The sequence below is a fragment of the Rhizobium sp. BK650 genome, from assembly GCF_014195325.1.
Lineage (GTDB): Bacteria > Pseudomonadota > Alphaproteobacteria > Rhizobiales > Rhizobiaceae > Rhizobium.
In genome coordinates this window covers 1-54,364 of the sequence record NZ_JACIBK010000003.1, presented here as the reverse complement: position 1 = coordinate 54,364, position 54,364 = coordinate 1, and the positions used below count along the sequence as shown (strand labels likewise).

At 60.9% G+C, this 54,364-nt stretch carries 59 protein-coding genes and 2 pseudogenes (1 of these 61 cut by a window edge); 38 read left to right on the top strand and 23 right to left on the bottom strand.

Annotated features, from left to right (window positions below):
- Positions 1-173: the 3' end of a hypothetical protein gene (locus FHX15_RS08410; protein WP_184395473.1), read on the top strand. It extends 241 nt beyond the left edge of the window; only the last 173 of its 414 coding nucleotides appear in the window; the start codon falls outside the window, past its left edge; its stop codon occupies positions 171-173.
- 60 nt (positions 174-233) lie between these two features.
- Here FHX15_RS08410 and FHX15_RS08405 read toward each other — a convergent pair whose 3' ends face one another.
- Positions 234-905 carry a VOC family protein gene (locus FHX15_RS08405; protein WP_184395471.1) on the bottom strand — a complete coding sequence of 224 codons (672 nt, stop codon included), beginning with the start codon at positions 903-905 and terminating at the stop codon, positions 234-236.
- Positions 906-1,001: 96 nt separating this feature from the next.
- Complete coding sequence (locus tag FHX15_RS08400; RefSeq protein ID WP_184395469.1) at positions 1,002-1,919, bottom strand: LysR family transcriptional regulator; 918 nt, start codon at positions 1,917-1,919, stop codon at positions 1,002-1,004.
- 117 nt (positions 1,920-2,036) lie between these two features.
- On the opposite strand from FHX15_RS08400, the gene FHX15_RS08395 reads away from it, so the two are divergent.
- The 3 genes from FHX15_RS08395 (at position 2,037) to FHX15_RS08385 (ending at position 4,556) form a co-directional block, all read left to right on the top strand.
- The gene (locus FHX15_RS08395) at positions 2,037-2,915 is read left to right on the top strand and encodes an aldo/keto reductase family oxidoreductase (protein ID WP_184395467.1); all 879 of its coding nucleotides are present in this window, start codon (positions 2,037-2,039) and stop codon (positions 2,913-2,915) included.
- A gap of 237 nt (positions 2,916-3,152) precedes the next feature.
- Positions 3,153-4,142, top strand: coding sequence for a carbon-nitrogen hydrolase family protein (locus FHX15_RS08390; RefSeq protein ID WP_184395465.1), 990 nt, complete (start codon positions 3,153-3,155; stop codon positions 4,140-4,142).
- Between the two features lie 162 nt (positions 4,143-4,304).
- On the top strand, positions 4,305-4,556 hold the full coding sequence (locus FHX15_RS08385) for a hypothetical protein (RefSeq protein ID WP_184395463.1): 252 nt from the start codon (positions 4,305-4,307) through the stop codon (positions 4,554-4,556).
- Positions 4,557-4,673: 117 nt separating this feature from the next.
- Here FHX15_RS08385 and FHX15_RS08380 read toward each other — a convergent pair whose 3' ends face one another.
- The gene (locus tag FHX15_RS08380; RefSeq protein ID WP_184395461.1) at positions 4,674-5,576 is read right to left on the bottom strand and encodes a hypothetical protein; all 903 of its coding nucleotides are present in this window, start codon (positions 5,574-5,576) and stop codon (positions 4,674-4,676) included.
- Positions 5,577-5,662: 86 nt separating this feature from the next.
- Here FHX15_RS08380 and FHX15_RS08375 point away from each other — a divergent pair, with 86 nt between their 5' ends.
- On the top strand, positions 5,663-6,073 hold the full coding sequence (locus FHX15_RS08375) for an SET domain-containing protein-lysine N-methyltransferase (RefSeq protein WP_184395459.1): 411 nt from the start codon (positions 5,663-5,665) through the stop codon (positions 6,071-6,073).
- A 10-nt stretch (positions 6,074-6,083) separates the two neighbouring features.
- Positions 6,084-7,268 (top strand): MFS transporter, encoded by a 1,185-nt coding sequence (locus FHX15_RS08370; protein ID WP_184395457.1) that lies wholly within the window; start codon positions 6,084-6,086, stop codon positions 7,266-7,268.
- Here FHX15_RS08370 and FHX15_RS08365 read toward each other — a convergent pair.
- Positions 7,265-7,774: a MarR family winged helix-turn-helix transcriptional regulator gene (locus FHX15_RS08365; protein ID WP_184395455.1), complete on the bottom strand. Its 510-nt coding sequence runs from the start codon at positions 7,772-7,774 to the stop codon at positions 7,265-7,267. The two genes, FHX15_RS08370 and FHX15_RS08365, sit on opposite strands and share 4 nt — an antisense overlap.
- 384 nt (positions 7,775-8,158) lie before the next feature.
- Between FHX15_RS08365 and FHX15_RS08360 the strand changes: the two genes are divergently transcribed.
- Together FHX15_RS08360 and FHX15_RS08355 are read left to right on the top strand one after the other, a co-directional pair.
- The gene (locus FHX15_RS08360) at positions 8,159-8,362 is read left to right on the top strand and encodes a hypothetical protein (protein ID WP_184395453.1); all 204 of its coding nucleotides are present in this window, start codon (positions 8,159-8,161) and stop codon (positions 8,360-8,362) included.
- Complete coding sequence (locus FHX15_RS08355; RefSeq protein WP_184395451.1) at positions 8,359-8,754, top strand: hypothetical protein; 396 nt, start codon at positions 8,359-8,361, stop codon at positions 8,752-8,754. Before FHX15_RS08360 ends, FHX15_RS08355 begins: the two co-directional genes overlap by 4 nt.
- 142 nt (positions 8,755-8,896) lie before the next feature.
- Here the strand turns inward: FHX15_RS08355 and FHX15_RS08350 are convergent, their stop codons facing one another.
- Positions 8,897-9,337: a hypothetical protein gene (locus tag FHX15_RS08350; protein ID WP_184395450.1), complete on the bottom strand. Its 441-nt coding sequence runs from the start codon at positions 9,335-9,337 to the stop codon at positions 8,897-8,899.
- 134 nt (positions 9,338-9,471) lie between these two features.
- On the opposite strand from FHX15_RS08350, the gene FHX15_RS08345 reads away from it, so the two are divergent.
- From FHX15_RS08345 to FHX15_RS08335, 3 genes are all read left to right on the top strand, one after another.
- Positions 9,472-10,269, top strand: a complete 798-nt coding sequence (locus FHX15_RS08345) for a hypothetical protein (RefSeq protein WP_184395448.1) — start codon at positions 9,472-9,474, stop codon at positions 10,267-10,269.
- A 257-nt stretch (positions 10,270-10,526) separates the two neighbouring features.
- Positions 10,527-11,231, top strand: coding sequence for a hypothetical protein (locus tag FHX15_RS31715; protein WP_409527001.1), 705 nt, complete (start codon positions 10,527-10,529; stop codon positions 11,229-11,231).
- Positions 11,232-11,233: 2 nt separating this feature from the next.
- Positions 11,234-12,460 (top strand): HlyD family secretion protein, encoded by a 1,227-nt coding sequence (locus FHX15_RS08335; protein ID WP_184395446.1) that lies wholly within the window; start codon positions 11,234-11,236, stop codon positions 12,458-12,460.
- Positions 12,461-12,594: 134 nt separating this feature from the next.
- Here FHX15_RS08335 and FHX15_RS08330 read toward each other — a convergent pair whose 3' ends face one another.
- Positions 12,595-13,059 carry an Lrp/AsnC family transcriptional regulator gene (locus FHX15_RS08330; protein WP_184395443.1) on the bottom strand — a complete coding sequence of 155 codons (465 nt, stop codon included), beginning with the start codon at positions 13,057-13,059 and terminating at the stop codon, positions 12,595-12,597.
- 163 nt (positions 13,060-13,222) lie between these two features.
- On the opposite strand from FHX15_RS08330, the gene FHX15_RS08325 reads away from it, so the two are divergent.
- The 6 genes from FHX15_RS08325 (at position 13,223) to FHX15_RS08300 (ending at position 17,761) form a co-directional block, all read left to right on the top strand.
- Complete coding sequence (locus FHX15_RS08325) at positions 13,223-14,002, top strand: ABC transporter ATP-binding protein (protein ID WP_184395441.1); 780 nt, start codon at positions 13,223-13,225, stop codon at positions 14,000-14,002.
- Positions 14,003-14,046: 44 nt separating this feature from the next.
- The gene (locus FHX15_RS08320) at positions 14,047-14,820 is read left to right on the top strand and encodes a transporter substrate-binding domain-containing protein (protein WP_184395439.1); all 774 of its coding nucleotides are present in this window, start codon (positions 14,047-14,049) and stop codon (positions 14,818-14,820) included.
- 8 nt (positions 14,821-14,828) lie between these two features.
- Complete coding sequence (locus tag FHX15_RS08315; protein WP_184395437.1) at positions 14,829-15,554, top strand: ABC transporter permease; 726 nt, start codon at positions 14,829-14,831, stop codon at positions 15,552-15,554.
- Positions 15,555-15,566: 12 nt separating this feature from the next.
- Positions 15,567-16,256, top strand: a complete 690-nt coding sequence (locus FHX15_RS08310) for an ABC transporter permease (RefSeq protein WP_184395435.1) — start codon at positions 15,567-15,569, stop codon at positions 16,254-16,256.
- A gap of 113 nt (positions 16,257-16,369) precedes the next feature.
- Positions 16,370-17,278 (top strand): homocysteine S-methyltransferase family protein, encoded by a 909-nt coding sequence (locus FHX15_RS08305; RefSeq protein WP_184395433.1) that lies wholly within the window; start codon positions 16,370-16,372, stop codon positions 17,276-17,278.
- Positions 17,279-17,449: 171 nt separating this feature from the next.
- A complete protein-coding gene (locus tag FHX15_RS08300) occupies positions 17,450-17,761 on the top strand; it encodes a hypothetical protein (RefSeq protein WP_184395431.1) in 312 nt (103 codons plus the stop codon).
- Here FHX15_RS08300 and FHX15_RS08295 read toward each other — a convergent pair.
- Positions 17,722-18,651 carry a LysR family transcriptional regulator gene (locus FHX15_RS08295; RefSeq protein WP_184395429.1) on the bottom strand — a complete coding sequence of 310 codons (930 nt, stop codon included), beginning with the start codon at positions 18,649-18,651 and terminating at the stop codon, positions 17,722-17,724. The genes FHX15_RS08300 and FHX15_RS08295 overlap by 40 nt on opposite strands.
- 122 nt (positions 18,652-18,773) lie before the next feature.
- Here FHX15_RS08295 and FHX15_RS08290 point away from each other — a divergent pair, with 122 nt between their 5' ends.
- Together FHX15_RS08290 and FHX15_RS08285 are read left to right on the top strand one after the other, a co-directional pair.
- On the top strand, positions 18,774-19,373 hold the full coding sequence (locus tag FHX15_RS08290; protein WP_184395427.1) for an NAD(P)-binding domain-containing protein: 600 nt from the start codon (positions 18,774-18,776) through the stop codon (positions 19,371-19,373).
- Positions 19,374-19,385: 12 nt separating this feature from the next.
- Positions 19,386-19,769, top strand: coding sequence for a limonene-1,2-epoxide hydrolase family protein (locus FHX15_RS08285; protein WP_184395425.1), 384 nt, complete (start codon positions 19,386-19,388; stop codon positions 19,767-19,769).
- Positions 19,770-19,884: 115 nt separating this feature from the next.
- On the opposite strand, the gene FHX15_RS08280 is transcribed toward FHX15_RS08285, so the two are convergent.
- Positions 19,885-20,697 (bottom strand): phosphate/phosphite/phosphonate ABC transporter substrate-binding protein, encoded by an 813-nt coding sequence (locus tag FHX15_RS08280; protein ID WP_184395423.1) that lies wholly within the window; start codon positions 20,695-20,697, stop codon positions 19,885-19,887.
- Positions 20,698-20,747: 50 nt separating this feature from the next.
- Positions 20,748-21,371, bottom strand: coding sequence for a LysE family translocator (locus FHX15_RS08275; RefSeq protein ID WP_184395421.1), 624 nt, complete (start codon positions 21,369-21,371; stop codon positions 20,748-20,750).
- Positions 21,372-21,551: 180 nt separating this feature from the next.
- On the opposite strand from FHX15_RS08275, the gene FHX15_RS08270 reads away from it, so the two are divergent.
- The gene (locus FHX15_RS08270) at positions 21,552-21,845 is read left to right on the top strand and encodes a hypothetical protein (protein ID WP_184395419.1); all 294 of its coding nucleotides are present in this window, start codon (positions 21,552-21,554) and stop codon (positions 21,843-21,845) included.
- 78 nt (positions 21,846-21,923) lie between these two features.
- Entirely contained in the window at positions 21,924-22,052 is a 129-nt protein-coding gene (locus FHX15_RS31430; protein ID WP_281413806.1) for a hypothetical protein, read from the top strand.
- Between the two features lie 133 nt (positions 22,053-22,185).
- On the opposite strand, the gene FHX15_RS08265 is transcribed toward FHX15_RS31430, so the two are convergent.
- The 3 genes from FHX15_RS08265 to FHX15_RS08255 form a co-directional block, all read right to left on the bottom strand.
- Positions 22,186-22,623, bottom strand: coding sequence for an SRPBCC family protein (locus FHX15_RS08265; protein ID WP_184395417.1), 438 nt, complete (start codon positions 22,621-22,623; stop codon positions 22,186-22,188).
- A gap of 210 nt (positions 22,624-22,833) precedes the next feature.
- Positions 22,834-23,466: a CatB-related O-acetyltransferase gene (locus FHX15_RS08260; protein WP_184397078.1), complete on the bottom strand. Its 633-nt coding sequence runs from the start codon at positions 23,464-23,466 to the stop codon at positions 22,834-22,836.
- A 217-nt stretch (positions 23,467-23,683) separates the two neighbouring features.
- Positions 23,684-24,469 (bottom strand): ATP-grasp domain-containing protein, encoded by a 786-nt coding sequence (locus tag FHX15_RS08255; protein ID WP_184395416.1) that lies wholly within the window; start codon positions 24,467-24,469, stop codon positions 23,684-23,686.
- A gap of 124 nt (positions 24,470-24,593) precedes the next feature.
- On the opposite strand from FHX15_RS08255, the gene FHX15_RS08250 reads away from it, so the two are divergent.
- On the top strand, positions 24,594-25,127 hold the full coding sequence (locus tag FHX15_RS08250; protein ID WP_184395414.1) for a DUF1269 domain-containing protein: 534 nt from the start codon (positions 24,594-24,596) through the stop codon (positions 25,125-25,127).
- Positions 25,128-25,318: 191 nt separating this feature from the next.
- Here the strand turns inward: FHX15_RS08250 and FHX15_RS08245 are convergent, their stop codons facing one another.
- On the bottom strand, positions 25,319-25,957 hold the full coding sequence (locus tag FHX15_RS08245; RefSeq protein WP_184395411.1) for a transcriptional regulator: 639 nt from the start codon (positions 25,955-25,957) through the stop codon (positions 25,319-25,321).
- Positions 25,958-26,293: 336 nt separating this feature from the next.
- Between FHX15_RS08245 and FHX15_RS08240 the strand changes: the two genes are divergently transcribed.
- From FHX15_RS08240 to FHX15_RS08220, 5 genes are all read left to right on the top strand, one after another.
- A complete protein-coding gene (locus FHX15_RS08240) occupies positions 26,294-26,506 on the top strand; it encodes a hypothetical protein (RefSeq protein WP_184395410.1) in 213 nt (70 codons plus the stop codon).
- Positions 26,507-26,602: 96 nt separating this feature from the next.
- Positions 26,603-27,001 (top strand): hypothetical protein, encoded by a 399-nt coding sequence (locus FHX15_RS08235; RefSeq protein ID WP_184395407.1) that lies wholly within the window; start codon positions 26,603-26,605, stop codon positions 26,999-27,001.
- Positions 27,002-27,135: 134 nt separating this feature from the next.
- Entirely contained in the window at positions 27,136-29,679 is a 2,544-nt protein-coding gene (locus FHX15_RS08230; protein ID WP_184395406.1) for a CHC2 zinc finger domain-containing protein, read from the top strand.
- A gap of 301 nt (positions 29,680-29,980) precedes the next feature.
- Entirely contained in the window at positions 29,981-30,784 is an 804-nt protein-coding gene (locus FHX15_RS08225) for a glycosyl hydrolase 108 family protein (RefSeq protein ID WP_184395404.1), read from the top strand.
- 322 nt (positions 30,785-31,106) lie between these two features.
- The gene (locus tag FHX15_RS08220; protein WP_184395401.1) at positions 31,107-31,448 is read left to right on the top strand and encodes a hypothetical protein; all 342 of its coding nucleotides are present in this window, start codon (positions 31,107-31,109) and stop codon (positions 31,446-31,448) included.
- Positions 31,449-31,664: 216 nt separating this feature from the next.
- Here FHX15_RS08220 and FHX15_RS08215 read toward each other — a convergent pair whose 3' ends face one another.
- Together FHX15_RS08215 and FHX15_RS08210 are read right to left on the bottom strand one after the other, a co-directional pair.
- Positions 31,665-31,817: a hypothetical protein gene (locus tag FHX15_RS08215; protein WP_246778895.1), complete on the bottom strand. Its 153-nt coding sequence runs from the start codon at positions 31,815-31,817 to the stop codon at positions 31,665-31,667.
- A 371-nt stretch (positions 31,818-32,188) separates the two neighbouring features.
- Positions 32,189-32,392, bottom strand: a complete 204-nt coding sequence (locus FHX15_RS08210) for a hypothetical protein (protein WP_184395397.1) — start codon at positions 32,390-32,392, stop codon at positions 32,189-32,191.
- Positions 32,393-32,676: 284 nt separating this feature from the next.
- Between FHX15_RS08210 and dusA the strand changes: the two genes are divergently transcribed.
- Both dusA and FHX15_RS08200 read left to right on the top strand, forming a co-directional pair.
- Complete coding sequence (gene dusA, locus FHX15_RS08205) at positions 32,677-33,711, top strand: tRNA dihydrouridine(20/20a) synthase DusA (RefSeq protein WP_184395395.1); 1,035 nt, start codon at positions 32,677-32,679, stop codon at positions 33,709-33,711.
- 135 nt (positions 33,712-33,846) lie between these two features.
- Positions 33,847-34,365: a DUF992 domain-containing protein gene (locus tag FHX15_RS08200; protein WP_184395393.1), complete on the top strand. Its 519-nt coding sequence runs from the start codon at positions 33,847-33,849 to the stop codon at positions 34,363-34,365.
- 10 nt (positions 34,366-34,375) lie between these two features.
- On the opposite strand, the gene FHX15_RS08195 is transcribed toward FHX15_RS08200, so the two are convergent.
- Positions 34,376-35,692 (bottom strand): HlyD family type I secretion periplasmic adaptor subunit, encoded by a 1,317-nt coding sequence (locus FHX15_RS08195; protein ID WP_184395391.1) that lies wholly within the window; start codon positions 35,690-35,692, stop codon positions 34,376-34,378.
- Positions 35,685-37,376 (bottom strand): peptidase domain-containing ABC transporter, encoded by a 1,692-nt coding sequence (locus FHX15_RS08190; protein ID WP_184395389.1) that lies wholly within the window; start codon positions 37,374-37,376, stop codon positions 35,685-35,687. The genes FHX15_RS08195 and FHX15_RS08190 overlap by 8 nt, the downstream gene beginning before the upstream one ends.
- 406 nt (positions 37,377-37,782) lie before the next feature.
- Here FHX15_RS08190 and FHX15_RS08185 point away from each other — a divergent pair, with 406 nt between their 5' ends.
- Entirely contained in the window at positions 37,783-37,989 is a 207-nt protein-coding gene (locus FHX15_RS08185) for a hypothetical protein (protein WP_184395388.1), read from the top strand.
- A gap of 269 nt (positions 37,990-38,258) precedes the next feature.
- Positions 38,259-39,098, top strand: a complete 840-nt coding sequence (locus FHX15_RS08180) for an SDR family NAD(P)-dependent oxidoreductase (protein ID WP_184395387.1) — start codon at positions 38,259-38,261, stop codon at positions 39,096-39,098.
- 33 nt (positions 39,099-39,131) lie between these two features.
- On the opposite strand, the gene FHX15_RS08175 is transcribed toward FHX15_RS08180, so the two are convergent.
- Complete coding sequence (locus FHX15_RS08175) at positions 39,132-39,671, bottom strand: Pycsar system effector family protein (RefSeq protein WP_184395386.1); 540 nt, start codon at positions 39,669-39,671, stop codon at positions 39,132-39,134.
- A gap of 130 nt (positions 39,672-39,801) precedes the next feature.
- Between FHX15_RS08175 and FHX15_RS08170 the strand changes: the two genes are divergently transcribed.
- From FHX15_RS08170 to FHX15_RS08150, 5 genes are all read left to right on the top strand, one after another.
- Positions 39,802-43,572: a FecR domain-containing protein gene (locus tag FHX15_RS08170; RefSeq protein WP_184395385.1), complete on the top strand. Its 3,771-nt coding sequence runs from the start codon at positions 39,802-39,804 to the stop codon at positions 43,570-43,572.
- Entirely contained in the window at positions 43,572-45,587 is a 2,016-nt protein-coding gene (locus FHX15_RS08165; protein WP_210290634.1) for an adenylate/guanylate cyclase domain-containing protein, read from the top strand. Before FHX15_RS08170 ends, FHX15_RS08165 begins: the two co-directional genes overlap by 1 nt.
- 113 nt (positions 45,588-45,700) lie before the next feature.
- A complete protein-coding gene (locus tag FHX15_RS08160) occupies positions 45,701-46,393 on the top strand; it encodes a fumarylacetoacetate hydrolase family protein (RefSeq protein ID WP_184395384.1) in 693 nt (230 codons plus the stop codon).
- A gap of 9 nt (positions 46,394-46,402) precedes the next feature.
- The gene (locus tag FHX15_RS08155; RefSeq protein WP_184395383.1) at positions 46,403-46,933 is read left to right on the top strand and encodes a gamma carbonic anhydrase family protein; all 531 of its coding nucleotides are present in this window, start codon (positions 46,403-46,405) and stop codon (positions 46,931-46,933) included.
- A gap of 172 nt (positions 46,934-47,105) precedes the next feature.
- Positions 47,106-47,876 carry an SDR family NAD(P)-dependent oxidoreductase gene (locus FHX15_RS08150; protein WP_184397073.1) on the top strand — a complete coding sequence of 257 codons (771 nt, stop codon included), beginning with the start codon at positions 47,106-47,108 and terminating at the stop codon, positions 47,874-47,876.
- 365 nt (positions 47,877-48,241) lie between these two features.
- Here FHX15_RS08150 and FHX15_RS08145 read toward each other — a convergent pair whose 3' ends face one another.
- On the bottom strand, positions 48,242-48,982 hold the full coding sequence (locus tag FHX15_RS08145) for an SDR family NAD(P)-dependent oxidoreductase (RefSeq protein ID WP_184395382.1): 741 nt from the start codon (positions 48,980-48,982) through the stop codon (positions 48,242-48,244).
- Positions 48,983-49,119: 137 nt separating this feature from the next.
- Here FHX15_RS08145 and FHX15_RS08140 point away from each other — a divergent pair, with 137 nt between their 5' ends.
- Positions 49,120-49,794 (top strand): TetR/AcrR family transcriptional regulator, encoded by a 675-nt coding sequence (locus tag FHX15_RS08140; protein ID WP_184395381.1) that lies wholly within the window; start codon positions 49,120-49,122, stop codon positions 49,792-49,794.
- Between the two features lie 130 nt (positions 49,795-49,924).
- Here FHX15_RS08140 and FHX15_RS08135 read toward each other — a convergent pair whose 3' ends face one another.
- The 3 genes and pseudogenes from FHX15_RS08135 to FHX15_RS08125 all read right to left on the bottom strand — a co-directional run.
- Complete coding sequence (locus tag FHX15_RS08135; RefSeq protein ID WP_184395380.1) at positions 49,925-51,469, bottom strand: DHA2 family efflux MFS transporter permease subunit; 1,545 nt, start codon at positions 51,467-51,469, stop codon at positions 49,925-49,927.
- A gap of 128 nt (positions 51,470-51,597) precedes the next feature.
- Positions 51,598-52,455 (bottom strand): alpha/beta fold hydrolase, encoded by an 858-nt coding sequence (locus tag FHX15_RS08130; protein ID WP_184395379.1) that lies wholly within the window; start codon positions 52,453-52,455, stop codon positions 51,598-51,600.
- A gap of 11 nt (positions 52,456-52,466) precedes the next feature.
- Positions 52,467-52,894 (bottom strand): annotated as a pseudogene (locus FHX15_RS08125) (TetR/AcrR family transcriptional regulator C-terminal domain-containing protein); the annotation flags it as partial.
- Here FHX15_RS08125 and FHX15_RS08120 point away from each other — a divergent pair.
- Positions 52,893-53,181 (top strand): annotated as a pseudogene (locus tag FHX15_RS08120) (RidA family protein); the annotation flags it as partial. The pseudogenes FHX15_RS08125 and FHX15_RS08120 overlap by 2 nt on opposite strands.
- A gap of 258 nt (positions 53,182-53,439) precedes the next feature.
- Here the strand turns inward: FHX15_RS08120 and FHX15_RS08115 are convergent.
- Entirely contained in the window at positions 53,440-54,093 is a 654-nt protein-coding gene (locus FHX15_RS08115) for a TetR/AcrR family transcriptional regulator (RefSeq protein WP_184395378.1), read from the bottom strand.
- Between the last annotated feature and the right edge of the window lie 271 nt (positions 54,094-54,364).

Below are 54,364 nucleotides of genomic sequence, written 5' to 3'. Positions count from 1 at the left end.
GCATGGCCGGCATGTCGGCTAAGGACAAGGAAACCGTTCGCATCATGATCGAGGATGCGCAGGAATATTCCCGTGAAGATCCCCGCGTCGATCTGCTCGCGGTCGCCATGGGCATCCCGCCGAACCAGATGGACGATCTCTGGAAGTGGGCGGCCCGGATCGAGCCCGTGTGACTTCCACCGGCCTGAGACCAACGGTGAGACCGGCCCAGCCGGCCGGTCTCGTCCATCATCTCACAGCGGCAACGGCTTGCCCGTCTGCTCGGCCATCATGTATTCCGCATACCAGTCCGGCCAGTTTTCATCGTGTTTTCCGCCATTGCGCTTCTCATGCTCACCATGTGCGGCGGCTGCCCGGCTGAGCGCTGCGGCAATATCCTTCGCCGTGCCGAAGGCGGCAAGGTCGGAGGTGATCCGGCCGGGCAGCCGGGCGGTGATTTCCTGGAACAGCCAGCCGTTGCCGTCAGGGTCGCTGAAGGCCGCGAAGGAGCGATAGCTTCCGCGGTCGGGATCGGGGCCGCTGACCCGCCGCCGGCCGAAAAGATAGGGCACGTCGGGACCGCTATAGACCTCTCCCTCGGGATGGAATGCCTCGCTGACCTCAACGCCACGCTCCTTGAGCTCCTTGCGGGCAGTCTCGATGTCGGAGACGACGAGATAGAGGCCCTGCGCGGAGCCGGGTGCCGCCGGCGTCACGTTCTTCCCGAAGATGACGGATGCGTTCGAGCCAGGAGGGGTGAACTGGATCACCCGGTAGTTATCGCCCGAGGAATAGTCTGCATCAAGGCGCCAGCCGAGCCCGCCGTAAAAAGCCTTGGCCCGGTCGACATCCGACACCGGCACGACGATGATCTCCAGCTTCATCTCGCTCGTGCCGTTGCCGGTCATGTTGCTTGCGATGCTCATGATCTTCCCCTTCCACGATGATGTTGATGATGATGGCGATACGGCGAATGCATCGCCCGCACCTACTCTACCACGTTGAGGTCCGATGATCTCTGCTCAACCTTCTCGCGGCATCGCTTTGATGAAATCGATAAAGGCGCGCAGCGGCGCGGGTACCTGCCGCCGGCCGGGATAATAAAGGAAGGGGCCGGAAAAGCTTTCCCACCATTCCTCCAGCACCGGCTCCAGCGCGCCGCTTTCGAAATAGGGCTTCAGCCAGTCCTCGAAGGTGAAAACGATGCCGGTTCCGGCAACCGCCGCATCGATGGCGAGATCCGTTCCGCCGCCGTTCTGCACGATCAGCGGGCTCGGCGGATCGACCCTGACGATCTCGCCATCGCGCTCGAATTCCCAGACCGGGATGGCGCGACCGGCAAACCGCCCGCGGATGCAGGCATGTTGCAGCAGATCGCGCGGATGCTGCGGCCGCCCGTGTTCGGCGAGATAGGCCGAGGATGCACCACCGGCAAAACGCTGGCGGCGCGGGCCGATCGGCACGGCGATCATGTCCTGCTCCAGCCGCTCGTCATAGCGGATGCCTGCATCGCATCCAGCGGCGATGATGTCGACGAAATTCTCCTCGGTGACGATCTCGAGGCGGATATCCGGATAGCGCTTCAGGAACGGGGGCACGATGCGCGGCAGCACCAACCTTGCGGCGCTGACAGGCACGTTGAGCTTCAGCGAGCCGGCCGGCCGATCGCGAAAATCCTTCACGAAGTCGAGCGCCGCGTCGATCTCGCCGAAAGCCGGACCGAGCCGCTCCATCAGGCCGCGGCCGGCCTCTGTTGGCACCACGCTGCGCGTCGTGCGGTTGAAGAGCCGCACCCCAAGCTCCGTCTCCAGCCGGCGCACCGCATCACTGAGCCCCGAGGAGCTCATATGACTCACCCGCGCCGCCTCGCGAAAACCGCCGGCCCTTGCGACGGCGAGAAAGGCGCTAACGTCATTGATCTCAGGCGCACCTCGTTTCATAGTCCCAGCCTCCCTCTATTGTCCTATAAGCCGGACAGCCCGTCCGGGTTTTAGCCGATTGTCCGGGCCGCGATACAGGCCTATTTCCTGTCCGCCTTCAATCGGAGATGAGATTTCATGTCTACTGTCGAAAAATCCGGAAGCTTCAAGCTCGGCGATCGCAAGGTAAAGCGCCTTGGCTATGGCGCCATGCAGCTTGCCGGCAAGGGCGTCTTTGGTCCGCCGCGGGATCGAAACGAAGCGATCGCGGTGCTGCGCGAAGCCATCGAAAGCGGCGTCAACCATATCGACACCAGCGATTTCTACGGCCCGTACGTCACTAATGAGATCATCAGGGAAGCGCTTCACCCCTATCCCGATGATCTCGTCATCGTCACCAAGGTCGGCGCGCTGCGCGGGGCCGACGCCTCCTGGAACCCGGCCTTCTCCAAGGAAGAGCTGACCGCGGCAATCCACAGCAACCTGAAAAACCTCGGTCTCGACGTGATCGAGGTGGTCAATCTGCGCGCCATGTTCGATGTGCATGGCCCGGCCGAAGGCTCGCTCGAAGCGCCGCTCACGGTTCTGGCCGAGCTGCAGCAGAAGGGCCTGATCAGGCATATCGGCCTGTCGAATGCCACGGCGAAACAGGTAGATGACAGCCGCAAGATCACCGAGATCGTCTGCGTCCAGAACCAGTACAACCTCGCCGATCGCGGCGACGATGCGCTGATCGACAAGCTCGCCGCGGAAGGCACGGCCTACGTGCCCTTCTTCCCGCTCGGCGGTTTCTCGCCCCTGCAATCGTCGACGCTCTCTGATGTCGCCGCCCGCTTGGGTGCCACGCCCCTTCAGGTGGCGCTCGCCTGGCTTCTGAAACGCGCGCCGAATATCCTCCTGATCCCCGGCACATCCTCGCGCGTTCACCTGCGGGAAAATCTCGCGGTCGCGGATATCGAGCTGCCTGACGACGTGATGGCGGAGCTCAATGGCATTGCCGCTGCGAAGGGCGCATGACGCGACGAAACGCGGCGGACTGCCGCGTTCCGCAGGACACATCCCAAGATTGACGAATCGCCGCGGCCCGAACATCATCGTGTTCAGGCGTGGCCTGCGCCCAACCTCCAGCGATCCTCCCCGGCAGGGTCTTTAGAACGGAGGCAAAGGGACTTCCGTCTCGGGTTCGAAAACCTTGGTCCGATCGTTCGGGCGTGGTTGCCGGGGAACATGCGTCCGTGACGGAAAGGCCTGACAATGACCCAAAACGGAAATCTCAAACGCAAGGTGCGCGCCCGCGCCGCACGAACCGGCGAATCCTATACTTCAGCCCTCAGCCACATCCGCAGGCCGAGAACAGATGAGCCCGCCGGAAAATCTCTGCGGCTGGCGGTGGCCCAGACCACTGTTTGCCTCAACCCGCGCGACGCGGATGCTTTCCGCGCCAATGGCGCCGAAATGCGCCTGCTGATGCGCCAGGCGAGCAAGGCCGGCGCCCGGCTGATCCACTTCCCGGAAGGCACGATCTGCTTTCCCAACAAGCGTCTCATTTCTGAAACCGGCCCCAGGGAGATCGGCGCCGACTGGAGCCACTATCGATGGGAGGTTCTGAGCGAGGAGCTGGAAAAAACGAGAAATTTGGCCGCCGAGCTGAAGCTGTGGACCATCTTCGGTGCACCCCACCGGCTGACCCCGCCGCACCGACCGCATAACAGCCTCTATGTCCTCTCCGACCGGGGCGAACTGGTGACGCGTTGTGACGAGCGCCTGCTCTCCCACACGAAGATTTCCTTCATGTATTCGCCGGGCAAAGTGCCCGTCACCTTCGAGGTGGACGGCATGCGTTTTGGGTGTGCCGCCGGGATGGAGTCGCACTATCCCGAAATCTTCATCGAATATGAGAGCCTCGATGTCGATTGCATGCTCTTCTCCACATCGGGAGAAACGCCATCGGCATCGCCGCCTTTCGCAGCCGAGGTGCTCGGCCACGCCGCAAGCAATACCTATTGGGTCAGCTACGCCGCACACGCGCCGCAAAGCGAGATCGCGCCCTCAGGCATCGCAGCCCCCAATGGCCGATGGGCAGCTCTCTGCCTTGGAGATGGCACGCCCGGCATCGCGATAGCGGAAATCGCCACCAATCCGGAAAACCCTGCCCGCCCCTGGCGGCGCACCGCCCGCGGCGATCTCTACCGGCCGCACCAGATCGTGGGAGATCCGAGAAGCGACAGCCGCGAGGCTTTCTGAAACGCCCCACCGCCGGGCAATCCGCCCATCGGTGTCCCCGGCGTGATGACAGAAACGGCCAATGCGATCAGGTCGACGCCGGCCTCGCGCGGCTTGATCGGCCATGCTTTTCGATTTCAACCGTTCGCACTCTATCCATGATGCCAAAAGAGGAATGGCATCATGGATGAGGCAACCCGCAACGAACTTGAAAAGCTCCATAGCAGGATCGGCGATTTGAAGGAGCGTGTCGTCTCTCTCGAAGCCCAGCAGCCGCATATCAATGCCGCCCTGCTGCGCATCGAAGGCAGCGTCGAGAAGCTGGCGAACCGCATCGGCAAGGCGCTCTGGGCGGTCGTCGCCATCCTGCTGACGCCGCTTGCCGGCCTGCTGATCAAGGCGATTGCCTCAGGCGTGCTCGCCCGCTTTCTCTAGCATCTGCTACCTTTGGATTGGTGTCAGACATCATCAACCGTGGGAGATATCAAGGACAACCCGAGGACGACGGATGAGAGGCCGACTATTTACGCTGGAGGCGACGGGTCGGTTATTTCAGGCTGGCACAGCGGTATTGCGAACTCGGACAGGACAGAGCGCGGGCCTAACAACATGCTTGAGAGAGACTTCCCTGCCGGTGCCAAAAAATGATAGCCACTCGTCTATTACCCGCTCCAAATAGATAGCTGGCATTTCGCTGATGTGCTCCAGCTTTTCAGTTTCCCCAAATGCGGCCTCGTCGTGTTGAGTGATGTAGTAATTCTCATCCACTGAAACGTGTGCGGGGCAGAGCCGGCGCGGATTCGTCAACTTCCCATAGTTATTAATGGTACGCTTAGCGAGGTCATGCCAAATCCGTTGCGCCTTACGGAGCATCTGTTCTTTAGATGCGTCAGAATTTTCGCCCGGCGTTTCGCGTTTACTCTCAATCAATTCCTCCACCAAGAGAGAAAAGCCGTAGAGATCGGAGGTTTGGTTGATGCACAGGACTGGGGCGAAATTGGAAGGATCGTACAGTGGGTCGTCCTCAATCAGAGCTTGCGGGTAGAAAGCCACCAAATCAAAATCATAATACTCAATCTTGCGCTCGCTAATGGGGCAGCGGGCCGAAATGCTCTGAGACAGGTGACCTAGTTTATTTTTAGAAGTAACGGTATTGGAGATAATCTCGTTCTTTAGAACATCAACTGCATCACCTACCGTTTTCAGTTTCGTGGCAGCCCCGTGATTTCTGTAAATGTAGAGACAAGAAGATACTGTGCCGACGGCTATGTCTTCCAAATATAGGCGGTTGGCCTCTTCAAAGTCTGACTTCGTTTCTACAACGGCGAGCAGATAACGGCCTTTAGCGTATTCGCGCCGGCCGAAAAGGCATCCCACCTGCTTCCTCATCCAACCGTCTACAAGCTCCACAAGCGCGCGGTCTTCTTCCGTTTTTACACCGTACAACTGCGTCATAGTGCTTTAACCCCCAACCTTGACAGCGTCCAAAGGGACTGCCAAAACATATGCATGCCGCATACATTGTCAACAAGGAGAAAAGCATGACCTATACGAATTGGAATTTAGTCGAGGAAATTGACCTTAGTGCTGGAGAGAAGGGAATAGTTGCCAAGAGCATTATTGCCGAAGGGACGCTGCTCGGAGTTTATGACGGCGAAATACAAGTATTTGACGTTGAAAACAATCAACTCATCAACAACAGGGAGCATAAATATATTGTACAAGTGGCATTGATCGAAAGCAAATTACTCGGGCTCGTCACTGAAACTAGATCGGGCGTTGACTACATAATTCATAGCTGCACGCCTAACGTAGTCCCCGTTGATCGCATAGTTTTGAAGGCCGCCCGAAGGATCGAAAAAGGGGAAACGCTGACCATGGATTACACGAAATGGGATTTTATTCCTGAAGGAATACGATGTTGGTGCGCTGATGCCAAATGCGTGCTGTGAAGGCGATGCCATGCAAGCAAATTCATCCCGCTCCCTCGTCACCTATCTGGTTTGCTTCGTCGGATTTACCGAAGCGATCATTTATGGCTTCTCGTTCCCCTATTACTCCCTTTTGCTTGAGCAAAGGGGCCTAAGCAGCACACTCATTGGCATGAACGCCATGCTAGGGTCATTGGGGGTTCTCGCTGTCGGTCCCTTAGTGCCTGGACTGATTGTGCGCCTTGGCTATGCGAAATTCTCAATCGTAGCGATGCTAACGGCAGGCGTGAGTTTTGCCGCCATTGCGGTTGTAAACGACACCTGGGCACTTTTCGTCTATAGAACCGTGCTCGGTACCGCTCTGGCGGGCCTATGGATTTCAACGGAAGCATGGCTGAATCATGTCGTCGATAACCGCTACCGTGGCCTTATGAATGGCATCTTTCAGATGGGCTATTCCTTCGGCTTTTTCCTTGGCCCATGTCTGATATATGTGACGGACATTTCAACGCTTTGGGGGCCGGCTGCCGCGGCGAGTATCGCCCTGGTGACGATGGCCGCATTGTCAGCATTCAGAGACAAGGGCAGCTCAGATTTTGAGGAAGAGGACAGCGTAAATTGGCAGGTCGCATGGCAGGCTCGTGGCTTGCTGCTTATCGCGGCATTGGTCGGTATAGCCGAAACCGCTCTTTACACGCTGTTGCCGGTCTTCGGCATCGGCATCGGACTCACTCATCAAGTAGCTGTTGCCATTCTGGTGACTTACACATTCGGCGAAGTGATACTGACAATGCCGCTAGGCTGGCTGGCCGATCGCCTTGACAGACGCAAGCTCCTTGCAGGTTGCGCCCTGGTCGCTTCAGTCTCCGTATTTGCAGTTTCCGCCGTCAATCCAATTCCAGTCGCTGGCTGGACAGGTGCATTCATAGCTGGTGGAACTGTAGTTGGCCTCTATAATCTCGCTTTGGTCGTTGTAGGCGAAACATATAAGGGCAAGAATTTGCCTCTCGTCAGCACGGCCTTTTCAATGGCGTATTCTTTGGGCTGCGCAGCCGGCGCCGCTGTTGGAGGCGCCGCAATGGATCTGTTCGGCCCACAGGGCCTCATCGTAAGCATTGGGCTCATTCTGATAGTGTTCTGTATCGGAGCATATTTCGGCCTTAGTGGACTTGGCCGACAGGCGGCGCCCACCAAAGCCATTGCTGAGACGCTTTAATTTGCAACAACTGGGCAGGCATCCTGCGGGCATGCCTGCTCGTCGCACAGGCGGCAAATGCGAACGGCGTCATCGTGGGTTTTTGCAAACCCACCGAGTAGCATCGCCAGCAGGTCTTCTAGCTCGGCCTTTTTTGAAGCCGGCAAGGTATCCGCGATACTGGCGATGATGTTTAGTCGAGTGCTCAGCAGAGAACTCATGAGCGCGGCGCCCTTCGTGGTCAGATTCAGTGATATGTTCCGCGCATCGCCGTCCTGGCGGTCTTTCACCAACAAGCCGCCTTCCAATAGCTTAGATACAATACGCACGGTGGCGGAATGGCTCAAACCCAATATACGGCTAAGGTTCGAGATTGTTAAATTCGGCATTTGGCCAATTTGTATAATTGCTGCGGGCGCTTCACCGCCAAGCGCAGTTACACCTGCAAAGGCTTTGTTTACCCGATCATCGACTGCAACCGACAGTGCTCCAATTAGATTTGGAAGCCGCATTTCCCCTTGGCACATCGTGTGACCCCTAATATTGTATTTATAATACATATAATATAGTGCCACTACTTCATCAATAAGGCACAAACTCGTCGGCAGAGATCAGGGACAAGCCCAAAGATGACGGATGAGAGGCCGGCGATCTGAGGTTCTTTGTGAGCCATGCCACTCACCCGGCGTCATGCTCGGGCTTGTCCCGAGGATCTGCCATGGGGAAAAGATTAGGCGCGAGGCCGAAGACAAGAGTGTCGAGAGCAATGCAGCAAATACACAGCTAACAACCTATTGAAAATAAACACTCTCCCGTGCTCCAAGAAAAACTGCAATCACCGCGAGTTCAGCCTGACAACCTTTCTCGAGCGATCCTGCGGCCATCCATCATCATCATCACGGGCAGCAGACATGACCCTCGTCCTCATCCGCATTCTCCTGCGTTACCTCGCGGCCGTCCTCGTCACCAGAGGACTGATCGCGCCCGATCTCGGTGAGATGATCTCGCGCGATCCCGATGTCGCCGTGGCCTTCCAGGTCGCCTTCGGCGCGCTCATCGCCGCCATTGCCGAAGGCTGGTATTATCTGGCGCATCGCTGCGGGTGGGCGAAATGAAGTGGCTGAGCGACCTGCTGCTCGGCGGCATCATCGAGAAATTCACCGGCCCGTTGCTTGCCGCCTACCAGGCGAGACTGGAGGCTGAGACCGATCAGCAGAAGCTTGCCGCCGCGGAAGTGATCAAAGGCATCGAGACCGCCCGCGACATCGCCGTTGCCGAGGCCGCCGACCGCTGGAGCGCCACCCGCCTCGGCCGTCTTCTCATCGTCGTGCCGTTCGGCTTCTGGTGGGCGGCGATCTATCTGGTGCAGATCCTCAATCCCTGGTTCGGCCTTTCTCTCGTCGTCATCGACGTGCCGCCCCGTATCCATGACATGGCGCTGGTGCTGATCCCGGCAATCGTCATCGGTGATGCCGGCGCGCTCCTCGCACGGCAGCTTAAGAGATAGTCAGGGCGCGCCCTCAACCATCTGCTGCGATCATCACGTCATCAAGGGAGCGCTGGGTTGGGGGCCGAATTCCTCCGGTGACCTTGCGAAACGCCTTCGGCCGGAGCCAGGCGCTCTCTTGATGCCAATTTCCCGGTGATCTTTACTGCCAGAAACGCCACCATGGACGCTTCACGGCCGGTGATTCTGATCCAGGCGTCGATGTGACATCCGCTATGGGTTCCCCATCGGGGCCATAGAACTCCCCGTCATCACCCTGAACTTTGGCGCCAAGGCGTTCAGCGATCGACCACATCTTGCGGCGAATTTCGGGATCAGGATTCTTCACGTCGATATTATCGCTCTCGCTCCAGGCGAGCCAGCAGACGTCATTTCCCCGCTCTCCACCGGAATAAGCCGTCCAGACACACAGGCCCTTCCGTTCGACGCGCAGAACGTCGCGTCCATTCAAGGCAGCTTCGGCAAAACCATCATGCCTCAGTTCAGGATCGCTCTCCACATAGCCAAACCAGTCCTCGAGCGAAAAGCCCGGGGTCGCGTCAAACCAATTCTCTTTGCGAGTGATATGAAGATCATATCCCATTTGCCTCGCCCTCCGCAGGAATCGCACATCCTGGGTGACCTTACGTTCGGCACATAAACAAAAGGTTGCATGTGACGGCCCGTTGCGGCCGACTACGCTCTCGATCGCGGAGATAGATTCGGGAAAAGTCAGGCATGACGGAAGAGACCTGCAACGAGATCACCCTTGTTTCCGCCGAGGAGCGACCCGACCTCATTCCCGCCTTTGATGAACTCGGCGCGGCCGTCTGGCCAAAATTCATCGGCGGCGATGAGATCGTCGTCAAATATTGGAATAGCCTGTTCTCGGAAAATCTGCGCCGCCATCAGTTTCTTGCCCTCGGCATCGACCGCCACGGAAACGAACAGGTTCTGGCGACGTCGAACAGTATTCCTTTCGTCTGGGGCACCCCCGACGACGATGCCTCCCTGCCCGATGCCGGATGGGATGCCGTTCTCGCCGACGGAGTGCACATCCTCACACAAGGCCGGAAACCCAATGCACTCTCCGCGCTTGCTATCGTCGTGTCGCCGGCCATGCGCGGCTCGCATCTCGCCGAACGCCTGATCGCGAACATGAAGGCCGACGCCGGACATCACGGCTTTCAGGCTCTCGTCGCACCCGTGCGCCCCACGAGGAAACAGGCCTATCCCCTGATACCTTTCGCAGACTACATGGCCTGGACGACGGCTGACGGCGCCCCTTTCGACCCCTGGGTGCGCAAGCATTGGCAGCTCGGCGCCCGCCTTGTGAAAATCGCACCGCGTTCGATGCGAGTTTCTGCGCCGCTATCGCAATGGACGGAATGGACTGGCCTGCGTTTTCCAGTCTCCGGGCCGTATCATGTGGAAGGCGGTTTGGCGCCGCTGATCGCCGATTGCGAGAACGGTATCGGGCTCTACGAGGAGCCGAATATCTGGATGCGCCATCGATTGCAGAATGCCGATCTATGATGGTTCAGGGAACTGACCGTCAGACATGTCTCCTAACATCTGTCAGGTATGTCTCCAGGCTTTACAGCTTCGCGCGGGGAGAAAAGCCCTTGCCGGCAACCGAACGCGCCACTCTGCCTACCCTGACAACGGCGCAATCGCCTTCTGCTCTCGCGACCTCCGCTTGGGCAGCTAGTTACTGTTACGTACTTTCATGCCGTGCACAAAGAGCCTAAACTTGCGACGACACTAAAATGCCATTCGAGGGGAATGCTGGCATGGGGCATCGAGACAAGACTGAAAGGCACCACAACCGCCACGGGACCGGTATCGGTACGGCCGCCACGATGGCGATTCTGAGCGCTCAAACCGCAGCGGCTGCGGATACTGGAACGGCAGCGCAGCCCTATCACGCCGCCCTTACCGATCATGTGCCCGTCTTCATCACCGCGCCCGGGCAAACCGACTATCTCTTCGTCACCGTCATCGTGCTGATGCTGTTGATGATCCTCGCGATCGGCAATTTCTACTTCCAGCTCCATGCCGTTCCTGAACGCATCGCGCACCGGGCAAACAAGGTGCAGCTGGAGATCGTCGCGGTGTTGGCGCTGATCTCCCTCTTCACGCACAATCATATCTACTGGATTATCGGCCTGCTGCTGGCAATGGTCCGTATTCCCGATTTTTCGACGCCGCTATATTCCATCGCACGGTCCATTGCGAGGCTCGCGAGCCGCAGTCCCGAGGCCGGCATCGCTCAGGGAACTCCCGTCCCTCCGGCCGAAGCGCTCCCCGTTGAGGAGCCTTCGGCTGCAGCCGCCCCGCGTCATGAGGCCAATCACGGGTCGACCGGCGCCCCCGTATCCGGCGCCCCCGTATCCGGCGCCCCAGTCTCCGGCGCACCGATCGCGCCTGCCCCGTCGCCTCAGCCGCAGCTCGTCCAGCCGGTCGTTAAAGCCAGCGCCCAGGAAAAAGGTATCTGACCATGCTGGAATTGATGCTCTGCTCGATGCTGACCATTTTCCCCGATTATCTCTTCCGCCGCTATGGGCAGGGAAAGCGCATCGGCCGCGAGATCACGCTCTACAGCGTGTGGTACGAGTTGCGCTGGGGCATCTCGGCCTGCCTGATCCTGACCATCTCGCTGATCACCATGATCTTCTATTTCCACCCCTCGACATCGAGCGTCACTGCCGTCTTCCGCACCGTCACCATCCTCCCCGAGAGCATCGGCCGCGTCGATGAGGTCTTCGTCGGCGTCAACCAGAAGGTCGAGGCCGGGGCGCCGCTCTTCCGGCTCGACGATTCCGCCCAGAAGGCCGCCCTCGACGTGGCGCGCAAGCAGATCGCCGAGGTCGAGGCACAGACCAAGGTGGCCGAAAGCGAGCTTGCCAGCGCCGATGGCCTGATCCGGCAGGCCGAAGGCGCCCTACAGGTTTCGATCGACGAACTGCAGATGAAGACCCAGCTCCTGAAGAACGATGCCGTCGCCCGCCGCGAAGTGGACCGGCTCACCAATACGGTCGAAAGCCAGCGCGGCATGGTCAGCGCCGCCTATGCCAGCAAGGAGACTTTGCAGACCAAGCTCAGCGTGCTCCTGCCGGCACAGAAGGCAAGCGCGGAGGCAGCGCTCGCGCAGGCCCAGGTGGAACTGGACAAGACCGTCGTCAGAGCCGGTATCTCCGGCACCGTCCAGCAGTTCACGCTGCGTCGGGGTGACGTGCTGAACTCCATGCTGCGCCCGGCCGGCATCCTGGTGCCGAGCGAGGCCGGCCGCGGCACGCTGGTCGCCGGCTTCGGCCAGATCGAGGCGCAGGTCATGAGACCGGGCATGGTGGCCGAAGCCACCTGCGTCGGCAAACCCTTCGCCATCATTCCGCTCGTCGTCACCGAAGTTCAGGACGTGATCGCCGCCGGCCAGCTGCGCCCGACCGACCAGCTCGTCGATATCACGCAACTGGCAAAACCGGGTACGTTGACCGTCTTCCTGCAACCCCTCTTCCCCGGCGGCCTGGACGACGTGCCCCCCGGCGGCAGCTGCATCGCCAATGCCTATACCAGCAACCACGATGCACTCGCCGACCCCAATATCGGCACCTTCAAATCGATCGGCCTGCATGTCATCGACACGGTCGGCCTGGTGCACGCGATGATCCTGCGCATGCAGGCGCTGTTCCTGCCGGTGCAGACGCTGGTGCTGACGGGACATTGAGGCAGGCGCCTAGAGCGCCGTGCGTCCATTCGGACGCACAAAGGACGCTCTAACTTTTTGAATCTACGCATCAGGCTTTCCGAAAATCGATTCCGATTTTCGGGCCGATGCTGTAGCTGGCCGTGGTCCGCCTGCTATTGGAGGGGCACGAACAGGCCGAGCTTGACGTCCCGCAGCACGACATTCGTATGCATGCGGCGGATCTGCGGGTTTTCCGCCATGATCAGGGCCGCGATATCGTCATAGTGCTCGACGTCGCGAGCGGTGATGATCGCGATCAGATCGACCGCACCCGTGACGTAATAGACCTGCTGTATGTGATCCTGCTTCTCCGCCCAGAGGCGGAACTTCGCGAGCGCGTCGTAATTGTCCCGCTCGATCTCCATCCCGACGATGAATACCATCGATGTCCCCGTCGCCTTCCGGTCGAGGACGGCCACCTCCGCCTTGATGATCCCCTCCTCGCGCAGGCGCTTCAACCGCCTCTGCACGGCCGAGACCGATAGGCCGACCCGTTCGGCGATCGTTTCGGCCTTCAGCTGGCAGTCGCGCTGGACGATATCGAGAATCTCACGGTCAAAACGATCCAGTTGTTCCATTGTCCAGTCCAGATTTTCGTCGCGGCGCTTTCAGCATTCTGCCGCATTTGCCGCATGAAGTAGATTATTTTGCATAAAATATGCAGAATGAATAAAAATTGCGCGAAAAAACCGCGTTATTTTATCATTATCCTTCGCAAATTCAGTTCAGCCGGAACCATGCATGCCAGATCGACCCTTTCCTGCTCTTCGCGTCGAAGATCTCCATAAAAGCTTCGGCTCGCAACAGGTTCTCAAGGGTATCTCGACCGAGGCCCGCAAGTCGGATGTGATCTCCATTATCGGCTCGTCAGGTTCTGGCAAGAGCACCTTCCTCAGATGCATCAATTTTTTGGAAACGCCTGATCGCGGCCGCATTGCCATGAACGGCGAGGAAGTCGCGATGAAAGCCGGCCCGGGCGGGCGGCTGCAGCCGCGCAGCTGGCGGCAGATCGAACGGCTACGCACCGGGCTCGGCATGGTCTTCCAGAGCTTCAATCTCTGGGCGCATCGGACGGTGCTGGAAAACGTCATCGAGGCGCCGGTGCATGTCATGGGCATTTCGCGGCGCGAGGCCATCGAAAAGGCGGAGGCGCTGCTCCACAAGGTCGGGCTCTTCGATAAACGCGACGCCTATCCCGCTTTCCTGTCCGGTGGCCAGCAGCAGCGCGCGGCCATTGCCAGGGCGCTGTGCATCGATCCCGCCGTCATGCTGTTTGACGAGCCGACGTCGGCGCTTGATCCGGAACTGGTCAGCGAGGTGCTCAAAGTGATCCGGGACCTCGCGGAAGAAGGCCGGACGATGCTGATGGTCACGCATGAAATGCGTTTCGCACGCGATGTCTCCAGCCGGGTTCTGTTCCTGCATCAGGGACGGATCGAGGAGGAAGGCCCGCCGGAGCAGATATTCGGGGCGCCGGTGAGTGCCCGCTGCCGGGAATTTACCGGTCTCAGCGCCCACTGACGCGCGAACTCTCATCGACAACACAAACCAGGAGAATCCTGCGAATGAAGCTGATCCCCACCTTTTTTGCCGGCGCGGCATTTGTACTTTCCGCCGTCGCCGCGCAGGCCGAAGTCCGCTTCGGCGTGATGAACGAATCCTATCCGCCTTTCTTCGCCAAGGATGCCTCCGGAGAATGGCATGGATGGGAGATCGATCTCATGAATGCCGTCTGCGCGGAGATGAAGGAGAAATGCTCGATCGTCGACATTTCCTGGGATGGTCTCATTCCGGCTCTGCAAAGCAAGAAGTTCGACGTGATCTGGTCGTCGATGTCGAACACCGCGGAACGCTCGAAGGTGATCGACTTCACCGACAAATATTACAACACGCCGAGCAACCTGATCGGCCCCAAGGACCAGAAACCAGGCGCCACTGCCGAGGACGTGAAGGGCAAGACCATCGGCATCCAGGTGTCGACGATCCAGTCGGAATATTACAAGAAGTATTTTGCCGGCGTCGCCGAGGAAAAGACCTACCAGACGCTCGACGAGGCTTTTCAGGATCTCGCCTCCGGCCGCATCGACTACGTCTTCGGCGATTCGCTTGCGCTCGATGCTTTCCTGAAAAGCGATGCCGGCAAGGATTGCTGCGCCAACATGGGCGACGTCGCCGACGACAAGGAGATCCTCGGGGCTGGCACTTCGGGCGGCCTGCGCAAGGAAGATACCGAACTGAAAGCCAAGCTGAACAAGGCGATCGCCGCGGTTCGCGCCAGCGGCCAGTATGACGCGATCACCAAGAAATACTTCGACTTCGACATCTACGGCGCAAAGTAATAGTCCTGATGGCGACCGCGCAACAAGGCATTCTCGACCTGCTGTCTCCCTATCCTCCGGGATGGGGCGGCGTTCTCCTGGCAGGCGCGGTCTCCACGGTCGCCATCTCGGCCTGCGCTTTCGCGATCGGCCTGCTGCTCGGTACGGGCGGCGCGCTTGGAAAGCTTTCGGGCAACCGCGTTCTCCGCCTGCTGCTCGATGTCTACACCACGCTCATTCGCGCCGTCCCTGAGCTGATCCTGATCGTCGGGCTCTATTATGCCGGCACCGACGGTCTCAACCGGCTCCTGGCCGCGTTCGACCTGCCGCCGGTCAACGTGAACGGTTTCATCGCGGCCGTCGCGGTGCTGGGCTTCGTGCAGGGGGCCTATATGACGGAGGTGCTGCGCGGCGCGATCCTCGCCATTCCCGTTGGCCAGATCGAGGCTGCCAAGGCCTTCGGCATGGGGCCGGCGCTGAGATTTCGCCGCGTCCTGCTGCCGGCGCTTCTGCCGAACGCCCTGCCCGGTCTTGCCAATCTGTGGATGTCGGTCACCAAGGACAGTGCGCTGGTTGCGGTCGTCGGCTATCAGGAACTGGCGCTCGCCACCCGCCTTGCGGGGGCAAGCACCAAACACTACTTCGTCTTTTTCCTCGCCTCGGCTCTTCTCTACCTCGCCATCACGCTCGTTTCCAACGTCCTTTTCAAACTGATCGAAGGGCGGATGCGGCGGGGCCAGCCGCGCCTTGCCTGAAGAGAACGCCCGATGAATTTCACCTGGATTTCTTCCTATTGGCCGCTGCTTCTGACGGGCGCCTGGCAGACGGTCTGCCTGCTGGTGATATCGGTGGTGTTCGGCTTCGTCATCGCCATCGGCCTGGCCTTCGCGCAGGTCAGCGGCGGCAGACTGACACGGCTGCTCGCTCGCGGCTATTGCACCTTCTTCCGCGGCACGCCGCTGCTGATCCAGCTGTGGCTTCTCTACTACGGCGTGGGTTCGCTGCTCCCCATGATCCCCGGCATCCGCCAGAGCCTGTTCTGGCCGATCCTGCGCGAAGGCTTCTTCTTCGCCGCGGTCAGTTTCACGCTGAACTATGCCGCCTATGAGGCAGAGGTATTGCGCGGCGCGCTGCTTGCCGTTCCCAAGGGGGAGCTCGAAGCCGGCCGGGCCTTCGGCCTGTCGCCCTGGAAGCTGACCCGCCGCATCTGGCTGCCGCGCGCCGTTCGCATCGCCCTGCCGACCATTGCGGGCGAGATCGTCATGCAGCTCAAGGCGACGCCGCTCGCATTTACGGTGACGGTGATGGATCTCTACGCCGTCGCCAACAAGGTCCGGCAGGACACGCTGCTCGTCTATGAACCGCTGCTGGTCGTCACCCTCTTCTATCTCGCCTTGACCGCTGTGGTCGCCCGCGTCTTTCGAGGTCTCGAAGCGCAGGTGCCGGTCCGTCGCTAGACCCAAGAGCCGGCCATGAACTCGCTGACGCACGAACCATCTGCACCCCGCCCACTTTCTTATGAAAAACCCGACGCCGGTCACGGCGCGACAGACCGAATGGAGACCTCTTCGTGAGCATGACCCGAATTCTCGATGGCGGCATGAGCCGCGAGCTGCAGCGGCTCGGCGCCGAGCTGAAACAACCGGAATGGTCGGCATTGGCGCTGATGAATTCGCCTGACATCGTGCGTGAGGTCCACCGGGAATTCATCGCCGCCGGCTCCGAGGTGATCACGACAAACAGCTATGCGCTCGTGCCCTTTCACATCGGCGAGGACCGGTTTCGGAAGGAAGGGCCGGCGCTGATCCGTCTCGCGGGCCGCCTGGCGCGCGAGGCGGCCGATGCCGTTAGGGATCGGAAGGTACTGGTCGCCGGGTCGCTGCCGCCGATCTTCGGCTCATACGAGCCGCAGAACTTTCAGCCTTCGCGGGTGCAGGACTATCTCGAAGTGCTTGTCGAAAACCTCGGCCCCTTTGTCGATATATGGCTCGGCGAAACGCTGAGCCTGATTGCCGAGGCAGAGGCCGTCCGCAAGTCGGTGGCGACATCAGGCAAGCCGTTCTGGATATCCTTCACGATAGCGGACGACGAAGCAGCCATGAAGGGCGCAGAACCAAAACTCCGCTCCAACGAGAGGGTCGAGGACGCCGCATCCTGGGCGGCATCCTCGGGTGCTGGAGCGCTCCTGTTCAATTGCAGCAAGCCTGAGGTCATGCAGGCCGCCGTAGAGACGGCAGCGCGCGTACTCCGGAAGATGGACGCTCCCCTCGAAATCGGCGTCTATGCCAATGCCTTCGAAGGGGAACAGGGTCAGGCAGCCGCCAATGAAGGGCTGCACGACACCCGCAGCGATCTGAATGACGATGCCTATTCGCGCTATGCCTGCTCCTGGGCCGAAGCGGGCGCGACCATCATCGGCGGCTGCTGCGGCATCGGCGCTGCCCATATTCATCGCTTGAGGACGACGTTTTCGGATTGAAGCACCCGCCGGCGATACTCCTGTTCCTGAGCAAAGAGCGCGGCTGCATCGCCAACGCCTATATCAATAGCTACGATGTCCTCGCCGCAACTGGCGTGCAGCTTTGCCATGCCGCGTACCAGCACTATGATGAGACGCTTCCATAGAACAGGTCGCGCCCGAGAGACCTCAATGCACCCAGCAGACGACGATTTTTCCCGCGCGCTCGCCCTCATCCCCGAAGGCTATAGCGAAGGTGCCTTCGAGAACCGCCGCTGGGGCGCCACCGTGAAGCGCTCGCCCGGTGGCAAGCGCATCTGGCTCTATGCCGAATATCTCGCCGGCAGCGATATCGTCAGCTTCAACCTCTATCTGCTGGAGGCGAGTGGCAGCACGCTGAAACCCTGCGAAATGTCCTCCGCGAAGGTCATCGCCTTCGTGCTCGGCTACCGGCCCGATGAGCCTCAACCGATGCTGCCGGCAAAACGCTCGGCCAGCCGCTGACGCTGAAAACCTTCGATGACGAAATCGATGAATACCCGCGTTTTCAGGGGCAGCAGCCTCTTGTTGGCGTAATAGATCGAGATCGGCCCGATATCGACATACCAGGAGGGCACGAGCCTGATCAGCTCGCCGCTGTCGAGATAGGCAAGCGCATCCGGCTTCGAGATCAGCGTGACGCCGAGCCCGAGAAGGGCGGCACCACGCATGGCGGCGGGATCGTTGACGACGATCTTTGGCGCGAGATCGATACGCTGCTCCTCTCCCGCAGCGTTACGCATCTGTCGCTGCGGAATGCGTCCGGTATTGATCGATTTCATGACGATGCCGTCGAGCCCCGCAAGACCGGCCGGATCGACCGGCGGCACGCGGCCCTGCATATAGGCAGGTGACGCCACCGCCACGAGATGGGCCGGCGCCAGCGGCCGCGCCACCACGCCCGAGGCAAGCTCGAAGCCGCCGCCGATTGCCGCATCGTAACCTTCGCCGATCAGATCCACCTGCCGATACTCGAACATCCATTCCGGTTGCACCAGCGGGTAACGGTTCATGAAGTCGGGCAGCATGGGCAGCATATAGTTGATGCCGAAGGCCGGGCTGACGCTGACCTTCAGGACGCCGGCCGGCTCCGCCTGCTCGTTGGAGATCTCGGCAATCGCCCCCTGCAGCCCCTCGAGATGATCGCGCATGGCGATGAGAAAGCGCTCGCCCGCCTCCGTCAGCGTCAGGCGGCGCGTGCTGCGGTGAAAGAGCCGCAGTTTCAGATTGGTTTCGAGCGCTGCCACATTGCGGCTGACCGCCGCCGGCGTCAAGCCGAGGCGACGCGCGGCGCCCGAAAAGCTGCCGAACTCGGCGCTGCGCACGAAGGATTCCAGGTTAGCCAAGCTTTCCATCAATCAGAACCTTCAAGAGATGCTTGAAACTGATACCATCCATTCCGGTCTAATCAAAGGGGAATGACGGCGCGATATTGGCTCCAGCAAAACCAACACGACATGCAGAAAGGAAGCTTGTCATGTCCATCGGTATCATCGGCGCCGGCAATATCGGCTCGGCCTTCGCCCGCGCTATCGCCCGTAACGGTATCGCCGCCACCATCGCCAACAGCCGCGGCCCCGAAACGCTCGGCGAACTGACCACAGAACTCGCACCGCACATCACAGCCGGGACGATCGAGCAGGCCGCTAGCGCCGATATCGTCCTCATCGCCGTGCCCTGGTCGAAGCTGCCGGCAGCCCTGTCCGGCCTGCCGCATTGGGCCGGCCGCATCGTCATCGATGCCAATAACCCGATCGAGGCGCCCCTCTTCAAGCCGGCCGAACTCGGCGGACGCCTGTCAAGCGAAATCGTCGCCGGCCTCGTGCCTGGCGCCCGCCTCGTCAAGGCCTTCAATCACCTCTTCGCCAATCTCGTCTCCGCCGACCCGCACGCCGAAGGCGGCAGCCGCGTGCTCTTCTATTCCGGAGACGATGCGCAGGCGAAGGCGGAAGTCGCCGACATCATCACGCGCCTCGGCTTTGCCGGCGTCGACCTCGGCCCACTCAAGATCGGCGCCAGCCTGACGCAATTCCCCGGCGGCCCGCTGCCGGCCCTCAACCTCGTCAAGTTCGGCTGAAAGAGAAGCATCATGTCACCTCTCGAAACCGCAAAAACCTTCTTCGCCCACTGGAGCGCCAACCGCATCGAAGAGGCGCTCGCCATGCTCTCGGAAGACGTGCTCTACGACAACGTGCCCCTGCCCGATATCGTGGGCCGCGAAAACGTCGGCAAATTCCACGCCGATTTCGGCATCGGCACCGCCTTCGAGGTGGACTGGCAAGTCACGGAAATCGCCGCGTCGGGCAATGTCGTGCTGAACGAGCGCATCGATATCTTCACCCACGAAAGCGGCGGCACGATCACCCTGCCGGTCATGGGCACGCTGACGGTGGAAAACGGCAGAATCACCGTCTGGCGCGACTATTTCGATTTGGGGAGTTTCGAACGGCAGCTGGCGGCAATCGGCCGGTAGCTGCGGCGACCCTCACGCGATAGGGGTTGTAGACGGCGTACAGCGTCTCGCACTCGTAGCAGCCACCGTTCGCACGAAGACGGTCGAAGCCCTCCCGGATGGGCTTCGACCGGTTCTACGCTCCGAACTCGCTGTAGCCGCCGGCAATCGCCTCTTCGGCGAGCCTCAGCAGCGGTTCATAGTCCTCATCGGACAGCACTTCGAAGCGGACAAGCCCCAGCGTGTCCCGCACTGTCGCGAGCGAAGGCTCTGCAATGGCGGCGGCAAGTGCCTGCCGCAGCAGCGTCACCTGCTCGTCCGAAGCATCTCCCGCCGTGATGAAGGGCAGTCCCGGGCCGGAAACGGTCTCGGCAAGGACGCGCACGCCGGCAAGCCGCTGCGGATCGAAACGCTGGATATTCCCGAAGGTGATGCAGTCGATCGCCGCGCAATCCGCCCTTCCCTGCGAGACCGCATCGATGCTCGCCCCATGGCTGCCGGTCTCGATGACGCCGGCGAAGAACCGGCCATTTTCGGCAAGCGGCGCCACGGATGCCCGAAAGAGATTGCTGCCGGAATTGCTGTCCGGACTGTTGATGGCGGCAATGCTGCCGCGCAGATCCGCCGGCGAGCCGGCTGCGTTCGTTCTGCTGACAATGATGAAGCTGCGCATGAACGGCCCGTCGCAGCCGGGATGGGAATAGACCGGCGTTGCCACGAGACGCACCCTGCCCCGCAAGGTCTTCACATAGGGATAGCCGCACGTCTGCGAGAGGAGGAGATTGGGCTGGAGCCAGGCTTCGTCGTGAGCGATATCGGTATCGAGAGCTTCGGGCAAACCAGCAAGCCCTGCCGCTGCCAGTTCCCCGCGAAGAAACGCCCAGAGCTCGGCAGTGGCAGCCGCAAGCGCCGGCGGCGTGACATACATCGCCATGCTGGCGAGAGACACCCCGTTTTCCGCCTCAGTCGCGGCCTGCGGGAAACCCGCTTGCGCCGCACTCACTGCTGCTGAAGCGCCAGCCGCACGCCGAGCGCCATATAGATCGAACCGATGACCTTGCCCTGCCAACGGCCGATCGTCCGGTTCCGGCTGAGCCAGCCGCGCACCGAGCCGGCGCCGAAGGCGAGAGCGGAGGTCACGCAGGCACTGAGCACCACGAAGATGATGCCGAGCAGCGCGAATTGCCCGATCACCGATCCGCTTTCGGGATGGATGAACTGCGGCAGGAAGGCGAGGAAGAACAGCGCCGTTTTCGGGTTGAGGATCTCAGTGAATATACCCTGCCGGAAAGCCTTGCCGGGGCTGATCTCCGGGGCGGCTGTCACCTCGATATTGCCGGATTTTTCGATGAAGGCCCGGTATCCGAGATAGATGAGATAGGCGACGCCGATATATTTGACCACTTCGAAGGCGAGCGCCGAAGTGGCAAGCAAAGCCGAAAGGCCGAAGGTCGCCATGGTGGAATGGATGAGGTCGCCGACCGCAATGCCAAGCCCCGTTGCCATGCCGGCCCGCCTGCCGCCGCTGACCGATCGGGCGAGAACCAGGAGTGTCGCCGGCCCAGGGATCACCATCAGCCCGAGCACGACAAGAACATAAGTCGTCAAAACGGCAATGCTCATCTTCGATTTCCATTGCTTGAAATATCCGTCTTCAGATTAACGGCTTCGTCCGCCGGCGCAACTCCTGTGCCGCGAGAAACGCCTTGCGCAAAACACGGAACGAGCGCAGGATTCGGCGACTGGCAGCCAGGTCGCCGCCGGTTCAGGGCGTTCGTCCTCGCCCCAACGAAGGAGGAGGAAATGTCTTCCGACTTTTATTCGCCGAGCCTGTCTCGCAATCTCATCCGCACCGGCGCATTCGCCTACCGCGAGAATATCGTACTGGGCATTCTCGATCGTGCCGAAGATGCTGCTGCCGGACTGGAGGACGGGCATTTCGAAGCCACCGGAAGCTTCGCGGCCTTCCCCGATTTCAGTCACGGGCCGAATGTGCCGCACGCCGGCTCCCCGGAACAGCCCGAGGGCCAGTCGCGTCCTTCCACATTGGCAGCCTCTCTGGATGAGCGTTCTGGCCTCGGACCCCGGCCCCTCTGACGCCGCAACGACCGCGCAGGTCAGTTGGCAGCAGCCGCAATACCGAATCTACCCGCGTCACCACATCAGGAGGAAACCATGGCGAAGGGCCAAATCCGCAGCAACCGCGAAATCCGCAAACCCAAGAAAGACCGCTCCGCCCCGCCGGCACCTGCCGCGCCCGGTATGCAGGTCAAGATGGCAAGCAGCGGCGATAAGAAGAAATAGTGCCGAACCTCGTGCCGGCGCGACGGCCTTTCGGCCGTTGCGCGGGTGCCAGAAGCGCGAACGACATCCCTCGCCGCCTCGTCCTGAAACCGCCGGCCCAGGACGCCACTCGCGGTTGCCTGCTGCCCGCATTTCAGACGACGTCTCCACGCCTTCCTTCGGCAAGGTGGGCAAGCGCTGCTAGAACATCAGGAAAATCGGCCGAAATCATCGGGCCGATTTCGGCCGCGCCATCGCCCCGCGCAACGACCGCGTAGGTAATGCGCGTTCGCATCGAGCTCAGACGCTTGATCCGATGAGCGACCGTGACGACGAGATCGCCAATGCTGGTTTCATCCACGAAGCACTCGTTTTCATGGACTTCGATCAGTGTCGAGCGAAAGGCCGCCTCGCCAGGCGGTTTCATCACGAAGGTGGTCCCTTGGGCAAAGGGACCTTCGAGGACAATAGTTTCAATGCCGGCGTTCCAGCGCGTCCATCCAGACACGTCGCGGAACAATGCCCAGATTTCCTCGGGAGCGGCATCGGATTCGATGCTGTATTCTGTCTGCCAGGCCGGTAGCGCGCCCATCCTCTTCTCCTTGTTCAGAACGTCACGTAAGCAAATACGAAGTCCGTGTCCAGAAAGCCCAACGATCAACCGAGCTACACCATTTCCTGGCACATCATCCGCGACCCGATGTGGCTCGCCGTGGTGTCATAGTGCACATATGGAGCGCAAAGAAAGCCGCCGGCGCCGCGCCCCGTGCCCAAGACTGGTCCCAGACCTGTCCGAAGGGATTCAGCCCCGCTTGAGGGCCTCGATATCACCGCTTTCCAGCGCCGGCAGATTGGCCTCGATCTTGTCGATCGGCCAGTCCCACCAGGCGAGTTCGAGGATCTCGCTGATGACCTCGACGGGATAGCGCATCCGAATGATGCCGGCCGGATTTCCTCCGACGACCGCATAGGGCGGCACGTCGCGGGTAACGACGGAAGCGGCAGCGACGATCGCCCCGGCGCCGATCCTGACACCGGGCATGATGACGGCATCATGCCCGATCCAGACATCGTTCTCGACCACCGTATCCTTCACCGGCAGATCCTTGTAACCGAATGTTTCCGGCTTGAAGATGCGGAACGGATAGGTGGTGATGCCGCCCATCGGATGATTGGCCGAACTGGTGATGAAATAGCTGCCGCGGGCGATCTGAACGAACTTGCCGATGATGAGCCTCTCCCGGCAACCCGGCCCAAGATAGGGTGCCAGGATCTCGGCCGTCTCCTCCAGCTTTCCGTAATGCGTGAAATAGCTGTAATCGCCGATTTCCATCCGCGGATGATCGATGACATTCTTCAGATACACCGTCGCCTTGGAAACTCGACCATCGGGATAGGTGATAGGAAAGGCGAGATTTGCATCGAGAAGCGGCATGAAGAGATCCTTGCGCGGATATGTGAGCGCGTGCCGGCGATGTGGCGACACGGTTTCGATCGTCACCGGATGAAAATCTACCTGCCGGCGAGCCACAGCGACATGGCCCGCCGAAGGGAATCCACAACAGAATTCCCGGATCGAGCAAGGCCCCGACCCATGCGCCGACATGGGCAAAACCTGAAAATCGATACTGCCGCCTGAAAACGGCAAGGTGTCAGTCTCGCACGAGGCCGTCGATATCAGCCGCAAGCTTCGTGATATCTGCTGAATAGAAGCCGGCAGAGTTGATGCAATTCGTCTCCAGGAGTTTCAGCCCCTCCTCCGTGCGGCAGATATCGATCACATAGGCCTGCGAGTAGCCGGGATTGATGTCCACCATGCGTTGCCCGAAGGCCAGCGCATCCGCACCGATCTCGCGGCGGTGGATGACACGCGACCCGTCTTTGTAGAGCGAATAGGTGACCACCCGCCCTCGCACAACCCAGAGCCGCCATTCGCGCAGAATACGAACGGGTTTGGTGAGCATCAGCAGCGTATCGTGGCGCAGTGATCCCTGCGGAATTTCATCTTCGTCGAGGACCAGCACGCGTTTGGCCATGCGGATGATCTCGCCCACTGTCTTCACATTGCCGGGCTCTTCCTTGCTGTCGTCGACGGGCCGCAGGAACCATTCGCTGCCGTCATCGGCAAGGCGCGCGGGTACATCCCGCAAGGTCATGAACAGAGCATCGGCGCCGTTCAGCAGATAAGGATGCCACACCTCTTCCTGCACGAAAGGCCGCAGCTTGAACATGCCCGGCCGGTAGCCCTTGGCCTCGGCATATCGCCACAGCGAATAGGAACCGAACATGACAACGGCGTCAGGATCGACAACGACAGGTTCGGGGATCAGCTCGCCCACGAAAGGCACGACCTTGTGCCATGTGTAGGAGATGCCGAGCCGGTCGAGCGCTTCGGCCAGCTTTCTGGTATCGTCGAACTCCTGGAGAAGCCACTGCATCAATTGCAACCCTTCATTGATCTCTCTTTTCCCGGCAACAGCCCTGCAAATAAAGGCCGCCCTATGGACAGAGCGCCGCCGACGCCTATCTGCTGCATCTGTAAATGCAACTGGAGGGTAAGCTATGTCAGAACTTGTAGTGCTTGGTTTCGATACTGTCGATAAGGCCGATACCGTGCTCAACCGGCTCGTCCAGCTTGAGAAGGAATATCTCGTCGATCTCGAGGATGCCGTCGTCGCCGTGCGTGATGCTTCCGGCAAGGTACGCCTCAAGCAGAGCATGAACCTCATGGCTACGGGCGCTGCAAGCGGCGGCGTCTCCGGCGCGATCTGGGGCACCCTCGTCGGTCTGCTCTTCCTCAATCCGCTGGCCGGCATGGTTCTCGGCGGCGCCTTCGGTGCCGGCTCCGGCGCGCTCGCCGGCTCGATGACCGATTACGGCATCGATGACAACCTCATCAAGAAGCTGGCAGACACCATCCCCGTCAACAGCTCCGCCCTTTTCCTGCTGATCCGCAAGGTACAGCCGGAAAAGGTCCTGGCCGAATTCCACGGCCAGAACGCCACCATCCTGCGCACGTCGCTCTCGCCCGAGCAGGAGGAGAAACTGCGCACGGCGCTGGCGACGCAAGCCGCAGCCGCGGCGCCTGCGGCGTGAGCTACGGACGAAATGCCGGGCGCAAAGCTTGCGTCCGGCACACTCGCATCAGAACGGGCATAAGTGGAGGCTGGATTCCTGTGACAAGCACAGGAATGACGGAGTCGGAGGAAGCCGGCTCGACAAGCGAGGTCGCGCAGTCCTCGATGATCAGCAGGTCCCCTCGGCTGCCCACTTCGCCACCGTAGTCGCTACGGTATCAGCACCAAGACCGGCGCCGCCGTCGCCAGCATCGCCTCCTCGATCTTCCCTGCCGGCAAAACCACCCTCGCCTCGCCCGTCTTGCGGGCTCGGTCGAGCCTGGCGAGTATCTGTTTGCCGCCCCGCAGGCCGCAGATGGAAAGCGCGCCGATTGCACTTGGCTCGATGCCGTCGCTTGGCGCAAAGAACAGCACGGCGTCGTCCCAGATCGATAGCGGGCCGGAAGAAGCGCGCAGTTGGGCGGCGATGACGGCGCGGTGGCGGCTGGCGCCGATTGCGAGCGGCGCTCTGTCGAGGATCGCCTGCGGCAGGGGCTGCGGCTCAGGAAGTGCGCGGAGTTCGCCATCCTCGCCGATCATGGCCGAGAGCAGGATTTCCGGACCCAGGCTCTCGCTATCCCCAGGCGTGCGAGCACGCCCGGCAATACCGGCGTGATGCATGACCTCGGTGACGGATGTGCCGAGGAAGGCTGCGATTTCCACTGCCTCCTCCATCGTCATGCGGCGCTTGCCGGAAAAGGTGCGGGAGATGGCCGAGGCATCCTTGCCAAGATGGCGGGCGAGCGCGCGCAGCGACTGGCCCCTGCCCTCCAGCTGGCCATGAAACCATTCGCTGTCGATCTCGGCCATCAGCTTCCCCATGCGCATATGCAGCGTTGCTGATTTGTTGCAAAAAACGCAACACCACACAAGCAACCGTTCCGCGCTTTTTACCGTCAACCTTTCACATGGTTGATCTGCTGTGGTTGCACCGTCAACTGCCGAAAAGCCCTGAATACGAGCTTTTCCGCAGCCAAATAAGAAGATAGGTATTTTTTCCTATTTCGGATTGACGATGCGATTTCGACAACATAATCTCAACCCTAACAACAAGGGACGCAAGGCGGGAGGCAGAGATCAACATGGCAAAGGCGAAAATGCCCCCGCAGAAGATCGCCCCCTCCGACTCGACGCCGGAGGAAGCGGATGCGTAAGGAGCCGCTTTCCATGCTGGCGCAATCGGAGCTGATCGATACGCTCATCGGACGCTGCGTCATGCGCGGCGGCGAAGCCGCCGGCGAAACGCTGCTGGTGATCGACCACGAGGCTGTCGACGACCTCGTGCACATCGCCAACCGGCTGCGCCGCCTTGCCCTTTTCGAAAACCGTATCCGGGCAATGGTGATGGCCCCGCTGTAAGGCTCGGCCACGCCCGGAACCGACATTCCCGAAACCTACGAAATCAGGCGGCCGCCCGATCGGACGGCGCGCGTCTATAAATATGTGAGGACCGATATGCAGACGATCACGACCCGCCCGACCCCATCGGCAGCGCCCGCCCCGCTCACCATCGCCAAGCCCCTGCTTTGCCCCTGCTGCAAGCAGCCGGTCACCGCCCCGCAGCCGGAGATCGTCATCGATCACTATAAGCTGACGCCGATGGAAGGCCGCATCTTCAATGCTGTCTGGAAGGGCAAGGGCCTGCCCGTCGTCACCGAGCGCATCTTCACCGCCATGTTTATCGACGATCCCGATGGCGGCCCCTCGCCGGACAAGATGTACCTCGCCTTCAAGGTGGCGCTTTGCCACCTGCGCCAGAAGCTCGAAGGCTCCGGCATCGGCATTGCCAATGTCGGCTATCGCCGCGGCTACCGGCTGGTGTTGGAAGGCAAGTTTCCGGGTACTGCTGGCTAAGTGATTTCGGTCTGCAATTCCTAGCGCAAAGCCGCGCCCAGTTTGCTGTGCTGGATGCGTAATAACCATGGCCGCCGCCCGCAGCGCGCCGGCCATGGTGCGATCCTGACAACACTCCTTGCAAGAGCCGCAACATGCCTTCAGATCTCGAACAGCTTCGCCGCGATGTGTCGCTGTCCGAGACAGCGGCGCGTTATGGCTGCAGGCTGCAGAGGAACGGTCAGGAGCATGTCGCCTGCTGCCCGTTCCACACCGAGGAGACGCCGTCCTTCACCATTTTCAGAGGGCAGGACGGCATCGAGCGCTTCCATTGCTTCGGCTGCGGCGCCAGCGGCGATGTCCTGGATTTCGTGCAGCAGATCAAGGGCGTGGATCTCGCGGAAGCCGTTCGGATTCTCGATGGCAGCGGCCATATCAGGCCGAAGGTAAGCCCGCGCAGTCAGCAGGTGCAAGACGCCTATGAAGGCATCACGCCGCTGACGCCCCCATCCGAGCCGATCAAACAGGGCGCCCGCATCCGTCTCTATAATCCCAAGCGCAAGGGCGACCGTTCCGAATGGGGCTCGTTTTCCCCGTCCATGGTCTTTCCCTATCGCCGGGCCGATGGCGCTCTGACAGGCTATGTGCTGCGTCATGATCTCGCGGATGGCGGCAAGGAAACGCCGATGGTCATGTTTGCCCGTCTGCCGGACGGGAGCGAGACCTGGTGCCGCTATCCCTTTCCCAAGCCACGCCCGCTCTACGGCCTCGAAACGCTCGGCAAGGTGCAGCAGGTGATCGTCGTCGAGGGCGAGAAATGCCGCGACAGGCTCGCCCAAAAAACCGGCCGCACCGTGATCTCCTGGGCCGGCGGCACGCAGGGCGTGAAACACACCGACTGGTCGCCGCTGGCAGGCCGCGACGTGGTGATCTGGCCGGATTTCGATGCACCCGGCCTTTCTACGGCAGACGAGATCGCCGCCATCCTCTCCGGCCTCGGCGCGCGCGTGCGGCTGACAGGCTTTGCCGATGCGAAAGCCGCCTCCGATCTCGCACCTTTTACTCATGCAGACTGGCAGGCGGGCCGCCTTCCGGCCAAGGGCTGGGATAGCGCCGATGCCGTCGATGCCGGCTGGACGCGCCTCGAGCTCGATGCCTTCATGCGCGCCACCGTCCGCCGCTATGTGCCCGCCTCGGCCGCGCCGCCGCCAGAAAAGCCGGGCCCAGAAAAACCGGGGAAGACAGAAAAGCAGGGCAAGTCCGGCCCGAAGATCGCTCCGCCGGGTGCCGATGGCATAGACCGCATGCCGGAATGGTTTCCGAGCCAGCCCTTCGGTTCCGAAGTCTGGCTGGCGCGTATCTTCAACGAACATCTGGAGCAGGCCTGCGGCGGACGGATCGTCCGCGCCGATGGCAAATTCTGGGCCTATGGCCCCTCCGCCTGGCGCCCTATCCCCGAGCAGAAAATCCGCCTTGCCATGCATGCCTTCGATGCCATCGGCATCGGTCCGAAAGAAAAGCCGCTGAAGCTCGGCCGGCACATGCTCGACGGCATCGTCAACGAGCTCGGTACGCGCATTGCCGATCCTGGCTTCTTCGACAATCCGGCCATCGGCGTCAATGCGCTGAACTGCACCGTCACCCTCGACGACAGGGGCAAGGTGATCTGCCGCGAGCATAACCCGGATGACCGTTTCCGCTTCACCATATCGGCGGACTATAACCTGCACACGGAAAGCCACCCGCCAGAGGGCTCGCTGCTGCACAGGCTGCTCTACGGCACTTTCCTCGGCGATCCCGATGCCGCCCACAAGATCGACCTCATTGCCGAAATGCTGGGGGCAGCCGCCTTCGGCCTTGCCACCCGCATCCGCCAGCCCAAGGCTTTCATTCTGCTTGGCGAAACCGCCAATAACGGCAAGTCCACTATCGCCTCGCTTTTTCGCGCGCTGCTGCCTGAAGGGTCCGTCTCCTCCATTTCTCCGGCCTTCTTCAATGATGAGAAGCGCATCATCAATCTCGCAGGCAAGGCGGCGAATGTCGCCGACGAACTGAGTGCCGCGGCAATCGCAGGCGAGGAATTCAAGGCTGCGGTGACAGGCAATCCGCTCGAAGGCCGCAGCCTTTACAGGAACGTCGAAAGCTTCATGCCCCGCGCACTGCACTGCTTCACCACCAACACGCTGCCGCGCTTCAACGGCGGTATCGACCGCGGCCTGCGCCGCCGCCTCGTCGTCATCCAGTTCAACCGTTCCATTCCCGACAAGGAAGTCATCCCCGACATTGCCGAGCGCATCGCCGATGAGGAGCTGGAGCTGCTGCTCGGCCTTGCTGTCGCCGGCGCCCAGCGGCTGAAGCGCAACGGCCACTACACCATCCCCGAAAGCTCCAAGGAGGCGCTGAATTCCTGGCTGCTGCTCGATCCGCTGAACGAATGGTTCGATATCCGCGTCCAGCCCACAGACAGCGAGCCATCCGGCGGCTGGCTGCGCACCGCAAGGCTGTTTGAAGATTTCCGCAAATGGGCGATCGACCAGGGTTACCGCGAAAGCTTCCTGCCGCCCGTCAACACCTTTTCCCAGCGGCTGAAATCCATGCCGGATGTGCGCCTGGTACGGTTTGCGAACGGCATGATCGCCCAGGGTGTCGCGCTGAAGGAAAGTGCCGCTTCTGCGATGAGCTACGGCGACGTTTTCTGAGATGCTGGAGCTTTGTTTTGACGCAATTCCTGCTGCACACTTTTACTGGAATTGCTGTGAAATAAGGAAGCCGCGAACGGCTCATTCCGTCGCGGCTTCGCTTATCCCGTTTTGCCCGCATTACGCTGCCGAAATGTCGTCATCCCGAGCGAGACAGCGCCCTCTCTCCGAGGGACGATGCGAGCCATTGCCAATCACACAGGTCTGATTGCCAGGAGTTTCGCCGGGTTTCGTCATGCGACGGTACCAACCATTATCGGCGAAAAGTTGTCGCGATATCCCGGACAGAAGGACCCGCGGCATGACCAGCGCCAATTTCCCCGAATGCCTCTCCATCACGCTCGCATCCGAAGGCGGCCTTTCCACCGACCGCAACGACCCCGGCAACTGGACCGGCGGCAAGATCGGCAAGGGCATATTAAAAGGCACCAAATACGGCATCTCCGCTGCCGCCTTCCCCGCTCTCGACATCCGCAACCTGACGCTCGACGACGCCAAACCCATCTACAAGGCCAGATACTGGGACATGATCGGCGGCGACGCCCTGCCCTCAGGCTTCGACCTCGCCACCTTCGACTACGCCGTCAATTCCGGCCCCGCCCGGGCGCAGCGCGACGCCCAGACGGTGATCGGCGCCGCCGCCGACGGCACCTTCGGCCCCATCACCCGCTTGCAGGCCGCAGGAGCCGGCATCGGGGAAATCAAGGCCCTTTGCGCAAGGCGGCTGAGCTTCATGCAAAGCCTGGCAATCTGGAAGAGTTACCGCAAAGGCTGGTCGGCGCGCGTGGCGAAGATCGAGGCGGAGGCGGTCGCGATGTTTTTGCGCAGCCAGCCCGGCGTTGATGTGAAGGCAGCCCTGGCGGATGAGGCCAATGAGGCCGAGAAGGCTGCGGCGACGCTACGGAAAGCGGGTGCGGCGATCGCGGTGTCGGCTTCGAGTGGTGCGGGGACCGGTGCGGCCCTGCCGGCGGAGCCGAATTTGGTGGTGCTGGGCGGGCTGATGCTGGTTGGGTTGATTGTGGCTGGTGTACTGGTGGTGAAGGCGATGCGGGAGAAGGAACGGGCGGACGCTTATCGGGCAGCAGAAACAGCCATCGGGCGCTAAGACCGAACGTTGGTTCTATCGCTGGTGACGTTCGCTGGCTCAAGAACGAGCCTAAAGCATGTCGCGGAAATGTGTGCAGCGGTTTTGCGGTAACGACGTGCGAGAACAAAGACTTAAAGCGTGGAAAGCGAATCTCAAAGATCGCGACGCGCTTTAGGGACCTTCCGCCTGCCGCCCTCATCGACGCAGGTCGTTTTCAACCCTCTTTAGAAGAAATCAAAATAACTCGAAGAACAGAATTCCCGCAAAGCGAGAATCAAAATAAAGATGCCTCGTCAATCACAGCACAAAACACCGTCAGCAGCTTAATTGAGGAATAATCATGCGCGCCACTATTGCAATGATATTGATTGCCACGGGATTGCTTGCCGGCTGCGCGCCGAGCGAACAGCAATATGATGCCGCCGTCACCATGCTGCAGGGAAGCCAGAAGGCGAGAACCGAACTCCTGAACGATTGCACCAAGGCGATGAGTGCCAAGGATGCAACGTGGCACCATAATGCGGCTGTCGTTATGAACGTATCTGACAAGGATGCCCCGCGAGTTGCCTGCAACCGCTACATTAAAGCAATGGTCTCCGGTCGCGCCACCTATCAGGACGCGCTCGACATGCAAAACCGCCGCTATACCCCGAAGCTCATCAAGATCTTCCAGGACCGCTGAGCCGAGCACATCAGATGTTGCGCCCGCCTGCAAACAGCACGGCGGGCGCAGGCAGCCAAAAGCCGGGAATCCGGAATCGGGAGAGATGAAGGCAGTGCTACCCGACACAGCCCGGATGTTCGCTTCAGGCGCTTGCAAAAGGGACTGCATCATCGCCTGATACCGCAAGGCAATAAGCTCCGCCGTCCGGCATTTCACGCAGTCCCCGCCCACACCTCAGCTGTTCAGCTTGAGCGCCAGCTGCTGCCCGCCAAAAACCTTCAGCACATGTTTGTTGATCGGCCGCATCGCCTCGATGCGTCGCTGCTCTTCCCGCCGGCGCGCTTCGTGGCGCTCGCGGTCTGCACGCAGCTGCGCGGCAAAGGCCATGGCCCTGTCTGCTGCTCCTGAATAACTCGGGCTTGCTGCCATCGAACTCTCCATCAGAACATAGCTGAGAACGTCTATATGTTCTCATTTTGTTCTCATTTTCGGATAAGTCAAGAGCGTCGTTTCAGGGCAGTAACAAGAGTGGGCTTCCGGCGCGGGACGAGCGGTGCCGGCAGAAAGGTGAGAAAGCGCCAAGTCTTTGGCGCAGCGAACTATTCTCTCGTCTGGAGCCAGACCATGGCGAAAGACATAAGACCGCAAAGGATCGCGATCAGAAGCAGGCTGTCCATCGAACTCCTCCTGTTTGTGGCAAAAACGCGGCAGAAGGATTTTGGTTCAATTGCTCCTTTATTTCAGGCGATCTTCTCCGTCTATGCCGGCCTAATCACGGTCATGATGACGATATTGCCCGCTTCGTCCCGGGCGCTGTCCGTCGTTGCAATGACCTTACCATCGAATTCCGCCTCAGCCTCGGCGAATGCCTCCCGCACCAGGCGAAGCGTTTCCAGATAGGCGCTGTTGTCCCGCCTCGGCATTTCAAGCAATGCCCTAATCCCTGCGCTATCGTCCGCCATGAAGCTTGTCACTCCTTTGCTCGACCTGTCGAGAATACCAGGATCGTCCCGCCTTGCCTTCCGGTAAAACAACATGTGGGTCAAGTGCCTGAAAATGCCTCCGCGCAGACGGCAGCCGCGTCCTTCTACACTACATCTCGCTTTATCCGCATCTCTCATGTATAAGCCCTCGTCCCATTGCCGCCCGGCCCCGGCCTTTCGCCTTTGGAGGGCTTGAAGGATCGGGCCTCTGCCACGACATGCGGCCGCGGGACCGACGACCGCACGAAAGAAGAATTGAGATCATGACAACGGCGAAGACGGCAACAGAGACGAACCAGCGCTATTTCAAGGCGCCGGTCTTTGCCGTGGCGCCCATGATCGACTGGACGGATCGCCACTGCCGTTATTTCCACCGCCAGATCAGCCGCAACGCCCTGCTCTATACGGAAATGGTCGTGGCCGACGCCATCATCCATGGCCCGCGCGAGCGCCTGCTTTCCTTCGATCCGGCCGAGCATCCCGTCGCCCTGCAGCTCGGCGGCTCGGACCCGGCCAAGCTTGCCGAGGCCGTGCGCATTGCCGAGCCCTATGGTTATGACGAGATCAACCTCAATGTCGGCTGCCCGTCGGATCGCGTCCAGTCCGGCACCTTCGGCGCCTGCCTGATGCAGACACCTGAGACGGTTGCAGACTGCGTCGCTGCCATGAAGACGGTCGCCAAAGTCCCGGTCACCGTCAAATGCCGCATCGGCGTCGACGAGCAGGATCCGGAAGTGGCGCTGCCCACCCTGATGACCCGGGTACTCGATGCCGGGGCCGACGCGGTCTGGATCCATGCCCGCAAGGCCTGGCTGAAGGGCCTGTCACCGAAGGAAAACCGTGAGATCCCGCCGCTCGATTACGAGATCGTCTATCGCATGAAGGCCCGCTTCCCCGAAGTCTTCATCGGCATCAATGGCGGCATTCAGACGCTGGATGAAGCGGCAGCCCATCTTGCCTATGTCGATGGCGTCATGCTCGGCCGCGCTGCCTATCAGAATGCCGCAATCCTTTCCGATGTCGATCATCGCTTCTTTGGCGCGCCCGCCGCCGAGCCGGACTGGAACGCATTGCGCGACCGCATGATGGCCTATGCCGAGAACCATATCGCCAATGGCGGCCGCCTGCAGCACGTCGCCCGCCACATGGTCGGCCTCTTCACCGGCCTGCCCGGCGCGCGCCGCTATCGCCAGATCCTGTCGACCGATGCCGCAAAACCCAATGCCGGCCCTGAAGTAATCGCCGCCGCCTTTGCAGCGGTCGATTTTTTGGGCACGGCGGAAGCCGTCAGCGCCTGAGGCGACATCGGGTAACACCGGACCCTCGCAGAAATCGGGGTTGAAGCCCGACCCATTTCCTTTCGTGTTTGAACGAAGTTCGATCGAACGCGTTTATGACTGTCCCCCAAGGAAGGAACAGGAAAGGAAACGCTCATGAAGAACCTCATGATTATCGCCGCTGCCGCCTCCCTCGGTTTTGTCCCCGTGGCGGAGGCCGCAGGCCAGCACAAGCAACCCAAACACGCCGCCGAGCAGGTCGCGAACCAACCGAGACAGCGTCTCGGCACTCTCTCCTGCGAAGTCGCCGGCGGGGCCGGTATGATCATCGGCTCGAACAAGGCGATCGATTGCAGCTTCAAGCAGAAAAGCGGCAAGGTCGAGCACTACACAGGCTCGATCGGCAAGCTCGGCCTCGATATCGGCGTCACCGGTAAATCCTACCTCAGCTGGGTCGTCGTCAACACAGCCCCCACCCGCGTCGGCGACGGCGCTCTCGCCGGCACCTATGTCGGCGCCTCGGCCAATGCCGCCCTCGGTGTCGGCCTCGGAGCAAATGCTCTTGTGGGCGGAAATTCGAAGAATTTCGCATTGCAACCGCTCAGCGGCGGAACCGGAACCGGCGTGAACGTGGCCGCAGGCGTCTCTCGCCTCGAGCTGAGAGCGACGCGGTAGCAACGTTGCCCTAGCGTTCGTGCAAGCTGTCCTGGAACGTCTTGATAAGCGGAGAAAAGAAATAACTGATCAGACGTCTCTCCCCGGTGACAATGTCGACGCTCGCGGTCATCCCTGAGGCGAGGCGAATTGGCCGGCCATCGATATGCATGGCCGGTTTCTCGAGTTTCAGGCGAACGGCATAGACCCAGTTCGATTGCTCGGCATTCTGCCGAGCATCGGCTCCCACTCCGCTGACTTCCGCCGCAAGCATCCCGAAACGCTCGGCAGGGAAAGCTGCCAGCTTCACGTAGGCGCGTTGGCCGGGCCGCAGAAAACCAATGTCGCTATTGTCGAAGAGCGCTTCTAATTCAAGCGGCGAGTCCTGGGGAACAATCGTCATTGTCGGCGTGCCTTCATCGAGAAAGCCGCCGATCGTCGAGACGCTCAAGTTTTCGACGGTCCCATCCACCGGCGACACCAGCGTCATGCTGGCAAGATTTTGCTTGGCTGCCTTGAGTTCGGCAGCGGCCCGAGCCATTGCAGTCGTGGTATCGTTCAGCTGCTTTTGATAGGTCACCAATCCAGCAGAGATGACCTTCTGGCGCTGCTTGCGGATTTCATCCTTCTCGGCGGCGAGCTGCTGCAGCGTTTTCGAAGCAATGTTCACCTCCCCTTCGACGACGGTCACTTCCCGCAGCCGGTCAAAATAATCTGCCCGGCTGATGACGCCCTGCTTTTCCAGTGCGTCATAGGATTTGAATTTGTCGGCCACGATCCGGTAATCGGCATCGGCGTTGGCGAGGCGGGTCTGGCTGACGCTTTCGGCGGATTCGGTCTTGTGCAAGGCGGAATCGAGTTGGGCGACATCATCGCTGATCGACACCAGGGTTGCGCGAACCAGGGCCGACGTCGCATCGGAGGCTGCGTACGGTTGACCAGACAACCGGTCCAGTCCCGACGATACGAAGATGGGAGATGCGGGATCCACCCGAGACAAGGGCGTCAAGATTGCCTGAGCGGCTAGGTGATCCTGTTCGAGCGCCCGAAGGTTCGCGGTGAGCTGGTCGACGAGGCTACGAGCCTCCGTATCCTCAAGATTGATCAGCGCATCCCCTTGCGAAACCCGCTGGCCTTCATGGACATTGATAGCGGCGACCTTCCCCTGAAAACGCGATTGAATGGTCTGCACCCGTGCGATCGGCACGATGCGCCCCTGTCCGGTCGCAATGATCTCAGTCTTGAACACCACGCTGCCGACTACGAACGACACGAACATCAGGAGAAATACCCAGATCGTCAGACGGAGGGTGGGCGACGGCGCTGCGATGGCGATCGTATCAGGCATGCAGCACCCGAAGCGGGGAATGGGAAGACGTACCCAGATCGATGACATTGACATCCTCGCCCAGCAGATCCCGGCGATGGGTGATGACGACAGTCGCGACTGTCTTGCTGACATTGGCGATCGTGGCGACAACGACGCTCGCCGCCTCATCGTCCAACGCGCTCGTCGGCTCATCGAGCACGAGAATCGAGGGCTTTGCAAGGAGCGCGCGCGCAATCGACAGCCTCTGGCGCTGGCCACCCGACAGAAAGCCGCCGCGTTCGCCGACCTGCTGCTCGATACCGTTTTGCAGGTTCGCCACGAAATCATCGCTGGCGCTTGCCTGCAGCGCCCACGCGATTTCCTCGGCGGTCGCCGACGGGTTGGCGATCATCAGGTTTTCAAGAATCGAGCCTGAAAACAGCACCGGCTCCTGCGGCGCGTAAGAAAGGCTCCTGCGCAGGCTGTATGGATCGAACTGGGAAATATCCCGCCCGTCGACGGCGACAATGCCCGATGTCGGCTGGTAGAGCCCGACCAGGATTTTTCCGATAGTCGACTTGCCGCAACCCGACGGGCCGACGATGATAGTGGGCCGGTCGGCGGTTATCCTGACCGAATATCCTTTGATGATGAAATGATCCGGCTGATAGCCGAACCAGATGTCCTTCATCTCAACCTCGGTAATATCTTGCAGGTCGAAGGCCGGCTTGGATCCCTCATCTTCAGGGGGCTCATTGATCAACTCCCCGAGCCGGTAACGGGCGACCTTCAAGCCAAGCCACTGCTGCCAGACCGTCGACAGCGACATAATCGGCCCGGCGACCTTGTCGGAGAGCATGTGAAAGGCGATGAGCTCCCCGAGCGTAATAGTATTGGCAAAGACCAGCTGGGCGCCAAAATAAATGATCAGAATATTGGAGGCGCTGCCAATGATGTGCTGGATTGCACCCGAGCCAATGTCCCATTTGACGACGCGGAACTGCTCAGTGAGGCTGGCGGTCAACGTGTCCTGCAGCCGGGCGAGCTGGATACGCTCACCGGCCATCGCCTTGACCGTGGTGAGGTTGCCCAAGATCTCGACAAGCCGGGACTGGTGAAAGGACTCCGCCAGGAACGCGGTCTGCATGCGGCTGCGGAGGAACGGCCCGAGCGCGCCAAAGGCGACGAGCTGCAGCGGCAGCGCGATTAGCACGACGAGGGTGAGAAACGGACTGAGCGCGAATAGCGCGACGACATAGATCACGGCGAAGAGGATATCGACCACGACGCTCGCCACCGTACCGGTCAGGAAGCCGCGCACCGTGTCGATTTCGCCGATGCGCGCCAACGTCTCACCGACCTGCCAACGCTGCAGGAAGGCGAGCGGCAAGCTGAGGACGTGCCGGAATATCCGGTTGGCCAGTTCCGCGGTCAGTCGGTTGGCGATATGATTGCTCAGGTAGGTTGACAGAGCATCGAGGATCACCGTGAACACGGCCGCGACCATCAGAATACCGACGATCAGAACCAGCGACGCCTCCCGCTGGAACGGCAGTACACGGTCAATCACCGTCTGGAAGACGAACGGCTGCACCAATCCCATCAGTCGGATGACGGAGGCGGTCAGCATGACTTCGGCGACGAGAGGTGTATAGGGCAAGGTCGATTTGGCGAACCACGCCAATGAGGCCGGCTCACCGCTGTTGCTTGAGGAAACTGACATGAATAAGCCGAGAAAACACCCGAATGAAATGGGCCTCTGCTTACCGCAGATGAGCATTGTCCGCAACCTGCCCTAGAAAATTCTCAAGACCTCAAACTTTTTCGGTCACATTCTCGAAGGTGAAGCTATGAAAGTCCGAAGCTGATCTTCCTCACACAAAAAGCAGCACGCGCGGAGACCTGAGCATGGACCAGCATTGCCGACGGTTATAGGCGATATTCAATTTAAGGATACTGATCTCGCACGCCCGCCCTCCAATTTACAGGTGATACTAGGTGTAAACGTGGAAAAGCTGCCCCATTAGCAGAACTTTCTTCGACACACTTGATTAAGTTGCAAAATACAGCATATTTCCTGCGCGCAGTTCGCGCATTCACAACTATTTACATTTTTAAGGAGAACATCCATGGCTTTCGGCAGCGCTCTCGGCAAAGTCTTCACATCGATCCCCTTGAAGGTTAACCCGAGCCTTCTCACCCCAAAGCTGGCCACGGGTTTCCTCCCAACTACCAGCAATCCTCTGTCGGCGTTGCTCGCGACAGCCCCCAAGAACTCCTTGCAGAATCTTACCCCGGCCCAAATCGCCGCAGTACAGGCCCTGCTCAAGAAGTAATGCGACCGGCGGACTGTCCTATCGTAGAGACGGTCCGCCGGCCGATCCTTGATAAGCAATCCGCACAACGGAATCGCGGGTGACGAAACGCTGATCGAAGCGCCGCAGGCCCGCCAACTGGTCCCCGCCCCCTACCTCTATCGCCGCACCGGTGGTCTTCCTGGCTTCACAATAGCACGGTGGCATCGTATTTTCGTTCCCTTAAGGCGGCCCAGATCCCCGCTCACTAGTCGCGACCGTAAACAGCCGTCGTATAGGAGCCAGCCAACATGAAAGACGTCGTCGCCTTGGTAACGGGCGCAAGCCGCGGTGTCGGCCGCGGAATTGCGCTTGCCCTGCTCGCCGAGGGCGCCACGGTCCACGTGACCGGCAGGACGCGTTCCGAGGCAGAGGCAAGCGAGATTAAGCGGATCGGATCGCTGGAAGGGCTCGCGCTTGAGGCTGCGACACTCCCCGGACGCCTTGTCGTTCATCACTGCGACCATAGCAACGATGCTGAGACCGAGCGCGTGGCCGCAGAGATCAGGGCCGGTGGCAGGCTGGACATTCTGGTGAACAATGCATGGCCAGGCTATGAAAACATGGTCGAAAATGGCGATTTCACCTGGCCCCGCGCTTTCTGGGAGCAGCCTGTCTGGCGATGGGATGCAATGATCGGAACTGCGCTGAGGGCGGCTTTCGTGATGTCGCATGCGGTTGCACCCGTCATGGTCTCGGCCGAGCGCGGCCTGATCGTCAATATCTCGTTCTGGGCAGCGCAATTCTACGACGGCAACGCGGTCTACGGCATAGCGAAAGCCGCCGCCGACAAGATGGCCGCAGACTTCGCCCATGATCTGCGTCCGCACCATGTTGCCGCCGTCGCACTCTATCCCGGCCTGGTGCGCACCGAAGCCGTCATGCAGAACGCCGAATATTTCGACCTGTCCAATTCCGAATCCCCGCAATTCATCGGCCACGTCATATCAGGGCTCTGGCGAGACCCTGGGCTGATGTCGAAATCCGGGCAGGTGCTGGTCGCGGCGGAGCTTGCTCGCGAATATGACATTGCCGACATTAACGGCTACAGGCCCGTCCCCCTCACAGCGGCGGATTTTGCGAAGAGCTGAGTTCACCGGCCTTTTCGAGTGCCGGCTGCGGATTCAAGCCATCACCAGCAGCAGCACATAAGCCACGACCGTCACCATCAGCCCGCGAAACGCAATCGTGACGAAGCGGTATTTGCAGCGCGCTATATGCGAGAGAATGTCGGCATTTTCCACATATTGGTCGAAGAGATAACGCTCGTCGCGGCGGATGGCCGCCTCGAAGAAAGAATCGCGATGTTTTGGCCACGCGCCCCAGAACATCGAGGTGGAGCGATCGAGCCGGCGCGGCAGCACGACGAGAATGGCCGAGAGAATCGAAAAGACCGAGGCCCCCGCCAGTAGCCCGGAAAAGAGAATGGCCTGTGGCGTGCCCTGCGCATAGCGCGCAAAGGTGAAGACCGCCCTGACCTCGGCGGAGCTCACAAGAAACGCGAGCATGAAAGTAAAGATATAAGCGGCCTTCTGATCCGATATCTTGATCTGATCGTAGAATATATCGTTGATTTTCTTGATATGGTCGAAATATTCTGAGCCTATATCCTCACTGGATGGAGAGGCGGAAGGCAGCTCCGCATAAATCTCGAACTCGCTCACTTAAATCCCCCGGCCTAGATAGTGTTTCCCTAATAATACACTCGAAGCCTAAAGCAAGAACACGTGTGCATCCGGCTTGACTTTTGAGCCCTGCTTGGCCAAAGGGGAAAAAGATGCGGGGGTATCTGGAATGTCGGGGTGGAAGTCTTTTCTGAGCGCAAGTACATCTCTTGCGATCACGTTATTTCTGTTTGCATTTCCGGTTGCGGCCGAGCCGCTGCAGCGCCCGACGCCGGTTGCAGGCTCCGTCATCGCCCGCAAGACCGGCGAGGAAGTGCGCTTCGTCGATGTCACCAACTGGCGCGTCGTCGATCTCAATCAGGACCTCCTGGATGGAGACGTGCTGCGCACCAACGCCACCGGCCAGCTCGCCATCCTCTTTTCCGATCACACGCAGATCCGCCTCGGCCGCAATTCCGCGCTGCAGGTTAAGAAGATGTCGGCGACCGGCGACACGATCCTCAACCTTCAGTCCGGCACCATCTGGGCGCGCGCCCAGCGCGGCGGCCAGGGCCTGACGGTCGAAACCCCCGCCGCCGCAGCCGCCATCCGCGGCACGGACTGGACCATGACCGTCGAAGGCGCCAAGACCTCGATGATCGTGCTCGAAGGCCGGGTGTCGCTCACCAACCCGCAGGGCAGCGTCGACGTCAACGAAGGCGAAGGCGCTGTCGCCACCATCGGCCAGGCGCCGCACAAGATCATCAGCGTCAATCCTGACGATCGTCAGCAGATGCTCTTCTATCTGGACCTGCGCGACGGTTTGAGCGTGCCGACTTCGCCGTTGCGGGCCGACCGCATGGCGAGCGAACGCCGCCGGCTGCTGGCGCTGCCGCCGGAACGTCGCACGACCGAAGACTGGCTGGAACTCGCCGAAGTGCAGAGCGCCTTCGACGGACGCCAGGCTGCGGCAGCAACCTTGAAGAATATCCGCGGCCGCAAGCTGACGGTCGCCCAGCAGGCGCGCGTCGACCTCCTCGACGCTACCATCGCCGGCTCCGAAAAGCGCTATGGCGATGCCGCTAAGCTCTTCCAGAAGGCCCTGCCGCATCTCGACCCGACACGCCGCAACATGGCGCAATATGGCGGCTATATCGCCCGCTCGCTCGCTGACCCCTCCCATGTCGAATCGCCACCGGCCACCACAACCGGCCCCTATGGCGCGTTTATGCAGGCCTATACGGCAGGCTTCTTGGAAAACCCACGTGCAGCGATCGACGTCCTCCGGAAGGCGGAACGGCGCTACCCTGACGATCCGACCCTGCCGGCGGTCCGCGCCTCGTTCTCGCAGCTCATTGACGACCGCGAGCAGATGAAGGAAGCGATAGAACGCTCGTTGGCGCTCGACCCGGATCATCCGATGGCGCTCGCCGCCCGCGCCGAGTACAAGGCAGCCTATGAAAGTGATATCAACGGCGCGCTTGCCGACCTGAACCGCGCCATCGAGCTTGCCCCCGGCGCATCGGGCACGCTGAATTCGCTTGGCATTCTGCAGAGCTCGCGCGATGCCAATGACGAAGCGGAAGAAGCCTTCAAGAAGGCGATCGCGCTCGATCCGCAAGATCCGGTAGCGCATGCCAATCTCGCCATCCTCTACCTCGACCAGGGGCGCATGAAGGATGCCAAGCGCGAGATCGACGCGGCGCTCGCCGCCGAGCCGGACTTCTACCTCGCCCTTCTCGCCCGCGGCCGCTACTATCTGCAGACCGGCGAGCGCGACAAGGCGTTGGAAGACCTGCTCGCCGCCAGCACCGCGAATCCCGCTCATTCCCAATCCCAGTTCATGCTTGCAGCCGCCCATTACGAAAAGGGCGACCGGGTTCCTGCCGAACAGGCACTCGACAACGCCAATCGTCTCGACGAGAACGATCCCATCATCTCGTCCTTCCGCACCGCCATCGATATTGACGACTACAATGCCGATGGCGCGATCGCCAACGCGCAGGAATTCCTGCGCCGCTCGCGCGCCCGCGGCGGCGATTTCAGTGGGCTCGGCGCCAATGCGAGCGCCGGCTCGACATTGAACGACGCCTTCCGCCTGCAGGGACTGGATGCCTGGGGCCGCTATTATGGCGATGCCGTCTTCGATCCCTTTAACGGCACCGGTTACATCGACCAGTCGATCAAGGGCAGCATCTTTCCGTTCGTCAACGCAACGAGCTTCAGCGACGACAGCGTCAGCCAGTATCGCCTCAATTCATCAGCCTACTCATCCTTCATCCAGGGCCTGCTGCTCTCGCCCCACATGCTCTCCGGCCGTTCACGCTCGGCATCGCTGTTCGACGTGCCCTTCATCGAAGGCGCGCTCGGCGGCGGCATCAACAGCGTCGACGGCCATACGCGCCGCACCGGCGAAGCTGAAATCCAGGGCTATTCAAATGCCACCATTCCAATGAGCTTCCGCGCCGATCTGAGCTGGGAAGAACTGGCGCTGGACGGCGACTACCGCGATTTCGGTGGGTTCGCGCTGGACAGAAAACTGCTAACGGGCAATGCTTATCTGACGGCCACGCTGACGCCGGATGACCGTATCGTCAGCTTCATCAACCATGGCAAAAGCTACGGGCCGCTGAATGCTCTGACGACAAGCACGGCATTCACCGACCGCCTGAATGAAGAATTCTTTCTGCCCGTCTTCGGCGGTTTAATTGTAATACCGACGTTGGATCTACCCCTCTATCAAAACAGATATGATGAGGGTGAGACGACGATCGGTGGTATCGGCTGGAGCCACACTTTCGGGTATCGGAATGTGCTCAATACCGCCCTCCTCTATTCCGAAGGCAAAGCGAAAACCGTTTTCGATCAGACGTTTGATGTCTCCGAGGTGACCGGCGCTCCCCCTCCAGATCTTCTCCCGTTCATGGAAACGAGCTTGGAGAGCGCGTCCAAAACCTACATAGCAGCGATCAGCCATAGCATCGGCGATGACACGCTGACCTGGCGATACGGTATCGAAGGCGGATGGACCGACAGCAGCGACAAGACAACGATTCATCTGGATACCCTTTTGCCGGGCTTCGTCGACGAGCGGACATTTGGCCCGGACGACGAGAGCAGCCGCGTCAATATCGGCCGCGCCTATATCGACCTCCTTCACGAGATCACGCCTGATCTGAAGGGTGAATACGCATTGTTCGCGACGCGCCTGGAAGGCGACGGTACGGATGTCAGCCGGCTTGAACCGCGTTTCGGCCTTGCCTGGCAGCCCGTGCAAAATCAGTGGCTGCGCGCCGCCTTCATGCGCCAGGGTCTCGAACCGGGCGTACCATCATTGGCGCCGGTCGGCATCCTCGGCCTGCAGGCCAACCAGTTCTCGGTAGGAGCAGAGGGTTACGCGGATACTGTTGCCTTGCAATGGGATGCCGAATGGACGGACCGCTTCTTCACATCAGTCGAATATCAGCATCAGGAACTGCACGATTTCTCGATCGGTCTGCCAATCACTGGCCTCGCAATCGTCGACAGCCAGACTTACGGGCGCGGCACCATCGATCGCGCTGCCGTTACGGCCAACGTTGCTCTGGGGGCCGGCTTCGGCCTCTCGGCCACCTATGCCTATATGGATTCCGAAAACGAGGATCCGACGACCTTCAATTACCACGGCGACCTGCCTTTCATTCCGCAAAACTCCGGCCAGATCGCGCTGACCTGGGTCAATGAAGCCAAGGTGAAAGCCACTGTTGCTGCAAACTATATCGGCGAGCGCTCCGGCGATCTGGTCGGCACGAAGCTCGATGATTACTGGAGCCTGGACGCCCATCTCATCTGGGAACCCTTCGACAAGCGCATCGCGCTCGAGGCTGCCGCCTACAATCTGCTCGACGAAGATTTTGAGGTTCTGCCTGGCACTCCCGGCTGGGGTCGCGCCTTCAAGGGCAGCCTGAAGATCCGCTTCTGATGATGGCGCGCCCGGCCGCCCTGCAACGCCTTCAGGCAGAGCGGTCGCCAGAACCGCGCCTTGAGGCTGGTCGCCCGCCCGGCTGGCCCTTTTCCAGCCGCGGCATCCGTCTTCTCGTTCTGGCGCTGGTCACGCTGGTGACGATCTCGCTGCTCTCGCGCCTGCCCGCCTGGACGCTGACGGAGCTGCGCACCTTCGACTATCTCTCCACCATCGACGACCCGACCCCGCCCGATGGCGGGCCGATCATCGTGGCAATCGATGAGCCCTCACTTGCCGATATCAATGCGCAATGGCCCTGGCCGCGCAGCCTGCATGCCGAACTCGTCAAGCAGCTACGCGCTGCAGGCGCAAAGGCGATCGCCCTCGATATCATCATGGCCGAACCCTCGACGCCGGAGAACGACCAGGCGATAGCGGCTGCCGTCGGCCCGGATGTCGTGCTCGCCGGCGACGAAACGCTGATCCAGACGCCGCAGGCCGCTCAGCTGCTGCGCACGACGCCGCTGCCGCAGATGACCGAGGCAGGCGCGCGCACCGGCATCGCCTCCATCACGCTGAATGGCGACGGCGTCTTCCGCAATGTTCCGTCCTATGAGGACGGCTTCGCCATGGAGCTTGCGAAGGCCGCGGGCATCCAGGCGCCACATCTGCCGGCAGGCTCCCTCATCCAGTCCTTCGGCCCGGCCCGCAGCTATCCGACCGTTTCCTACTATCAGGCGCTCGATCCGAAGAATTTCCTGCCGCCCGATACGTTCAAGGATCGCGTCGTCCTCGTCGGCCTCAGCCTGCAGAACGCCCCCGAGATCGACAAGGGCGGCGTCGATGCCTATGCCACGCCCTATACCGTCCACACCGGCAAGCTGATTTCCGGCGTCGAGGTGCAGGCCACGATCTACGACAACATCGTCCACGGCCTGGCGATTTCCGAAGCCGGCCTGCCTGTTGTCGCGATCTGCATTCTCATTGCGGTCGCGCTCGCAGCAGCCACCGTCTGGAAAGCCACGAACTGGCGCACGCTGGTCGCAACCGCCGCTGCCGTTCTCGCCTTTGCGGCGGCAAGTTATGCCGGCATCCGCTTTACCCATGTCTTCGTCTCGCCGCTCGGCCCGACCGTCGCCTTCGTCGCCGTCGCCTTCGGACAGGCCGCTTTCGATTATGCGCAGGAGCGGCATCAGAAGCGCCAGATCACCCGCGCCTTCGCCCAATATATCTCACCCGATCTCGTCAAGCGCCTCTCCAACGATCCTTCCCAGCTGAAGCTCGGCGGCGAACGGCGCACGCTGACGGTCCTGTTTTCGGATGTGCGCGGCTTCACCACCATCGCCGAGACGATGAAGGACGATCCGGAGCAGCTGACGACGCTGATCAACCGCCTGCTGACGCCGCTTTCGGATGTCGTCATGGATCACGGCGGCACGATCGACAAATATATGGGCGATTGCATCATGGCCTTCTGGAATGCGCCGCTCGACGACCCCGACCATGCGCTGCGTGCGGTCAAGGCCTCGATCGCCATGCAGGATGCGATCGGCACGCTGAACCGCGAGCTGGAGCGGGAAGCCGCCGCCACCGGCCGCACGCTGCATGTGCTGAAGATGGGCGTCGGCATCAATACCGGCGAATGCATCGTCGGCAATATGGGCTCCACCCGCCGCTTCGACTATTCCTGCCTCGGCGACAGTGTCAACCTCGCCTCGCGCCTGGAAGGCGCCTCGAAGAATTATGGCGTCGCCCTGCTTCTCGGCGAGGAAACCGCCCGCCTTGTCGCCGACCGCTACGCCGTGGTCGAGCTCGACCGCATCATCGTCAAGGGCCGCACAGTGCCCTCGCCGATCTTCACCGTGCTCTACGGCGCCCATCGCGATGCCCTGCCGGAGCATAATGCCTTCCTCGAAGCCAAATATGCGGGCCGGCTCACCATGGCAGATCCGGCTTTCGAAACCCTGCCGAAAGCGATCCCCGAACTCTCGGCCTATTATGCGCTGGTGCGCGGCGGTCTCGCACAGGACTGACCCGGCCCCCACCGCACTTTCCCCCGGCGGCTTTTTGCGTCTAGGATGTCAGCTGACTCTTTAGACAGTCCATTCGTCCGATCGCAATTTCGAAACAGCCAAGAAGCATCGCCATGTCTCTCCCCGCCACCGTCATTCCCTTGCCCCAGCCCGTCCTCCTGCCCGTCGAAGGCAGCGCAGAAAGCTTCCCTGTCCGCCGCGTCTATTGCGTCGGCCGCAACTATGCCGACCACGCCATCGAAATGGGCCATGACCCGAACCGCGAGCCGCCCTTCTTCTTCCAGAAGAATGCCGACAATCTATTCGCCGGCAAGGATTTCCCCTATCCGCCGCTGTCCAATGACGTACATTTCGAGGTCGAATGCGTGCTGACGCTGAAGGCCGGCGGCGCTGTCATTCCCGCCGAAAAGGCGCTCGACTGCATCTATGGCTATGGCGTCGGCATCGATTTCACCCGCCGCGACCTGCAGGCCGAAGCCAAGAAGCTCGGCCGCCCGTGGGAGCTCGCCAAGGCCTTCGAACATTCCGCGCCGGTCTCGCCCATCGTCCCGGCAAGCCGCATCGGCCATCCCGCCGCCGGCCGCGTCTGGCTGGAGGTGAATGGCGTCAAAAAGCAGGATGGCGACTTAAACCAGATGATCTGGAAAGTGCCGGAAATCATTGCAGAGCTTTCGAAACTCTTCGTTCTCGCACCCGGCGATGTCATTATGACCGGCACGCCATCAGGTGTCGCCGCCATCAACAGGGGCGACAGCATCTCCTGCGGCGTCGACGGCGTGGCAACGCTGTCGCTCAAAGTGGTGTGAGGAGGAAAAATGGCGATTTATGCGCTCGGCGATGTAAGACCGAAACTGCCTCAATCAGGCACATTCTGGATCGCCCCCGACGCGCATGTGATCGGCGATGTCGAGCTCGCCGAAGAGGTCGGCATCTGGTTCGGTGCCGTGCTGCGTGGCGACAACGAACCGATCTCGATCGGCAAGACAACCAACCTGCAGGAAGGCGTCATGGTCCATACCGACCCCGGCTTCCCGACCACCGTGGGCGAAAATTGCACCTTCGGCCACCACGCCATCATCCACGGCTGCACGATCGGCAACAACTCGCTCATCGGCATGGGCGCCACCATCCTGAACGGCGCCAAGATCGGCCACAATTGCCTCGTCGGCGCCAATGCGCTCGTCACCGAAGGCAAGGAATTCCCCGACAACTCCCTGATCGTAGGCGCGCCTGCAAAGGCGATCCGCACGCTGGACGAGGCGGCAGCTGCGAAGATCACCCAGTCGGCGAGGAAGTATGTGGGTAACTGGCAGCGCTTTGCGCGGGATCTCAAGCGGATTGATTAGCATGGCTTCTGCCGGATATGGCAAAGCAGCATTGATGCGTCGGCGCAATCCGTCGGACGAGCAACGCTCGGACTGCCCGAGACTGCCGGGGACGCTCATTGGTATGCGCAGAACATCTGGCATCCGCAAGCCGACGCTGGCATAAATGAGCTTCATCGAGGGAAGCATCATGATGCAGAAGAACGCGCCGGACTTCAGCCTTGCGGGCAAGGTGACTTTGGTGACGGGAGCGAGCCGTGGCATCGGTCGAGCTTGCGCACTTGCCTGTGCCGCAGCAGGCTCCGATATTGTTTTGGGGGTCCGTGATGTCGCAGCCTCGGCGGGCCTCGTTGCCGAAATCGAGGGCGCGGGACGAAAAGTTCTCCCTATCGAACTGGACATTCCCAACAAGGCCCATATCGCACAAGCCGTCGATGCGGCGATTGCCACGTTCGGTCGGATCGACATCCTCATCAACAACGTCGGCGTAGCCCCGGGCAATCTCGCGGAACTCGTTGAGGAGAAGGACCTTGACGAGATACTCGATGTCAACATCAAGGGCACCTTTCTGATGACGCAGGCAGTGGGCCGTCACATGATCAAGCGAAATGGAGGCCGGATCATCAACATCAGTTCACAGGCCGGTACCGTGGCACTGCGTGGCGAGGCAATCTATTGCATGAGCAAGGCGGCAATCAATCACCTCACGCGCTGCCTCGCAGCCGAATGGGCACGCTACGACATCACCGTAAATACCGTATCGCCGACGTTCATTCACACCGACGGTACAGCGCCTTTTCTATCCGATGCCGACAATCGCAAAGCGACCCTCGATCACATTCCACTCGGTCGAATCGGTGAAACCGATGATGTGGTGGGTGCCGTAGTCTTCCTTGCATCGCCGGCTGCGAGCCTCATCACCGGCGCGAACCTGCTGGTGGACGGTGGGTGGTCCGTCGCCTGAGGCCGAGACGCCAGCGGCACTTTCCTCCGCAACTTGACGCGGCTCCCACGATTCACGGCCTAGTTTGCATCCTCAATATCAAAGCGGACGATCGTGTAGCCCTCGATGCGCCGCAGCCTTGTCCTTCAGCCATGACTTTGCCCCTACAGCAGCCGGCCATTCAGACCGAATAGCCTCTGGATCACCTCGATTGACTGCCGACTACCGGATCAGCTTGCGCCGATCGGGGGTGGACCGACCATTGCCGAGAAGACAAGCGGCGAACTCTGGCACGCATCTCCTCTGCCAGCGCTTTCGAAGGATGCGAAAAACGCCGGCATCGGCCAGCCTTTTCCTAGTGCTGATCTTCTGAAGCCCAGACGCCCTCAGGTGTTCAAGCCGCCATCCACATTGAGAATGGCGCCTGTGATGTTCCTTGCAGCCGGACTTGCGAGGAAGGCTACGGCAGCCGCCACATCCTGCGGCTCGCCGTAGCGGCCGAGCGGTATCAGCGCGCGCTGGAAGTCGGCAAATTCCCCATCGGCCGGGTTCATGTCCGTATTGGTTGATCCCGGCTGGATCAGGTTGACGGTAACATCCCGAGGTCCGAGTTCGCGAGCGAGACCGCGCGTGAAAGACTGCAGTGCGGATTTCGTCATGTAATACACCGTGCCGGTGTCGCCGACGATGCGTTCGGCGCCAGCCGAGCCGATATTGATGACGCGGCCTCCCGCTTGCAGATGGGGAATGGCGGCCTGCGCGGCGAGCACCGGCGAGCGCACGTTGACATCAAGCAGCGCATCGATTTGCGCGACGCTGAACCCGGCAATCGTATCGTAAAGCGCGATGGCGGCATTGTTGACGAGAATGTCCAGGCCGCCAAGCGCGCGAGCCGCCTCCTCCACCGAGCGCTTCACGGCCGCTGGATCGGCGCTGTCGGCCTGGATTGCAAATCCCCGCCTGCCCTTGCTCTCGATAGCGCGAACGACCTCGGCGGCGCGATCGGCTGAGCGTTCATAGGTAATGGCGACATTGGCGCCCTTTGCAGCGAGCGCCACCGCAATGGCGGCACCGATCCCACGTGACGCGCCCGTCACGAGAGCACGTTTCCCAGCGAGTTCAGTCATCAAGCGTCCCTTTCTGTGTTGATCGACACAGAATTACTTGGCGACGACGAAGGCGCCCGTCAAGAATATTATATCGATCGATACAAAATATTTTCGCACCGTTGCCGAGGCGCGCTGGCGGGTTTAAACAGTAACCGATGCAGAAATCCGACCAGACGCCGCCAGCCCAGCATACGACCACCAACGAAATGACAGCCGCACGCACCCGCGGGCGTCCGCGCGCCTTCGACCGGGAAGCTGCGCTTGCGAAGGCGACCCGCCTGTTCTGGGAAAAGGGTTTCGAGGCGACGTCGATTACAGACCTTACCGAGGCGATGGGTATCGGATCGCCAAGCCTCTACGCCGCCTTCGGCTCGAAGGAGGCGCTCTATGCCGAGGCATTGAACTATTACCAAGAGACCAATGAAACGCTTGTCTGGGCTGGCTTTCGCGCCGCCCCTACGGCACGCGAAGCCGTCAAAGCGTTCCTCATGGACTCCGCGGCGGTCTTGACCGGCTCCGTCGTCGATATCCCCCTCGGCTGCATGGTGGTCCTCTCCTCGGTCGGCAGCGAGGGTCATGCCGAACTCGGCGAACTCGTGCGGACCGCCCGCGCCGTCACGCTAGACCTTTTGAAACTGCGCCTGACGCAGGCGGTATCGGCGGGCGAAATTCCACCCTCGACCGACATTCACGGCCTCGCCCGTTTCGTGCAGACCGTCCAGAACGGCATGTCGATCCTCGCCCGCGATGGAGCAAGCCGCAGCGAACTGGAATCCGTCGCCGAAGTCTCGATGCTCGGATGGGACGCCCGCACGCAAGGACGATCATAGCGGGACGATCGGCATGAGCCGGCGTCGGATGACCGCTCTTCCCTGTTAACCCGCCCTCGCCGATGTCGAAGCGGATGATCCTGTCGCCCTCCATGCGGAAGACTGTAGTGTCTCCCGCGCCGCGCTGACCTTATGCGGCCGGCTCCACCTTCCGAGCAAACGGCACCCACAACAGCGCACACCCCGTCAGCACCGCAACCACCATCCACGCCTCGTTGAGCGCCTGGACGGTTGCGGCCGTTTGCACAAGCGGGTCGAGCAGCGCCGTCATATCCGCATCGAACTCCCCCTGATGCCCCGCAATCGCCTGCAGCGGCGCGCCGACGAAAGCGGCAATATCGACATCCCCCGCCTTCAGCCGATCCCATATCCCCTGGCCGAGCGGGTCCGAGCGGGTGTAGATGACCGTGTCGATCAGCGCGATGCCGATCGCGCCGCCGAGATTGCGCATGAGGTTGAACAGACCACTGGCGTCTGGAATGCGCTCCGGCGGCAGGGTGCCGAGGGCAAGGCGCGTCGGCGGCAGCAGGCAGAACATGATGGCGCTGCCGCGCACAATCTGCGGCCAGAACATCGCATCGTAATCTGTCTGCGGATCCTGAAAGGCGCTCATGCCGATGCCTGTTGCAAAGAGCGCAAAGCCGGCGGCAGAGAGCCATCGCGCATCCGTGCGCTTTTCGAGAGCCACCGCAATCGGCGCGGTGACGAGTTGGGCAATGCCCGTCACCAGCATCGTCATGCCGATTTCAAGCGCATTGTGCCCGCGCACGAAAGCGAGAAAGACGGGCATGAGATAGACGGAGCCGAAAAGGCCGATGCCGAGAATGAAGCTCAGCGCCGAGCCGGCCAGAAAATTCCTGTTGCCGAAATTGTTGAATTCGACCACCGGCATTGCTCTGCGCAGCGTCCGCCACGCAAACACGCATCCCGAGATCAGGAACAACCCGAGCAGGCCGGCGACAGTGAGCGAGGTCCAGCCGCTCGTCGGCGCCTCCTTCAGGCCGATTTCCAATGCGGCAAGGCTCACCGCCATCAGCAGCAGCGAGACGATATCCAGATGCCGGAGCTCGGAGAGGTTGACGCTCTCCCGGGGAAGCGAGCGCATGGCGACAAGCGCGGCCAGAATGCCAGGGATGATATTGATCAGGAACAGCCAGTGCCACGAATAGGTCTCCGTCAGCCAGCCGCCGACAACCGGCCCGATGGTCGGCGCAAGCACGGCGAGAACGCCGGCAATCGTCGTGGCAAGCGCCTGCCGCTTATCCGGAAACAGGATGAAGACGGCCGAAAAGACCGAGGGGATCAGCGTGCCACCGGAAAAGCCCTGGACGACGCGCCAGGCAACGAGCTCGCCAAAACTGCCGCTCGCAGCACAGCCCGCCGAAGCGGTCACGAACAGCAGGAGCGAGGCGACGAACAGCCAGCGCATCGTCAGAAACCGCGTCAGGAAACCCGTCAGCGGTATCGCCACCACCTCGGCGATCAGATAGGCGGTCTGCACCCAGCTCATCTGATCCGGATGAATGTCGAGCGCCGATTGGATGGTCGGAAGCGAGGTGGCGACGACCTGGACGTCCAGGATCGCCATGAACATGCCGAGGCACATCGCAAGAAAGCCGATCCATCTACGCTGTGGCGCAACTTCTCGCGAAACGGGTTCAGACCGGTCGGACATGGAATGGTCCTGCAAAAGCGCCGTTCTGAGACGCGGCCGGGATGGCCGGGATCGACGCATGGCAGGCGACAATAGCAGGGCATGGCGCAGCCTGCCAAAACACAATGGCAGGAGAGGCCCAGGAGCAATCACCTGTTGTCGATGAGAAATTCAGCGATCAGCCGCGTTGCCACGGCCGCATGCGTTTCCAGCAGGAAATGTCCGCCATCGAGAATATGCGCTTCCGTTCTCGGCAGCGCCTCCATCCAGGACAGGATTTCCCTGAGGTCGAAAAAAGGGTCGTGCCGTCCCCAGACCATCAGCGAAGCCGGCTGGTGGCACGCCAGATAATCGGCGATCGCACCAAATTTCGAAACATAGTTCCCGTAATCCGCAATCAGGGCGCGCTGCGTCTCTATGCGCCCCGGCAACTGCATCACGCGCCAATCCTCTTCCCAGCGGTCCGATTGAATTTGGCAGGCGATATCGTCGGGAACGCCAGCCACATATTGAGCGCGAATGCCCTCGAAAGTCAGGTGCGCGGTGGCCTCGGCTTCGTTTTCCCGCGAGGGGTTACGCCAGAAAGCCTGCGTAGCTGCCCAGGCTGGCCCCTGCCCGGTCGCATGGGCATTGGCATTCTGGATAACGAGGCCGAGAACAGCTTCCGGCGCTCGCATGGCGATCTCAAAGCCGACAGGCGCACCAAAATCGTGAAGATAGACATAGCGCGGGCCGATGCCGAGATGCTCCAGCAGCAGGGAAATCATTTCGGCGAAGGTCCCGAAGGATGGTGCCGGCAAGACGTCGGATTCGCCGAAGCCCGGCAAATCGGGCGCGATCACCTGCGCCACCCCGGCCAGGCCGGGGATGATATCCCGGAAAGTCCGCGACGAGCTCGGAAAGCCATGAAGCAGCAATATCGGCGGCTTCGATGCCTCACCCGCCGTCACGAAAGACATCACTCTGCCGGTGGGAAGGCGAAACTGCTGGCGTTCGGGTGATCGCATTGCAGGCTCCCTCATCGTCGCATCGTCAAAGGGAAATGCGCGCCGGTCCCCAGAGTTCCTGTTTCCTGCATCCGGCCGCCGTCTCGTGGCGCAAGACCGTCCAGCAGGAAGTCCAGGCCCTTCCTGAATGTGCCGTCCCAATCATCGTCGAGAAGCAGACGCGAGCGCTCGATTGTCGGGTAGTGCTCGGTGAGACCGGTCAGGCGCTGCTGAGCCGCGGCCCGGTTTTCGACCGAGAATCGAAGCTCGCCCGTGTGACGGTGGCGCCGATCACGTAATTCCAGAGCGACCATATCGCGACATTCAAATCCGCATCCGCCACACCAGCCGCAGACAGGATGCTGCTTAACCGTTCCAGACGTCCGATGATGTTAGGCCCAAGCGCCCGGTGCGGTAAAAGCGAAGCCGACCAGGAATGGCGCAGCATGCCGACGCGCCAGTGCGGCCAGGACAGCGCCGGCGCCTCTCGCCTGATTTCGCTGCCCAGGTGAAACAGGCCTATGCCAATCTCGCGTGGCCCTTAAGGCGCTCGGCGCGAGGCCAGATCAGGTCGCTAAACTCACCGTCTACGTCGTCGATCATGACATGTCGAAGCTCGAGCTGCTCACCCGGAACGTCAAGGAAATGTTCGACGAGACCCTGCCGGCGCAGACGCTCGTCCCCGTTCCCAAGCTTGCAATCGACCCGATGCTCTTCGAGGTCGAAGCTGTCGTCATTCTGGATTGATGGCGGCGAAGGGGTCCAGCGCCGCCGTCATTGTGATCTCGCCGCCACAGCCCGGGCGTTCACCCCAAGATACAGGGGTGAGAAATATCGAAGATTCCGACATCTCGCCTCTTGCAATCCGCCCTGCCACACATCATATCGCGGCTTCACCTGAAAACGAACTTGCGCTTGGTATCGACGTTGGTCGAGCCGCGTTCGAGCTTCACAGGACAAGGGCGCTCCCCGCAAGGGTCGAGCGCCCTTTTGATTCAAGCATGGTCAGGCATAAGCCGTGCCCGCCATGGCAGCCGTCACGCCCACGCTTCCCTGATCGACGAGCGCGAGAAAGGCGGCCTTCGCCTTGTCCGTATCGCGGCTTTCCCGAAAGATCCTGTGCGCCTCGATGAAGGCGACGCTCCAGCCCGCGAGCAGCATGGCGGCCGCAAGTTTGGCGGAGGGATCGCCGGCCTCCTGCCCTGCACTTTCGGCAAGCGAGACAGCCAGTTCCTCCGCGATCTCGTCGCGGATCGCGCGCGCCCTCGCCTTCAGCGTTTCGCTGTTCTCCACCGTCTCGATGAAACCCTGGCTCGCCGTGGAAAATAGCAAATAAGGCGCCTGCTGCCTGACGAGCTGATGCGCGAGCAGCCGCAAGGTTTCGATGGGAGAGACGCTGCCATCGCGTTGCCGCAAGGCTTCGCGCAGGGTCTCGCGCGCCTCCTCGTCGCGATCGAAGAACATGTCTTCCTTGCGCGGGAAATGGTTGAAGACCGTCATTCGCCCGACATCGGCAGCCGCGGCGATCTCATCGACCGTTACATTCTCGAAGCCCCGCTCGAAAAACAGCCGGTCGGCGGCATGCGATATGGCGCGGCGTGTCGCGAGGCGCTTGCGGGATCTTCGATCTGAGGGTGTTTCGTCTGATGGCGTCGTCATGCTCCTCCCATAACAGGATTCATGTACTGAGTACACCGATGTTGACAGGCAGCGACCGGCAGGCTAATACTGTACTCAGTACATATTAATATGCAGTACATCTATCGCCGAATGAACGCGGAGCCGGGCCGCCTGCCCGGCGCCGCGAGCGGCCGGACCTTGCCTGCATCTGCCGAAAGGAGGTGGCATGAAAGAGGCCACGCCCGTTGAGAGAAGGGATCAGTGAGATGTATTCGATGATCCAGGGACAGTCACACTTCCAGCCTTTCGG

Coding starts and splice junctions, on each gene's coding strand:
- FHX15_RS08405 (WP_184395471.1), bottom strand. CDS start 905: ATGAGCATCGCAAGCAACATGACCGGCAACGGCACGAGCGAGATGAAG.
- FHX15_RS08400 (WP_184395469.1), bottom strand. CDS start 1,919: ATGAAACGAGGTGCGCCTGAGATCAATGACGTTAGCGCCTTTCTCGCC.
- FHX15_RS08395 (WP_184395467.1), top strand. CDS start 2,037: ATGTCTACTGTCGAAAAATCCGGAAGCTTCAAGCTCGGCGATCGCAAG.
- FHX15_RS08390 (WP_184395465.1), top strand. CDS start 3,153: ATGACCCAAAACGGAAATCTCAAACGCAAGGTGCGCGCCCGCGCCGCA.
- FHX15_RS08385 (WP_184395463.1), top strand. CDS start 4,305: ATGGATGAGGCAACCCGCAACGAACTTGAAAAGCTCCATAGCAGGATC.
- FHX15_RS08380 (WP_184395461.1), bottom strand. CDS start 5,576: ATGACGCAGTTGTACGGTGTAAAAACGGAAGAAGACCGCGCGCTTGTG.
- FHX15_RS08375 (WP_184395459.1), top strand. CDS start 5,663: ATGACCTATACGAATTGGAATTTAGTCGAGGAAATTGACCTTAGTGCT.
- FHX15_RS08370 (WP_184395457.1), top strand. CDS start 6,084: ATGCAAGCAAATTCATCCCGCTCCCTCGTCACCTATCTGGTTTGCTTC.
- FHX15_RS08365 (WP_184395455.1), bottom strand. CDS start 7,774: ATGTGCCAAGGGGAAATGCGGCTTCCAAATCTAATTGGAGCACTGTCG.
- FHX15_RS08360 (WP_184395453.1), top strand. CDS start 8,159: ATGACCCTCGTCCTCATCCGCATTCTCCTGCGTTACCTCGCGGCCGTC.
- FHX15_RS08355 (WP_184395451.1), top strand. CDS start 8,359: ATGAAGTGGCTGAGCGACCTGCTGCTCGGCGGCATCATCGAGAAATTC.
- FHX15_RS08350 (WP_184395450.1), bottom strand. CDS start 9,337: ATGGGATATGATCTTCATATCACTCGCAAAGAGAATTGGTTTGACGCG.
- FHX15_RS08345 (WP_184395448.1), top strand. CDS start 9,472: ATGACGGAAGAGACCTGCAACGAGATCACCCTTGTTTCCGCCGAGGAG.
- FHX15_RS31715 (WP_409527001.1), top strand. CDS start 10,527: ATGGGGCATCGAGACAAGACTGAAAGGCACCACAACCGCCACGGGACC.
- FHX15_RS08335 (WP_184395446.1), top strand. CDS start 11,234: ATGCTGGAATTGATGCTCTGCTCGATGCTGACCATTTTCCCCGATTAT.
- FHX15_RS08330 (WP_184395443.1), bottom strand. CDS start 13,059: ATGGAACAACTGGATCGTTTTGACCGTGAGATTCTCGATATCGTCCAG.
- FHX15_RS08325 (WP_184395441.1), top strand. CDS start 13,223: ATGCCAGATCGACCCTTTCCTGCTCTTCGCGTCGAAGATCTCCATAAA.
- FHX15_RS08320 (WP_184395439.1), top strand. CDS start 14,047: ATGAAGCTGATCCCCACCTTTTTTGCCGGCGCGGCATTTGTACTTTCC.
- FHX15_RS08315 (WP_184395437.1), top strand. CDS start 14,829: ATGGCGACCGCGCAACAAGGCATTCTCGACCTGCTGTCTCCCTATCCT.
- FHX15_RS08310 (WP_184395435.1), top strand. CDS start 15,567: ATGAATTTCACCTGGATTTCTTCCTATTGGCCGCTGCTTCTGACGGGC.
- FHX15_RS08300 (WP_184395431.1), top strand. CDS start 17,450: ATGCACCCAGCAGACGACGATTTTTCCCGCGCGCTCGCCCTCATCCCC.
- FHX15_RS08295 (WP_184395429.1), bottom strand. CDS start 18,651: ATGGAAAGCTTGGCTAACCTGGAATCCTTCGTGCGCAGCGCCGAGTTC.
- FHX15_RS08290 (WP_184395427.1), top strand. CDS start 18,774: ATGTCCATCGGTATCATCGGCGCCGGCAATATCGGCTCGGCCTTCGCC.
- FHX15_RS08285 (WP_184395425.1), top strand. CDS start 19,386: ATGTCACCTCTCGAAACCGCAAAAACCTTCTTCGCCCACTGGAGCGCC.
- FHX15_RS08275 (WP_184395421.1), bottom strand. CDS start 21,371: ATGAGCATTGCCGTTTTGACGACTTATGTTCTTGTCGTGCTCGGGCTG.
- FHX15_RS08270 (WP_184395419.1), top strand. CDS start 21,552: ATGTCTTCCGACTTTTATTCGCCGAGCCTGTCTCGCAATCTCATCCGC.
- FHX15_RS31430 (WP_281413806.1), top strand. CDS start 21,924: ATGGCGAAGGGCCAAATCCGCAGCAACCGCGAAATCCGCAAACCCAAG.
- FHX15_RS08265 (WP_184395417.1), bottom strand. CDS start 22,623: ATGGGCGCGCTACCGGCCTGGCAGACAGAATACAGCATCGAATCCGAT.
- FHX15_RS08260 (WP_184397078.1), bottom strand. CDS start 23,466: ATGCCGCTTCTCGATGCAAATCTCGCCTTTCCTATCACCTATCCCGAT.
- FHX15_RS08255 (WP_184395416.1), bottom strand. CDS start 24,469: ATGCAGTGGCTTCTCCAGGAGTTCGACGATACCAGAAAGCTGGCCGAA.
- FHX15_RS08250 (WP_184395414.1), top strand. CDS start 24,594: ATGTCAGAACTTGTAGTGCTTGGTTTCGATACTGTCGATAAGGCCGAT.
- FHX15_RS08245 (WP_184395411.1), bottom strand. CDS start 25,957: ATGGCCGAGATCGACAGCGAATGGTTTCATGGCCAGCTGGAGGGCAGG.
- FHX15_RS08240 (WP_184395410.1), top strand. CDS start 26,294: ATGCGTAAGGAGCCGCTTTCCATGCTGGCGCAATCGGAGCTGATCGAT.
- FHX15_RS08235 (WP_184395407.1), top strand. CDS start 26,603: ATGCAGACGATCACGACCCGCCCGACCCCATCGGCAGCGCCCGCCCCG.
- FHX15_RS08230 (WP_184395406.1), top strand. CDS start 27,136: ATGCCTTCAGATCTCGAACAGCTTCGCCGCGATGTGTCGCTGTCCGAG.
- FHX15_RS08225 (WP_184395404.1), top strand. CDS start 29,981: ATGACCAGCGCCAATTTCCCCGAATGCCTCTCCATCACGCTCGCATCC.
- FHX15_RS08220 (WP_184395401.1), top strand. CDS start 31,107: ATGCGCGCCACTATTGCAATGATATTGATTGCCACGGGATTGCTTGCC.
- FHX15_RS08215 (WP_246778895.1), bottom strand. CDS start 31,817: ATGGCCTTTGCCGCGCAGCTGCGTGCAGACCGCGAGCGCCACGAAGCG.
- FHX15_RS08210 (WP_184395397.1), bottom strand. CDS start 32,392: ATGGCGGACGATAGCGCAGGGATTAGGGCATTGCTTGAAATGCCGAGG.
- dusA (WP_184395395.1), top strand. CDS start 32,677: ATGACAACGGCGAAGACGGCAACAGAGACGAACCAGCGCTATTTCAAG.
- FHX15_RS08200 (WP_184395393.1), top strand. CDS start 33,847: ATGAAGAACCTCATGATTATCGCCGCTGCCGCCTCCCTCGGTTTTGTC.
- FHX15_RS08195 (WP_184395391.1), bottom strand. CDS start 35,692: ATGCCTGATACGATCGCCATCGCAGCGCCGTCGCCCACCCTCCGTCTG.
- FHX15_RS08190 (WP_184395389.1), bottom strand. CDS start 37,376: ATGTCAGTTTCCTCAAGCAACAGCGGTGAGCCGGCCTCATTGGCGTGG.
- FHX15_RS08185 (WP_184395388.1), top strand. CDS start 37,783: ATGGCTTTCGGCAGCGCTCTCGGCAAAGTCTTCACATCGATCCCCTTG.
- FHX15_RS08180 (WP_184395387.1), top strand. CDS start 38,259: ATGAAAGACGTCGTCGCCTTGGTAACGGGCGCAAGCCGCGGTGTCGGC.
- FHX15_RS08170 (WP_184395385.1), top strand. CDS start 39,802: ATGTCGGGGTGGAAGTCTTTTCTGAGCGCAAGTACATCTCTTGCGATC.
- FHX15_RS08165 (WP_210290634.1), top strand. CDS start 43,572: ATGATGGCGCGCCCGGCCGCCCTGCAACGCCTTCAGGCAGAGCGGTCG.
- FHX15_RS08160 (WP_184395384.1), top strand. CDS start 45,701: ATGTCTCTCCCCGCCACCGTCATTCCCTTGCCCCAGCCCGTCCTCCTG.
- FHX15_RS08155 (WP_184395383.1), top strand. CDS start 46,403: ATGGCGATTTATGCGCTCGGCGATGTAAGACCGAAACTGCCTCAATCA.
- FHX15_RS08150 (WP_184397073.1), top strand. CDS start 47,106: ATGCAGAAGAACGCGCCGGACTTCAGCCTTGCGGGCAAGGTGACTTTG.
- FHX15_RS08145 (WP_184395382.1), bottom strand. CDS start 48,982: ATGACTGAACTCGCTGGGAAACGTGCTCTCGTGACGGGCGCGTCACGT.
- FHX15_RS08140 (WP_184395381.1), top strand. CDS start 49,120: ATGCAGAAATCCGACCAGACGCCGCCAGCCCAGCATACGACCACCAAC.
- FHX15_RS08135 (WP_184395380.1), bottom strand. CDS start 51,469: ATGTCCGACCGGTCTGAACCCGTTTCGCGAGAAGTTGCGCCACAGCGT.
- FHX15_RS08130 (WP_184395379.1), bottom strand. CDS start 52,455: ATGCGATCACCCGAACGCCAGCAGTTTCGCCTTCCCACCGGCAGAGTG.
- FHX15_RS08115 (WP_184395378.1), bottom strand. CDS start 54,093: ATGACGACGCCATCAGACGAAACACCCTCAGATCGAAGATCCCGCAAG.